The sequence below is a fragment of the Pseudomonas sp. GD04058 genome, from assembly GCF_029836855.1.
In the GTDB taxonomy this organism is placed as follows: domain Bacteria; phylum Pseudomonadota; class Gammaproteobacteria; order Pseudomonadales; family Pseudomonadaceae; genus Aquipseudomonas; species Aquipseudomonas bharatica.
In genome coordinates, this window is sequence record NZ_JAOECN010000026.1 from 1 (window position 1) to 57671 (window position 57671).

General features: G+C 56.2%; 51 protein-coding genes and 3 pseudogenes (1 of these 54 running past the window's edge). 24 read left to right on the forward strand and 30 right to left on the reverse strand.

Going from position 1 to position 57671, the window contains the following annotated elements:
• From N7650_RS19480 to N7650_RS19490, 3 genes and pseudogenes are all read left to right on the forward strand, one after another.
• Window positions 1-193, forward strand: a pseudogene (locus N7650_RS19480) (hypothetical protein); the annotation flags it as partial.
• Between the two features lie 220 nt (window positions 194-413).
• The gene (locus N7650_RS19485; RefSeq protein WP_015268418.1) at window positions 414-623 is read left to right on the forward strand and encodes a hypothetical protein; all 210 of its coding nucleotides are present in this window, start codon (window positions 414-416) and stop codon (window positions 621-623) included.
• A 14-nt stretch (window positions 624-637) separates the two neighbouring features.
• A complete protein-coding gene (locus N7650_RS19490; RefSeq protein ID WP_011953104.1) occupies window positions 638-844 on the forward strand; it encodes a hypothetical protein in 207 nt (68 codons plus the stop codon).
• Window positions 845-986: 142 nt separating this feature from the next.
• Here the strand turns inward: N7650_RS19490 and N7650_RS19495 are convergent, their stop codons facing one another.
• Both N7650_RS19495 and N7650_RS19500 read right to left on the reverse strand, forming a co-directional pair.
• A complete protein-coding gene (locus N7650_RS19495) occupies window positions 987-1115 on the reverse strand; it encodes a hypothetical protein (protein ID WP_003253468.1) in 129 nt (42 codons plus the stop codon).
• 122 nt (window positions 1116-1237) lie between these two features.
• A complete protein-coding gene (locus N7650_RS19500) occupies window positions 1238-2935 on the reverse strand; it encodes a phosphoethanolamine--lipid A transferase (RefSeq protein ID WP_003298414.1) in 1698 nt (565 codons plus the stop codon).
• Between the two features lie 490 nt (window positions 2936-3425).
• Between N7650_RS19500 and N7650_RS19505 the strand changes: the two genes are divergently transcribed.
• The 3 genes from N7650_RS19505 to N7650_RS19515 all read left to right on the forward strand — a co-directional run bounded on the left by N7650_RS19505 (window position 3426) and on the right by N7650_RS19515 (window position 5232).
• On the forward strand, window positions 3426-3764 hold the full coding sequence (locus N7650_RS19505; RefSeq protein WP_071890582.1) for a zinc ribbon domain-containing protein: 339 nt from the start codon (window positions 3426-3428) through the stop codon (window positions 3762-3764).
• 54 nt (window positions 3765-3818) lie between these two features.
• The gene (locus N7650_RS19510; protein ID WP_010951438.1) at window positions 3819-4724 is read left to right on the forward strand and encodes a cation diffusion facilitator family transporter; all 906 of its coding nucleotides are present in this window, start codon (window positions 3819-3821) and stop codon (window positions 4722-4724) included.
• Window positions 4725-4881: 157 nt separating this feature from the next.
• Entirely contained in the window at window positions 4882-5232 is a 351-nt protein-coding gene (locus N7650_RS19515) for a DUF3147 family protein (protein WP_011953105.1), read from the forward strand.
• A 32-nt stretch (window positions 5233-5264) separates the two neighbouring features.
• Here N7650_RS19515 and N7650_RS19520 read toward each other — a convergent pair whose 3' ends face one another.
• A complete protein-coding gene (locus N7650_RS19520) occupies window positions 5265-5591 on the reverse strand; it encodes a DUF2790 domain-containing protein (protein WP_011953106.1) in 327 nt (108 codons plus the stop codon).
• A 689-nt stretch (window positions 5592-6280) separates the two neighbouring features.
• Here N7650_RS19520 and N7650_RS19525 point away from each other — a divergent pair.
• Window positions 6281-6955: a heavy metal response regulator transcription factor gene (locus tag N7650_RS19525; RefSeq protein WP_015268421.1), complete on the forward strand. Its 675-nt coding sequence runs from the start codon at window positions 6281-6283 to the stop codon at window positions 6953-6955.
• Window positions 6952-8370, forward strand: a complete 1419-nt coding sequence (locus N7650_RS19530) for a heavy metal sensor histidine kinase (RefSeq protein ID WP_011953107.1) — start codon at window positions 6952-6954, stop codon at window positions 8368-8370. The genes N7650_RS19525 and N7650_RS19530 overlap by 4 nt, the downstream gene beginning before the upstream one ends.
• Window positions 8371-8427: 57 nt before the next feature.
• Here N7650_RS19530 and N7650_RS19535 read toward each other — a convergent pair whose 3' ends face one another.
• Window positions 8428-9015: a hypothetical protein gene (locus N7650_RS19535; protein ID WP_010951442.1), complete on the reverse strand. Its 588-nt coding sequence runs from the start codon at window positions 9013-9015 to the stop codon at window positions 8428-8430.
• 266 nt (window positions 9016-9281) lie between these two features.
• Between N7650_RS19535 and N7650_RS19540 the strand changes: the two genes are divergently transcribed.
• The gene (locus N7650_RS19540; RefSeq protein ID WP_010951443.1) at window positions 9282-9503 is read left to right on the forward strand and encodes a hypothetical protein; all 222 of its coding nucleotides are present in this window, start codon (window positions 9282-9284) and stop codon (window positions 9501-9503) included.
• Window positions 9504-9585: 82 nt separating this feature from the next.
• On the opposite strand, the gene N7650_RS19545 is transcribed toward N7650_RS19540, so the two are convergent.
• The 3 genes from N7650_RS19545 to N7650_RS19555 are packed head-to-tail and all read right to left on the reverse strand — an operon-like array spanning window position 9586 to window position 12402.
• A complete protein-coding gene (locus N7650_RS19545) occupies window positions 9586-11040 on the reverse strand; it encodes a phospholipid carrier-dependent glycosyltransferase (protein WP_010951444.1) in 1455 nt (484 codons plus the stop codon).
• Window positions 11034-12017: a glycosyltransferase family 2 protein gene (locus N7650_RS19550; protein WP_010951445.1), complete on the reverse strand. Its 984-nt coding sequence runs from the start codon at window positions 12015-12017 to the stop codon at window positions 11034-11036. The genes N7650_RS19545 and N7650_RS19550 overlap by 7 nt, the downstream gene beginning before the upstream one ends.
• On the reverse strand, window positions 11983-12402 hold the full coding sequence (locus N7650_RS19555) for a GtrA family protein (protein ID WP_010951446.1): 420 nt from the start codon (window positions 12400-12402) through the stop codon (window positions 11983-11985). Before N7650_RS19555 ends, N7650_RS19550 begins: the two co-directional genes overlap by 35 nt.
• A 257-nt stretch (window positions 12403-12659) precedes the next feature.
• Here N7650_RS19555 and N7650_RS19560 point away from each other — a divergent pair, with 257 nt between their 5' ends.
• From N7650_RS19560 to N7650_RS19575, 4 genes are all read left to right on the forward strand, one after another.
• On the forward strand, window positions 12660-13628 hold the full coding sequence (locus N7650_RS19560) for a LysR family transcriptional regulator (RefSeq protein ID WP_011953108.1): 969 nt from the start codon (window positions 12660-12662) through the stop codon (window positions 13626-13628).
• Between the two features lie 210 nt (window positions 13629-13838).
• Window positions 13839-15146: an OprO/OprP family phosphate-selective porin gene (locus N7650_RS19565; RefSeq protein ID WP_279899636.1), complete on the forward strand. Its 1308-nt coding sequence runs from the start codon at window positions 13839-13841 to the stop codon at window positions 15144-15146.
• Window positions 15147-15444: 298 nt separating this feature from the next.
• Window positions 15445-16470 carry a hypothetical protein gene (locus N7650_RS19570; RefSeq protein ID WP_011953109.1) on the forward strand — a complete coding sequence of 342 codons (1026 nt, stop codon included), beginning with the start codon at window positions 15445-15447 and terminating at the stop codon, window positions 16468-16470.
• A gap of 127 nt (window positions 16471-16597) precedes the next feature.
• On the forward strand, window positions 16598-16822 hold the full coding sequence (locus tag N7650_RS19575) for a hypothetical protein (RefSeq protein WP_010951451.1): 225 nt from the start codon (window positions 16598-16600) through the stop codon (window positions 16820-16822).
• Window positions 16823-16914: 92 nt separating this feature from the next.
• Here N7650_RS19575 and N7650_RS19580 read toward each other — a convergent pair whose 3' ends face one another.
• From N7650_RS19580 to N7650_RS19600, 5 genes are all read right to left on the reverse strand, one after another.
• Complete coding sequence (locus N7650_RS19580; protein WP_010951452.1) at window positions 16915-18912, reverse strand: heavy metal translocating P-type ATPase; 1998 nt, start codon at window positions 18910-18912, stop codon at window positions 16915-16917.
• A gap of 202 nt (window positions 18913-19114) precedes the next feature.
• Window positions 19115-19438, reverse strand: coding sequence for a DUF2790 domain-containing protein (locus tag N7650_RS19585; RefSeq protein ID WP_003253432.1), 324 nt, complete (start codon window positions 19436-19438; stop codon window positions 19115-19117).
• 162 nt (window positions 19439-19600) lie between these two features.
• The gene (locus tag N7650_RS19590; protein WP_010951454.1) at window positions 19601-22762 is read right to left on the reverse strand and encodes a CusA/CzcA family heavy metal efflux RND transporter; all 3162 of its coding nucleotides are present in this window, start codon (window positions 22760-22762) and stop codon (window positions 19601-19603) included.
• A 24-nt stretch (window positions 22763-22786) separates the two neighbouring features.
• Window positions 22787-24037: an efflux RND transporter periplasmic adaptor subunit gene (locus N7650_RS19595; protein WP_010951455.1), complete on the reverse strand. Its 1251-nt coding sequence runs from the start codon at window positions 24035-24037 to the stop codon at window positions 22787-22789.
• Between the two features lie 68 nt (window positions 24038-24105).
• The gene (locus tag N7650_RS19600) at window positions 24106-25377 is read right to left on the reverse strand and encodes a TolC family protein (protein ID WP_010951456.1); all 1272 of its coding nucleotides are present in this window, start codon (window positions 25375-25377) and stop codon (window positions 24106-24108) included.
• A gap of 403 nt (window positions 25378-25780) precedes the next feature.
• On the opposite strand from N7650_RS19600, the gene N7650_RS19605 reads away from it, so the two are divergent.
• The 3 genes from N7650_RS19605 to N7650_RS19615 all read left to right on the forward strand — a co-directional run bounded on the left by N7650_RS19605 (window position 25781) and on the right by N7650_RS19615 (window position 28728).
• Window positions 25781-27124, forward strand: a complete 1344-nt coding sequence (locus tag N7650_RS19605) for an OprD family porin (RefSeq protein ID WP_003253422.1) — start codon at window positions 25781-25783, stop codon at window positions 27122-27124.
• 488 nt (window positions 27125-27612) lie between these two features.
• Window positions 27613-28287, forward strand: a complete 675-nt coding sequence (locus tag N7650_RS19610; RefSeq protein WP_003253420.1) for a heavy metal response regulator transcription factor — start codon at window positions 27613-27615, stop codon at window positions 28285-28287.
• A gap of 117 nt (window positions 28288-28404) precedes the next feature.
• Complete coding sequence (locus N7650_RS19615; RefSeq protein WP_010951457.1) at window positions 28405-28728, forward strand: hypothetical protein; 324 nt, start codon at window positions 28405-28407, stop codon at window positions 28726-28728.
• A 101-nt stretch (window positions 28729-28829) separates the two neighbouring features.
• Here N7650_RS19615 and N7650_RS19620 read toward each other — a convergent pair whose 3' ends face one another.
• The 4 genes from N7650_RS19620 to N7650_RS19635 all read right to left on the reverse strand — a co-directional run bounded on the left by N7650_RS19620 (window position 28830) and on the right by N7650_RS19635 (window position 33106).
• Complete coding sequence (locus N7650_RS19620; protein ID WP_012269855.1) at window positions 28830-29357, reverse strand: hypothetical protein; 528 nt, start codon at window positions 29355-29357, stop codon at window positions 28830-28832.
• 925 nt (window positions 29358-30282) lie between these two features.
• Window positions 30283-30945 (reverse strand): hypothetical protein, encoded by a 663-nt coding sequence (locus N7650_RS19625; RefSeq protein WP_226342902.1) that lies wholly within the window; start codon window positions 30943-30945, stop codon window positions 30283-30285.
• Between the two features lie 81 nt (window positions 30946-31026).
• Window positions 31027-31428, reverse strand: coding sequence for a hypothetical protein (locus tag N7650_RS19630; RefSeq protein WP_012269857.1), 402 nt, complete (start codon window positions 31426-31428; stop codon window positions 31027-31029).
• Between the two features lie 790 nt (window positions 31429-32218).
• Window positions 32219-33106, reverse strand: coding sequence for a LysR family transcriptional regulator (locus N7650_RS19635; protein WP_279899663.1), 888 nt, complete (start codon window positions 33104-33106; stop codon window positions 32219-32221).
• 138 nt (window positions 33107-33244) lie between these two features.
• On the opposite strand from N7650_RS19635, the gene N7650_RS19640 reads away from it, so the two are divergent.
• Window positions 33245-34894, forward strand: coding sequence for a GMC family oxidoreductase N-terminal domain-containing protein (locus N7650_RS19640; RefSeq protein ID WP_279899638.1), 1650 nt, complete (start codon window positions 33245-33247; stop codon window positions 34892-34894).
• A gap of 109 nt (window positions 34895-35003) precedes the next feature.
• Window positions 35004-36626, forward strand: coding sequence for an MFS transporter (locus N7650_RS19645; protein ID WP_279899639.1), 1623 nt, complete (start codon window positions 35004-35006; stop codon window positions 36624-36626).
• A gap of 175 nt (window positions 36627-36801) precedes the next feature.
• On the opposite strand, the gene N7650_RS19650 is transcribed toward N7650_RS19645, so the two are convergent.
• The 4 genes from N7650_RS19650 to glyQ form a co-directional block, all read right to left on the reverse strand.
• Entirely contained in the window at window positions 36802-37575 is a 774-nt protein-coding gene (locus N7650_RS19650; protein ID WP_009401853.1) for a lysophospholipid acyltransferase family protein, read from the reverse strand.
• A gap of 64 nt (window positions 37576-37639) precedes the next feature.
• Complete coding sequence (gmhB, locus tag N7650_RS19655) at window positions 37640-38173, reverse strand: D-glycero-beta-D-manno-heptose 1,7-bisphosphate 7-phosphatase (protein WP_009401852.1); 534 nt, start codon at window positions 38171-38173, stop codon at window positions 37640-37642.
• Between the two features lie 3 nt (window positions 38174-38176).
• Window positions 38177-40231, reverse strand: coding sequence for a glycine--tRNA ligase subunit beta (gene glyS / locus N7650_RS19660; protein WP_279899640.1), 2055 nt, complete (start codon window positions 40229-40231; stop codon window positions 38177-38179).
• Complete coding sequence (gene glyQ, locus N7650_RS19665; RefSeq protein WP_009401850.1) at window positions 40228-41175, reverse strand: glycine--tRNA ligase subunit alpha; 948 nt, start codon at window positions 41173-41175, stop codon at window positions 40228-40230. Before glyQ ends, glyS begins: the two co-directional genes overlap by 4 nt.
• A gap of 82 nt (window positions 41176-41257) precedes the next feature.
• On the opposite strand from glyQ, the gene N7650_RS19670 reads away from it, so the two are divergent.
• Window positions 41258-41809 carry a DNA-3-methyladenine glycosylase I gene (locus N7650_RS19670; RefSeq protein ID WP_279899642.1) on the forward strand — a complete coding sequence of 184 codons (552 nt, stop codon included), beginning with the start codon at window positions 41258-41260 and terminating at the stop codon, window positions 41807-41809.
• Window positions 41810-41848: 39 nt separating this feature from the next.
• Window positions 41849-42736 (forward strand): lysophospholipid acyltransferase, encoded by an 888-nt coding sequence (locus tag N7650_RS19675; RefSeq protein WP_009401847.1) that lies wholly within the window; start codon window positions 41849-41851, stop codon window positions 42734-42736.
• Window positions 42737-42847: 111 nt separating this feature from the next.
• On the opposite strand, the gene N7650_RS19680 is transcribed toward N7650_RS19675, so the two are convergent.
• From N7650_RS19680 to def, 5 genes are read right to left on the reverse strand one after another with little or no spacing between them, the layout of a single operon-like run.
• On the reverse strand, window positions 42848-43162 hold the full coding sequence (locus N7650_RS19680) for a tetratricopeptide repeat protein (RefSeq protein ID WP_009401846.1): 315 nt from the start codon (window positions 43160-43162) through the stop codon (window positions 42848-42850).
• 11 nt (window positions 43163-43173) lie between these two features.
• The gene (trkA, locus tag N7650_RS19685; RefSeq protein ID WP_064302146.1) at window positions 43174-44547 is read right to left on the reverse strand and encodes a Trk system potassium transporter TrkA; all 1374 of its coding nucleotides are present in this window, start codon (window positions 44545-44547) and stop codon (window positions 43174-43176) included.
• 19 nt (window positions 44548-44566) lie between these two features.
• Window positions 44567-45877, reverse strand: coding sequence for a 16S rRNA (cytosine(967)-C(5))-methyltransferase RsmB (rsmB, locus tag N7650_RS19690; RefSeq protein ID WP_279899645.1), 1311 nt, complete (start codon window positions 45875-45877; stop codon window positions 44567-44569).
• Complete coding sequence (fmt, locus tag N7650_RS19695; protein WP_279899646.1) at window positions 45874-46806, reverse strand: methionyl-tRNA formyltransferase; 933 nt, start codon at window positions 46804-46806, stop codon at window positions 45874-45876. The genes rsmB and fmt overlap by 4 nt, the downstream gene beginning before the upstream one ends.
• A 58-nt stretch (window positions 46807-46864) precedes the next feature.
• A complete protein-coding gene (gene def / locus N7650_RS19700; RefSeq protein ID WP_009401839.1) occupies window positions 46865-47371 on the reverse strand; it encodes a peptide deformylase in 507 nt (168 codons plus the stop codon).
• Window positions 47372-47568: 197 nt separating this feature from the next.
• Here def and N7650_RS19705 point away from each other — a divergent pair.
• A pseudogene (locus tag N7650_RS19705) lies at window positions 47569-48255 on the forward strand (DNA-processing protein DprA); the annotation flags it as partial.
• Between the two features lie 727 nt (window positions 48256-48982).
• Here the strand turns inward: N7650_RS19705 and N7650_RS19710 are convergent.
• Window positions 48983-49570: a BglII/BstYI family type II restriction endonuclease gene (locus tag N7650_RS19710; RefSeq protein WP_083316446.1), complete on the reverse strand. Its 588-nt coding sequence runs from the start codon at window positions 49568-49570 to the stop codon at window positions 48983-48985.
• A 167-nt stretch (window positions 49571-49737) separates the two neighbouring features.
• Between N7650_RS19710 and N7650_RS19715 the strand changes: the two genes are divergently transcribed.
• The gene (locus N7650_RS19715; protein ID WP_279899647.1) at window positions 49738-51000 is read left to right on the forward strand and encodes a DNA adenine methylase; all 1263 of its coding nucleotides are present in this window, start codon (window positions 49738-49740) and stop codon (window positions 50998-51000) included.
• Window positions 51001-51026: 26 nt separating this feature from the next.
• On the opposite strand, the gene N7650_RS19720 is transcribed toward N7650_RS19715, so the two are convergent.
• The 3 genes from N7650_RS19720 to N7650_RS19730 form a co-directional block, all read right to left on the reverse strand.
• On the reverse strand, window positions 51027-51533 hold the full coding sequence (locus N7650_RS19720) for a DNA-binding protein (protein WP_070601579.1): 507 nt from the start codon (window positions 51531-51533) through the stop codon (window positions 51027-51029).
• Between the two features lie 363 nt (window positions 51534-51896).
• A complete protein-coding gene (locus N7650_RS19725; RefSeq protein ID WP_279899648.1) occupies window positions 51897-53825 on the reverse strand; it encodes a hypothetical protein in 1929 nt (642 codons plus the stop codon).
• 404 nt (window positions 53826-54229) lie between these two features.
• Window positions 54230-55900 carry a recombinase family protein gene (locus N7650_RS19730; RefSeq protein ID WP_083316447.1) on the reverse strand — a complete coding sequence of 557 codons (1671 nt, stop codon included), beginning with the start codon at window positions 55898-55900 and terminating at the stop codon, window positions 54230-54232.
• 35 nt (window positions 55901-55935) lie between these two features.
• On the opposite strand from N7650_RS19730, the pseudogene N7650_RS19735 reads away from it, so the two are divergent.
• Together N7650_RS19735 and N7650_RS19740 are read left to right on the forward strand one after the other, a co-directional pair.
• Window positions 55936-56358 (forward strand): annotated as a pseudogene (locus N7650_RS19735) (DNA-processing protein DprA); the annotation flags it as partial.
• 37 nt (window positions 56359-56395) lie between these two features.
• On the forward strand, window positions 56396-56953 hold the full coding sequence (locus N7650_RS19740) for an L-threonylcarbamoyladenylate synthase (protein ID WP_279899649.1): 558 nt from the start codon (window positions 56396-56398) through the stop codon (window positions 56951-56953).
• A 118-nt stretch (window positions 56954-57071) separates the two neighbouring features.
• Here the strand turns inward: N7650_RS19740 and N7650_RS19745 are convergent, their stop codons facing one another.
• A protein-coding gene (locus N7650_RS19745; RefSeq protein WP_009401834.1) for an NADPH:quinone reductase crosses the window boundary here: on the reverse strand, window positions 57072-57671 show its 3' portion. It continues 378 nt past the right edge of the window; only the last 600 of its 978 coding nucleotides appear in the window; its start codon lies beyond the right edge, outside the window — the gene reads right to left on this strand; its stop codon occupies window positions 57072-57074.

Consider the following 57671-nt stretch of genomic DNA (forward strand, 5'->3'; position numbering starts at 1 on the left):
AAGCATGGAGTTTGTAGTGTCACAGCCTCGCGGAGGTGAGCTTGAGCACATTCACAAGGAAGTCATCAAATTCGATTCGGCTTGGTTCGAATCTCTTATCCGGATGCCGGTTGATCATCCTTATCGCAGAATGGATAGAGTGAAGATGGCCCGGGAGGAACTGGGCGATCTGCTGGAGCTGACTCAGGCCTGAGGAGGCCTGCTGTAAACCACTTTTTTTCACTGTAAACCACAGTGGTTTACAGTGAAAAAAGTGGTTTACAACGTAGCTATGACACGCGCCCTGGCCACTCCCCAGGCCAGCGCGCTCCTCATTGGTTCGTTCAGCCGGACGTCGAACACCTGTGCTGCTCGGGGCCTTGCCACGCCGCGGTGTCCTATAATTCATCTTCAGCTGAATGGAGCAAAATGTTGTGAAGCGCACATTCATTGGAATGGTCGAGGCTGGTGAGCCACTGATGAGGCAAGCGCTTGAAGCTATCCGACAGGCCCACGAAGCGGAGGCTGCTGGATTGCCAGACCTTGAGGTACAGCGTCTTCACCTATTGGCAGATTCGCTCTATCAGGCGGTCATTGATTTTCAGCTCCTCAAAGCAGGTAAACCACCGTCGACTATCCAGTGAGGACCTGCCGCTACATGACGAAAAAGATACCAGCTCTTCTCCCCGACCACCCCATGTATACCGACGCAGTGGATGCGATGAAGCAATACCACGAGGCGCAGGCTTCTGGCTCATCTGCCGAAGAGGTTGAGCGCCTGCGTCAAATCGCAGAATCACAATTTCGGGCTGTCAGCGAGTATCAGCTCAACGCTCTGGGATATCAGTCTCGTCGTCCGCACTGAAGGGATAACCGATCCGGAGGTAGCTTCAGAATCCATCAAGCCAAGCGGAAGACTCACGACGCGGTCCGATTGATCAGCGAGACGGTCGGGAGGGTTTGCACACAGCCCCAAAAAAAAGCAGCTCCCGAGAGCTGCTTTTTTCTTACTCCCCCTTTTTGTGCTTGTGGGGTTTCAGGTCCGGATGGTCCTTCTGCTTTTCAGGGGTGACTCGCTGCCTTTTGTCCGGAGTGCCATCTTCATTGGTGCGCTTTGGGCCTGGCTTGATGCTCATGCAAAACTTCCTTTTCCGCTTGGGTTGTTGAATGCAGCTATGTAATTAGTCCAGCTTCTCTCAGCTGTCAAAGCAGGCTGGTGCAGAACCGCCTGGCCGATGATCCGGTCCACATCGAACATTCAGAGGCCAGAATAAGAGCCTCCGACAAAGGGCTTACAAGGGGCAGTGAAATCCAGCGCTGAGCGATACGAAGACGTCTGGACGTTCATCATGCCGAGCACGGTGTGGAACAGGTTGTCGTGGCTCAGCGGTGACGTGGTTTGAGCTTTCAAACAACCCACGTTGACCTTTTCGCTCTTCGCGAGCGAGTCAGACATCCAAAGTACCAACGGCACCTTTGTTTGCTCGTCAGGAGCCATCGCGTAAGGCAGCCCGTGTAGATAGAGCCCACCCTCCCCCAGCGATTCGCCGTGGTCCGAAACGTACATCAGCGCAGTGTCGAACTTGGTGTTGGCCGCCAGGATATCGATGAGATTTGCAGTCACATAATCGGTGTAGAGGATTGAGTTGTCGTAGGCATTGACCACCTCCTCCTGCTTACATTTGTCGAGCTCGTTGGTCTCGCACACCGGTGCGAATTTCTTGAATTGCGAGGGGTAGCGCTTGTAGTAGGCCGGGCCGTGACTGCCTTTGTAGTGGAGCACCAGGACAGCATCGCCTTCCTGGCGCTTGATGAAGTCTTGCATCTCCGTGAGCAGCACCCCGTCCTTACACTCCTCGCTGGTGCACAGTTGGGAATCCGCGTGAGAGGCAGCCTTGTGGTTGGGAACCCTGTCGCAGACCCCTTTGCACCCCGAGTTGTTGTCAGTCCACATGACACTGATGCCAGCGCGTTGAAGCACGTCGAGCAGCCCTTCTCGGCTCTTGGCCAAGCCATCTTTGTACTGGGCCTTACCCACGTCCAGGAACATGCATGGCAGCGAGACCGCGGTAGCGGTACCGCAGGAGCTCACGTTCGTGAAGCTAATGACATTTCGCTTTTCTAGTTCCGGATTCGTTTCACGGGAGTAGCCGTTGAGGGAGAAGTTGGCGGAGCGAGCGGTCTCTCCTACTGCCAGTACCAGCAGCCTGGGTTTACGAGCCGCACCCTGTCGATTAACTACCGCATCAGTACCAATGGCCGTCAGCGTTTTAGGTGAGGCCAGCTGACGCTTCAGGTACCCATGGCCAGCCGCAAACAAGTTGGTAGGTACCAGAATCAGCCGGATCTCCCGATTGTTGCGCAGCAAGGAGGCATACGACTGGTACTGACTCAACGCGATGCCAGATAAGGTCAACAGAGCGAGCGACAGAGCAATGAACCTGCTGACCAAAGCTTTGGCCCAAGGCTTGCGCCGGAGGGGAACCCGGGCAATCAGGTAGACGGGCAACACCCCAACCATTGCGACCCAAAGACCGAGCTTCCAATTCAGCAGCTCGGTTGCCTCAGCGACGTCGGTCTCCACAACGTTGGTGAACATTGTGTAATCGATCACGATGCCGTAGGCATTCATGAAGTAACTCGCAAAAGACGCGCTGATCAGTACCAGGCACAGTATGGGTTTGGCCAGCCGCCCCCATGACAGCAAGCTCAGAACGGTAAACACCCATGCGAATACTATGACTGGGAGGCTAGCCGCTAGCTGCCAGTTCACTTCATCGGTTTTGAATACCAGCTTCCAGAGCACGTTCCAGAGCTCAGCGTTCGCGAATAGCAGTAACCAAAAAGTCACCAGGCCGATTAGCAAATTAGTACTGATGCCTTTCTGCCGCGCATTGCGAATAGCAAAGATCCATTTGCTTAACAGGGTGTGAACAATGGATTTGGAAGGTGTCATTATCAAACTCTGGAAGCTGCTTATCCATGGCGGTAGCTATGGAGTTAGCGGGAGCTACAAGGCAAACCGTCGACAGATGCTGAGCGATTGCGCAATGTGCGGAGCGTCAGAGGCCTTAGGCCCCTAGGCGTTGGGGACGCTTAGTATGTGTGAGGCATAGGGATAAAAAGAGAAATGAATCTCGCTGAGCGCATTATTTCCGGGACCTGATAACGACACGATGACCTCGGGATTACAATGCTGACAGAAATCCAATTACTGCTGTTTTGATTGTCATTGATCACGCTATGATCAAAATTAGGGGGATACTACCCACCAAAAGCAATGCTCCGCTCAGCTAGATAAATTTAATTTCACAAACAAAACGGTTTCGTTTTGTCGTAGGCTAATTTTGAACTTTCAATTCAACTTACAAGTCTTTCTCGCGAGCAGAATATTATTTTCAACTTTTGCTCGTTAATATGTCACCCATCAATGAGGGGCGAATACCATGAGCTTTTTCAAAAACATCCTGGGCGGGCACCATGGCCGTGGAAACCACGGTGGAGGCAAGCACCACAGCGGGGGACATGGGGCCGAGCAATATGATCGCCATGGCCGGCAGCAGGGCTGCGACGGCGGTAATCAGGTGTATGACGGCGGGCGCCCTCCCACTCCTGCCCCCATCAAAGATCTGCAGGGCTGCAGGCAGTGCCGGACGGCCAACGATCCGTCAGCACGCTTTTGTCTAAACTGCGGAACACCGCTATCGAGTGGTTGCACCGCCTGCGGCTCGCTGCTGAGTGCAGGAGCAAGATTTTGCAGTCACTGTGGCCAAGCGACGCTCTAAGGCTAGGTAGACAGGAAGGCCAACGAGACCACAACCCTGCGCAAGGAGAAATACGTGGGTTCAAATCATGACCATGGCAGCGCTGCAGTACGCGAGGGGCATCAGAAGAAGCTAATCATGGCGCTCGGCTTGACTGGCAGCTTCATGATTGCAGAAGTGATCGGTGCGTGGATTACCGGCAGCCTGGCGCTGCTGTCGGACGCATCTCACATGTTCACAGATACTGCCGCCTTGGCGATCTCACTGATTGCACTTCAGATAGCCAAGCGGCCGGCGGATCAGAAAAGAACCTTCGGCTATGCGCGCCTGGAAATTCTGGCTTCGACGTTCAACGCCGTGCTGCTCTTCCTGGTGGCGATGTACATCTTGTATGAGGCCTACCAGCGCTTCTTCATGCCGGCGGAGATCGCTACCGGAGCGATGATGTGGATCGCAATCGCCGGCCTGATCATCAACCTAATTTCGATGCGCCTTCTGGCATCTGCGAGCAACGAAAGCCTCAACGTCAAAGGAGCCTACCTCGAAGTTTGGAGCGACATGCTCGGCTCGCTTGGCGTAATCATCGCGGCACTTATCATCCGCTTCACCGGCTGGACCTGGGTCGACACGATTGTCGCTGTGGCGATCGGCCTTTGGGTTCTGCCGCGGACGTGGCAGTTGCTTCGCGAAAGCCTGGGGATCCTCATGGAGGGTGTCCCGAGGGGGCTCGACGTTACGGCAATCGAGGCCACCATCCTCGGAGTAGATGGCGTGACGGACGTTCATGACTTGCACGTGTGGGCTGTCAGCAGTGGCAGTAACGTGATGACGTCGCACGTAGTGGTTCGGGATTCTGCAGATGGGGATGCTGTGTTGGCGGCCGTCGTGGATGCTGTCAGCGATGCATTCGAAATCCATCACTGCACCATCCAGATCGAGCGGGCAGCTTTCCACGAGAGCGTTCCCTCACCCTCGCACTGACCGATCGGTAAACACCATGCAAACACATCACCCTCCTGGCTGAGGGTGATGTTGCAAAAAAAATGCGGTGAGGGATGCCGTAAACGGCAGGAGCGCTTCAAGGGGGTTGGTGAATGGCTTCGCCTGCCCTCGTCAACAACCTCCAGAAGGCTCAGCGATGGCCTGGATCATCACGAAGTACCTACTCACTGCCGGTATAGTGATTCTCGTGTCAGAGCTGGCGAAACGCAGCGACAAGCTGGGCGGCTTGGTCGCCGCCCTACCCTTGGTCACGGTCGTGACGTTGGTCTGGCTCTATTTAGAGAACCAGAGCATGGAGAAGATCTCCAACCATGCTTGGTACACGTTCTGGTACGTGCTTCCGACCCTACCGATGTTTATTGCTTTTCCATTGCTGCTACCTAAGCTCGGCTTTTGGCCGACACTGATCAGCAGCATCCTCATCACAATGGCCAGCTTCGGAGGCTTCGCCATACTGCTGCGCCGGTTCGGCATTGAGCTTCTATGATCCGGTGGCCGCAGGGATCATCTTGATGAGTCTTAACGGCTATTAACACACTCGCCCTTCACCAGGTAGCGAACCATGTGCAGTTCGCCTTTCGAGTCTTCGTAGGTCATCATGCTTCTTACATTACCGCAGTACCGCACACTGGGTGATACATACACCAACTTACCAACGTCCAGGTCCATGCCATAGGCGTAGTCTTCTAGTTGAGGCATGGGCTTTTTTACGCGTTGAGCATAATCCGCTGTAGCCTCTCTAGCAGTACGCTCGATGCGTTTATTGATCTCCATACCGCTTTGGGCATTGGCTGTTAGTGATGTAAAGAGCAAAAACACGGCGATCGCTGATACAGTAGTGTTCATAAGAAGTCCCTTAATAAAAAAGCGCCCGTAGGGGGGCGCTAAAATTCACCTACCAAAGGAGCGTATGGTTTACAGGTGAATGCACTGGCGCGAACAACTGCTCGGTGCTCTTGCCAAGCTGCTTTGAAATGAGACAATTTCCAAAGCAGCGATGCCTCTTCCGCTGCCCTTAAACTAGCAAAGGAGGCTAACACCAAGATGATCGGGCAATTACAATTTGGACATGTAATAGATTGTAAGATAATTATTCGAGAGAATATCGAGCCGCCACGTGAACTAATTTGCAGAAAGGCGCTGCGGTTTGCGGCCGTGCATGGGGTCTGCCTGCGTGGCGCCCTCGATCCAAGGCCAGTACCAGTCCTTGCAAGCTAACGACCGAAATGCTGCCTGTCCTGGCCGATTCCACCTGCCAGGCGAATCTGTCATACACCGCCGCAGGCCCCAGAATCCGCTATGCTTAGGGGTGGAGCCTGCATGACTGTCAGAAATCTTGCGGCTACATTACAAATTTGTAGGATTTCGCCGCGGCCAGCTTCTTCGCGTTAAGATTCAAGCGTCCTCAGGTGACCCGGCGTATGGACAGAGGTAGCGACTACCACATGCCATACCCTCAGCCAAACTTTCGAACAGCCTGCAACCATAATCTTGGCGGATTAGGCCAACTCCTTCCTCACACCTTGAGATAAGTTATGCGCGTTCTAGTTGTGGAAGACGAAATTAAAACTGCCGAATATCTTCAGCAGGGCCTATCCGAAAGCGGGTATGTCGTAGATATCGTGCACAACGGTGTAGATGCTCTGCACTTGTTCAACACTAATGTCTATTCGTTGGTCCTCCTGGACGTGAACCTCCCGGGTATCGACGGCTGGGACCTGCTGGAAACCATCCGTAAGACCAGCCGGGTCCGCATCATCATGCTGACCGCCCGCGGACGCATCAATGACAAGCTCAAGGGCTTGGACGGCGGCGCGGATGACTACCTTGTGAAGCCATTCGAATTCCCTGAGCTGCTTGCTCGCATCCGTTCGCTGCAACGCCGTGGTGATGAGTTAGTCGAGAAGAGCTCGCTGAAAATTGCCGATCTGGAACTCGACTCCGTCCGCCATCGCGTCTTCCGCGGTGGCACACGCATCGATCTCACCACCAAGGAATTTGCGCTTCTGCACCTGCTCATGAGCCGAACGGGCGAAGCGCTGACTCGCTCTCAGATCATCTCGTTGGTCTGGGATATGAATTTCGATTGCGACACCAATGTCATCGATGTAGCCATCCGGCGCTTGCGCTCGAAGATCGATGAGCCGTTTGAAACCAAGCTCATTCACACGCTTCGTGGCGTTGGGTACGTTTTTGAGGAACGCGCATGAGGCCATTCAGCCTGGCTGCAAAGCTGGGGTTAAAAGTTGGGTTGATGAGCGCAGCGTTGCTGCTTCTGTTCGCCACCTTTGGCTATCTGATGGTAGGCAAGGCTCTGGAAAGAAATGCCAGAGCAGACCTGGAAGTAAAGATGGCGGGGATGGCTCACAACCTGTCCACCATCCCGGACATCTCCGGCGTCAACGCGGATGCGCATCAGCTTGTCGATTTGGTCATGGGCCACAACAACCTGTATGTGAGCATATTCGATACCTCACAGAATCAGACTCCCCTGCTCTCGATTGGCTCGAAACAGGTCAATCTGGAGGTGCACAAGTTTCAGCCGGCGGCCCAGCCCAAAGAGCACGAATGGCGTGATACGCAGGACCGTCCTCTGCTGAGTGCTTCTCGAATCATGCGTTTGGGCGATGGAACAGAGGTCAGCGTCTATATGACCATGGACCAGTCATCCAGTGAGGCGCTGCTCGATGCGTTGCTGACCTGGGCCTTGATGATGTCCCCCGTCATCCTCGCACTGATCTTGGCCATTGGCTGGTGGACTGTGCGCAGAGGCCTGCTACCACTGACCAAGTTCCTCAAGATCGCCTCGAAAATCTCAACCGAGAGCCTCGACCATCGCCTTCCAACTGATGGGATGCCGGCAGAACTCAAAATGCTCGCCGACGGCATCAACATCATGCTGGCTCGCCTGGATGATGGGGTTCAGCAGCTCTCGCAGTTTTCTGACGACCTTGCTCACGAACTTCGAGCACCGCTTTCCAACCTGATGGGCAAGGCCCAGGTTGCCTTGACCAGAGAACGATCGCTTTCCGAGTACCGGGAGGTTCTGGAGTCGTGCACAGAAGAGCTGGACCGCATGAGCCGCATGGTTTCCGACATGCTGTTCTTGGCCCAGGTCAGTCATCCAGCATCAATGGTGGAGTTCGAATCCGTCTCCTTGGTCGACGAGGTTCAGCGAGTGTGCGAGCTCTTCAGCATTTCAGCAGAAGAAGGCGAGATTCAGCTGCAGATCTCCGGCAGTGATGACGTGGTGCGCGGGAATCGCCTGATGGTTCAACGTGCCGTCTCGAATCTGGTCTCGAACGCGATCCGTTACTGCCCTCGCGGCCGCACGGTCTACGTTAAGGTGCAGCATAGTGCGAGCGGTACGACGTTGAGTGTCGGCAACCCCGGCCGTGGTATTGCCAAGGAACACCACGCGCACTTGTTTGAGCGGTTCTACCGTGTGGACAAGAGCCGAGCACGGAGCGAAGGCGGTACCGGTCTTGGCTTGGCCATTGTGCAGTCGATCATGAGTCTGCACCAGGGATCGGCGAGCGTGGAGGTGACCGAAGAAAACTTCACCTGGTTCCACCTTCACTTTCCGGAAGCCCAGCAAATGCAGCCGGCAATGACCGCCGCTTAAATTGCGCAGACACGATTAGGCCCGTCAATCGACGGGCCTTTTGTTTGCCTCAATGCATCAGTGCCGAAGGACCACAGGGTCCATGGGCGACCGCAGAATCACCGACTTAATAATCTTCTGTTCGTCAGGATTGGCGTTTTTCCACAGGTGTGAGAAGTACTGAGCATTCACTTTCTCTTGAGCACTTACGCTGCCGGCGGCATCGATCAGGCGCATGGTCGAGTAGACACAGATCAGCGCCAGAATGAAGAACGCCGTGGCGACCACCATCACATAACGCTTGGCCAGCACCGGTGCCCGCTTGAGCTCCTGGATAGAGGCGTCCGCCGCCTTTGTCGCTGCTGTAAGCTCCGAGATCAGTGGCTGGATGGCGGTGTCGACTCCGCGGCATGCAGCTGAATACGCTGATGCAGCGGCGCGCAAGGCAACCTCCTCCGCGTTCGACCAAGCCTTCTCCGCCTTTCGCACCTCCTCCTGAATCTGCCGGCCGACAGCGTCCACCTGCTCCACCAGTTCGTTCGACCTCTCCAGAACAGCGCTGGAGGTGCGCGTCTGCGAGGTCAGCTCATCGAGCTGGACAGTGAGTTTTTCAGTGCAGCGGCGAAAGTCACCGATAGCAACTGCCCAGGGCTCTATGTCATTCATGGCTATCTCCTAGGGCGGCCAACAACGCCGCGCTGAATTAACGCGCTAGATATCAAAATTGTAATTTAAGAGAAAATTCGAAGTCGCCCTCGACAGTGCCGAGATAGACATGATCCTTCCAGATTTGAAGATTTAACGCATCCTATCTGCAGCCAAAATTACGGAATTGTAATTATTGACTCACCTTGTCGTTAGCTTCGCGTTCCTAAACTACAAACCAACAAAGGCCGCTAATCAGGTTGGCCTAGTATGAACCGAGGTTCACAATGAAATTTGTCAAATCTATCGCTATTGGCAGCCTGCTGCTGGGTCTCATGGGTACCGCTTACGCTGAAGGCGGCTTCGAGCGAACGAAACAGTTCAACGAGAACTTCCGAACCGAACAGGCTCGCCTATGGAGCGATGACTCTTCGGACCAGAACAAACAACAAGTCGCTCAAGAGCAAAAGAAAGAAAGCAAGGATGGTAAGGAACAAGCCGACAATTAATCGGCGGTTAAATAGGACTTCAAATGACGAAAGAAATCGACAAAAAAGCCAGGGTAAAACCTGGCTTTTTTGTGCTTGGAATTTAGCCTTCGTTCTTGCGAGGCGTTTCCGCATTGCTTTCTCCGGCCAGACCCTCGGCACCTTGTGCGGGGCGTTTCCAATGGCACAGCAGGAGCTGGCTGGCGTTCGCTTCGGTGATCGATGTGCAAGCTAGATCAGCGGGCAGACCATCCTTGCTGTCTCGCAAGCGCCTGGACAGATAGAACGAGCCATCCCGCGGCCACTTGGCAGGATCCTTGATGTTCTCGGACTTCCCGCTGCTGTAAAACTCCGACGAGTATGAGCGGCGGCCAGGATAGATCAGGGGAGCGGAATGAGCAGACTGCACATTGAGCCAGGCTTGAACCACATCCCGCTGATTCTGAGGGCGCTCCTCTAGTACCCCGGCGTAGATGATGCCCGCACCGATGATTGGCAACACCAATGCGCTCGCAGCGGCAGCCCAGGTGGTCTTCGGGCCAACTTCGCTGACCCGTGCAGACAGCAGCAATGCCCACGCTGGCAGCGCGGGTAGCAGGTAGGTCCACAGAATGTTGCCTGCAAATGTGAAGAAGACCGGTGTCGCCAAGGCCCACAGCCAGAGGTAGGCTTTGAAGCGCTGCATCGATCCACGCTTGCGGATCAACAGTGGTAGAAACAAGGCCCATGGCAGTAGCGACAATCCGAGCTGGATCCAGATGCTGCCGTACGGCTTGGCATGAGCACTACCATAGAGGTCCCCTGCCCAGTTACTGACGACGTAGCGGCTCCAGTGCTCACCAACGAAGAAGTACTCCATGAAGCCGGGCGTTTTCATCTCGGCCGCGACATACCATGGCACGGATATACCGAACATGAGTACAAGGCCGCTAATCCAGGGAAGCCTCAGTACCCGTCCCCATTCCTTGTAGATAACGAACCAGGCGAATGCCGGCGCCCCCATAAGCACCAGGGTCAGCGGCCCTTTGGCAAGCAAGCCCAGCCCGAGACCTGCGAACATCAGGTAGGCATCCGCCTTGCTGGCGCACTTCATCCAACGCCAGAAACCGTAGCTGGCCAGCAGAATCGAGAACGACAAAACAGGGTCAGTCAGCACAACACCGCTGGAGACCAGGCCAAGTGTGGTGCTGGAAAAAATAATGGCAGCCCAGATGCCGGCGTTACGAGAAATCTGCTGCGTGCCGAGTTTGATGATGATGAAACAGCTTGCCAGGTGGAGTAGCCACGCTGGGAAGCGCGCAGCGAACTCGTTAACGCCGAAGACCGTCATGCTCGCGGCCTGGGTCCAGAAGGACAACGGAGGCTTGCCCCAGAACGGTACCCCGTAGTCGAACATGGGCGTGATCCAGTCATTCAACTCGACCATCTTGCGAGCCATTTCAGCGTAACGGGCCTCAGATGTGTCCATCAGCGGGTAGATGCCCAGCCCCACCAAACGCAATAGCAAAATCGAACCCAGGACCCACCACAGCGTCCTCTCGTTCTTCAGGTTCAGCATTTCTTACCCTCGATCGAAGCCATCGAAGGGTGGAGTGACACGGGATCTGCCTTGTTGCTGTGCTTCAGGAAATAGAGAGGCCGGCGCTTCACTTCCGCGAGTGTCACGCCCAGGTACTCCCCCACCATGGCGACACCGACGCACATGAATGAAGCCATTCCGACGATCAGGTGATGGATGTCGAAACTGCCTGCCACAAGCGACGCAAGCATGTAGCAGATGCTGGAGACGAAAAGACCGAAACTGATGAGGCTGAAAATGCGCAGTGGTTTGCGAGAGAAGCTGACGATGCTCTCGATGGCCAGATTGAACAGGCCAGCTGCATTCCATTTGGTGCTCCCGGCATGGCGAACAGTGCGATTGTAGGGCAGTTCGATGGTACGAAAGCCTACCCAGCCGATCATGCCTTTGAGAATCCTGGAGCGTTCATCCAGGGCCCGCAGGGCTGCCAGCGGCGCAGGCCCAATCAATCGGAAATCGCTGACATCGGCCGGCATGTCCACCTTCTCCACCAGGCGCTGCATGACCCAGTAGTAAGCCCGGGCACTCATGCGCTTGAACCACGAATCACCGATTCTCAGGTTGCGCTGCATGTTCACCACGTCGTAGCCGCGTTGCCAGTAGTCCACCATGGCCGCGATGAGCTCTGGTGGATCCTGCAGGTCGACATCAATGAAGATCAGCGCACTGCCACGGGCATGGTCTATCCCGGCGCTCAGTGCAGCCTCTTTGCCGAAGTTGCGACTCAGGGACAGGCAACGTACAGATGACCCATCCTGATAGTGGCGAAGAATGTCGGCCGTCCGGTCATTACTGCCGTCGTCGACATAGAGGATTTCGCAGGAGACGGGTAAGCGCTTCACCACGCGGGTGATTCGCTGGTGGAACTCGGGGATGGTTTCCTCTTCCTGGAAGCAAGGGACCACGATGGTTAACAAGGGATCAGGGCGCTCGGGAAAGCGATGTAATGTCTGCATGATTGAATGTCCAAAAACGATGTGCAATGAATCCAAGTGCAGTGAGGCTTAAGGTCACTACGACTTGGGAGATGAGCGGTGACAGATTCGACTTGATGAGGAACCACATACCCACGCCATTGCCGAAGTTTGTGGTTAACGCGACCAGTGCAAACCTGACAGGCTGAAACTTACGAGAGCCATCTGCCACAAAACAGAGCGCCCTATTTCCAATGAAGCTCGCGATTGCGCCAACCATGCCGCCACAGATACTGGCCAGTAACGGAGTAACGAATTCTGTCGTAACCAGCAATAGGAACACCGCATAATGGACTCCCGTTGCTATGAAGCCGATCCCCAGATAACGAATCAGTAAGGTAGTAAGAGGTGGGGTTTGATTTTCCATGCCCAAAGCCTATGGAGGCAAAGGTGAAAAAATAGTGAACTAAATGTAAATGCGTAATTAGCCGAATCTATATATGGTAAGTAACAAGTCGGCGCACTAGGCTAGCACGCTACAATATCAGAGGGATTGCCTGAAAATTACGCTTTCGAAATAAAAGCCTTCCGATAACGCATGCATGACCCGTGGATTACAATGTTGACAAGATAAGGAAACACCGGGTGGCATTGAGATAGATTCCCCGAATTAAGGGGGACCTAATGGTTACACAAAATGAAACATATACAAGCAGCGTTGTTCCTTACAGCCCTGACATATTGGATGATTTGCCAATTGATGATCAGCTGGCCGTAGAGTTTTTCGCAACAGCACGTTGTGCCAGTTTCAAACAGGCTGCCCGAGGGCTCAATGTGCCAGTGGTAGGCCTGCGGAAACGCTTGGAGAAACTGGAAGAGCACATTGGTGCTCCCGTGTTTGTCTACAAACACAACAAGCTTGCCCTGACCCGCACAGGCGAGAGGGTCAGCCATTACCTGTGCCAGCTCTTCGGCCCAGACGGCCTTGGCAAGTCCGGTGAAAAGGAAGTCCCCAGGCTTACCATCGCGATCACAGAGCCAGTGCTGAACGACATCGTAAACCGCGATCTAGTCGCCTACGTGCGTGATCATGCCGAAATGCAGCTGGAAATCCATTCAGAATGCACAACGCAGATGCTTTCTGAGTGTGAAGTCGATGTGGGTATCGCTTTGGTGAGCCCAGATGATAAAGGCGCGCTTGATCGCCATCCTACGTATAGGTTTGAAAGGCTTGGCCGGATTGGGCACGCCCTGTTCATTTCCAGCCGCTATTCAAGAAGCGTCACCCTTCCAGTGGAGAGCTTGGATTTGCACAACTTCATGCTCGTTGTCCCTTGGGATGAAGAGATCTTGGCGGGCTCACGAAAGTGGGCATCGATAATGGCTGAGCATCAGGGCGGTACCACTCGGGTCAAGAGCTACAACCTATCACGAGGCCTTGTCGTTGGCGGTGCGTGTATTGGAGTGCTGCCCGACTACAGCCGAAAACTGGAGAGAAATATCCTACCCGTGCCGGGTTTCCTGGACGACCTGGAGGAGAAAGATGTCTATCTTGTTATCAAAACGAAGCTTGTCCGCAATCCGCAGGTTTTGGAAATTCGAAGATTGATCAAGAAGAGCTTCTTTGATAAGAAAGACTGGCTTGTTCGGTAACAGTTTTGTTAGGTTTCAAACTCCTCCGTTAACACTACAGAAACACAACTGTCATATTCGCTTGCAACCTAGTCAGAGTGCTTAGAACAAAGGCATCTTGTTACAGCGGGTGACAACCGTGGCCTGCTCCCATCTGCAAGATAAATTTAGGCCGGCGCAGGGCGAAATATAACGTCGGTAGCTAAGCACTTAACATACGAGAGGCAAGCAATGATCCGTTCTTCGAACATGCGGGAAAAGCTGTTGGCTGCCGCAATAATAGGCACATTTTCCTCGCAAGCATTCTCCGGAACAGTAACCACTGACGGAGCTGACATCGTTCTGAAGACCAAGGGCGGTCTTGAAGTATCGACTTCTGACAAGGAATTCAGTTTCAAACTGGGCGGCCGAGTTCAGGCCGACTACGGCCGTTTCGATGGTGTCTTCACCAAGAATGGCGATACCGCTGACGCAGGCTACTTCCGTCGCGCCTACCTTGAGCTCGGTGGCGTGCTGTACCGCGACTGGAAGTATCAGCTCAACTACGACCTTTCCCGCAACACGGGCAACGACTCCGACGGCTACTTCGACGAAGCCAGCCTGACCTACACGGGTTTCAAGCCGGTGCAACTGCGCTTTGGCCGTTTCTACACCGACTTCGGTCTTGAGAAAGCCACCAGTTCGAAGTGGACCACCGCCATGGAGCGGAACCTCTCGTACGACCTGGCGGACTGGATCAACGACAACGCCGGCATGGGTGTTCAAGCCACCAGCACCATCGCTGACATGGCTTATGTTTCCGGTAGCGTTTTCAGCGAAACCAATAACAACTCGGATGGCGACAGCACCAAGCGCTACAACGTACGTGGCGTGTTCGCACCGCTGCACAGTGATGGCAACGTCCTGCACGTCGGTGCTCAGTACGCTTACCGCGACCTCAAAAACAGTGCGGTCGATACCCGGATTCGTTCGCGTCTGGGCGTCCGCGGTGTAGATACCAATGGCGGCGGCGATGCCGGCACCAACGGCAACCGCACGCTGTTTGGCGGTGCTGCTGCACAAGATGGCCTGTGGAAGGACGACTCGGTCTGGGGTCTCGAAGGTGCCTGGGCCACCGGCCCGTTCTCGGTTCAAGCGGAATACCTTCGCCGCAAGCTGAAAGCTGACCAGGCCAACAACGACATGAAGGCCTCCGGTTACTACGCCCAGATGGCTTACACCCTGACCGGCGAGCCGCGTATCTACAAGCTCGATGGTGCCAAGTTCGACACTATCAAACCAGAGAACAAGGAACTGGGGGCCTGGGAAGTCTTCTACCGCTTTGACGATATCAAGGTCGAAGACGGCAACCTGGTCACCGCGGCGGACCAATCGAACGAGCGCAAGGCCAAGAGCCACACGGTGGGTGTGAACTGGTACGTCAACGAGGCGGTGAAAGTCAGTGCCAACTACATCAACGTGCGCACCGACAACAACGAGAACACCGTGGGCGACGACAGCGGCAATGCCATCGTGACCCGCCTGCAATACGTCTTCTGATCCCTCTCATCAGTCTGACGTGAGAAAGCCGGAAGCGCTCAACGTGCTTCCGGCTTTCCTGTTTCTGGAGGTGATCAAGCATGGAGCGCCCTCCTCCTACCTGCTTTCGCTTACCGATGACCGCTCTTGCCAAAGCTCGGCGAATCTGATGTGATTGCCGCGTCGGGCTTTGCATGGTGGCCGTGCAAGCAAATCAAACCTGACTCCTATTCATGATTGAACCTGATTCGACGTCCAGCTTCGCGTCTAACGGCCCTACAAGCGCAGCTACCCCAACGTCGCTCATTAGGGGATAGTCATGTCTGCAAAAAAGCTGCTTCAACCTCTCGCTGCTCAGCTGCACGCCTCGTTCTCGGCTTCTGGCCGCCCGTACTCTCATCTGCACCTCCACCAGCTGTTCCACGCGGCCATCGGCTCCGTTGCACCGCAAGTTGCCATCCAAGACAAGCTGCCAATTCAGGTCTGTCGTGACAACGAGACACGGCAGTACAACCTCTACGCGGCGGTCGAGCGGGCGAAAACGTGCTTAGGATTGACCGATCTTCAAGCAGTCGGTGTGGCTGAAGAAGTCATTGAGGTGCTACGAACTGCGGGAATCGGCGTGAACCAGGTTCGCCTGCTCCTTGACCCCTCCTTCAGCTCGAAGACTCGCAAAAAGGCCTTCAAGGCTCTCTGCAAGAACCTGGATCTGAACGAGCTAGGCGATCGCTTCGTCCCCAAGACTGCCACGTTGGCCATCGCTGCTGGTATTGCGCCGCCTCCCAAAATGTCGTGGAAGGATCGCTTCGCCCTGGCTGCAAATTCCCCCATGCGGGGGCCAAGCGAGCTCATCAGCATGGTCAACCGGGATGAGTGTTATCTGTGGGTATTCCCACCGACTGACCATCATGCGACGGCTCCAGCGACGCATGACCGTTTCTTTGGTGAAAAGACCCACCCGAGCGCAGAAATGGGCATGGGGTTCAGCATCATCGATTCCGGCTGGACCCGCCCCAAGTACCCGCTATCCAGGCAGTCACAAGAGACCTTCATCCAGTATTCGCTTTCTGCGCCGATGTGGTCCTGGCGCGCACAAAGTGACACCTGGCGCCTGGGAAACATCCTGCGTTCAAGAATCCTTGACGGGGCTCCTTGGCATAACGAGCCTCTGAGTGACGTGCTTCCGAGCGGCCTTAAATCCCTGCCCCGGATCTATGGGTGCGAAACCTGCCGAACGCTGTTCATTGAGAATCACAGCGACTACCCGGATGTACCCACTCAGTGCCAATGCGGTGAGGCGAGCAGCACGGGTGACCAAAACGAGTCATCTGCTCTCAATAGCTGATTTTCCTTACGGTGGCGGGCTGAGCCCCCCGTTAGGGATTGGCTATGGGAGCGGGATTCGCTCACCCCAAACCTGAAGGCGCCGCCACCTAACCGAGCGATATGAGCTGAATGCTCGCGGAGTAGATATGCAAAAGAGTAAAAACAAACAGGACACCCTGGCGGCGATCAATGCGCTTGTCGAGATTGCGTATGATCAGGGATTTGCGGACGGACACGGAGTCGGCAATCAAGTCGGTTTCGTAGCCGGTGTCATGAGCCTCAAAGCTGCATTGGCCTGCGGCTTACGGCATGGCTCACCTGAGTGCGGAAAGGCCCTTGAAAGCCTCAAGCGCATCGGGATCGACGAGTGAGAGAAAAGTACGGGTCGTGCGCTGATCGCGCACGACCCGTACTTCTACTTCAGGTCATTTCCCTGCTTAGCTTCATGATTGAAGCTCAGGGATCAGGTGCTTCTGCGGTAGGCCAACAGGCGCAAGGCGTTGAAGACGACCAACAGTGTGGAGCCCTCATGGATCGCAACAGCGGCACCAATGCTCAAGCCCATGATGGTGGACGGAACCAGGATGGCCACAATCCCCAAGCTGACGAACAGATTCTGGTGGATGATCGATCGCGTGTGACGGCTCAGCCCCACCGCAAATGGGAGTTGCCTGATGTCGTCAGCCATAAGCGCGATATCAGCCGTTTCCAGGGCAACATCAGATCCAGCAGCCCCCATTGCGATACCAACGCTCGAACTGGCCATGGCAGGGGCATCATTGACGCCGTCACCCACCATGGCCACCTTGGCGCTAAGGCGCAGGTTTTTGATGGCCTTGACCTTGTCTTCCGGCATCAGGTCTCCCCACGCTTCATCTAAGCCAACTTGTTTGGCTACAGCCTCTGCAACGCGGTTGTGGTCTCCAGAAATCATGACCATGCGTTCGATGCCCATCTCTCTAAGCTTCTGGAGTGCCTCTTTGGCCCCCTCCCGGGGTGTGTCCAATAGCCCGATAGCGCCCAGATCCTTGTCAGCACGCCGTACCACCATGGTGGTACGGCCTGACTGACGTAGACGCTCCGCAGCCTCCAGGGCTGCCTTGCTGAGTGCGGGAATACCATTGGTACCGAACATCTCGACCTTGCCAATCCAGACGAACTGCCCATCAAGCTCAGCACGCACGCCGCGGCCAATCATGTTGCTCATGTTCTTGGCTTGGAATCGGCGCCGTGTGCCAATCATCTCTTCACCGTCACGCACAATTGCCGCAGCCAGCGGATGGTCGCTCATCGACTCCACAGCGATGGCGACGTTTAGCAGATCCTCGATCTGCGTGCCGCCTATGGGTATTACATCGGTGATACGTGGGCGCCCTTCGGTCAGGGTACCGGTCTTGTCGAATGCCATGGCATTCAATGATCCAAGCTCTTCAAGTGGCGCACCGCCCTTGATCAGCACGCCACCTCGGGCTGCCCTGGCGATGCCAGAGAGAATGGCGCTTGGTGTAGCGATCGCGAGCGCGCAGGGGCTGGCTGCAACCAGTACGGCCATCGCCCGGTAGAACGAGTCACGGAACGGCTCGTCAAGGAAAATGCCGGCAAATAGCAGCCCGACTACCAGCAGTAAAACCAACGGGACGAATATGCGTTGGAAGCGGTCCGTGAATCGCTGGGTCGGTGACTTCCTGACTTCGGCTTCACTGACCATCTTGATGACCCGCGCCAAGGTACTCTCCGTAGAGCGCCGTGTTACCTCAACCTCGATGAGCGTTTCGCCATTGATGGTACCGGCGAAGACTTTCGAGGCTGCATCCACTGCATCTGGCTTGCTGCGTGCGAGTTCGGCATCAGGAACAGGTTGCTTGTCCACGGGGACGCTCTCACCGGTTACTGGCGCCTGGTTGATACTTGAGGAGCCTACGACTACAAAACCATCGGCCGGCAGGCGGTCATTGGGGCGCACGATGACAACGTCACCGGGAACCAGCAGCTCCACGGGCATCTCCACCGTGCCATTTGCTCTGCGTACGATCGCGGTGGCTGGTGCGAGCTTGGACAGTGCCTCAATCGCTTTCTTGGCCCGCCCCATCGCGTAGCTTTCAAGGGAATGCCCCAGACTGAACAGGAACAGCAGCAGAGCCCCCTCCGCCCAGGCGCCGATGCTCGCGGCACCGACTGCGGCGAGAAGCATCAGCGAGTCGATCTCGAAGCGTTTCTGACGGATGTTGGTAACCGCTTCCTTAGTGGTGAACCATCCACCGAACACGTAGGCCGACACGTACAGAATCAGAGGCAGACGATCAATCAGGCCAAGTTTTCCTGCGAGAGCTCCGGCACCCAGGAGAGCACCACAGATCAGCGCGAAAATCAGCTCTGTGTTCATTCCAAAAATGCCGCCATGCTCATGGCTATGACCTTCATGCCCGGCTTGGTCATCAGGGCGTTCAAGCAAACTCTTCATAACTCGTCCCTTCTGGGGTCAAGGCTTCCAATTGCCCTCTGCAGTTGGGGAGCCGTCTCTGTTGGTTGGCTAAGATCTATTGCACGGTTTGCCCGAGCCCAGGCGTTAACATTTCGAAGCTATGGGGTATCGGGCGTAATAAAAAATGCCAGGCACTGCCTGGCATTTATGAATTCTCTAATTGTTCTGTTCAAATCGTTTACTACTTGTTGTTGATGCATTGCGAATACATCGAGTAACGAACAGTCTTGAGCGTGCCCTGGGAGTCCTCGAAGGTCATCAACCGTGGATAGACCTGGCAGGTACGGGGGTCCTGCGACTGACGTACGAATTTCGCAACGTCTATCTTCATGCCATATTTGTAATCCTGAATCTCTGGCATTGGCTTGCCATTTTTCTCCGCGTACTTGGCCACTGCGGTCTGGTGTTCCTTGGTGTATTGAAGCTGCTTGCTCTCGGAGAAAGTGTTGGCCTGCGAAGCCACCGAGAAAACAACAAGTGCAGCAGCGATAATTAGCTTTTTCATAAAACCCTCTCAATTTCAAAACTTCTCGGGCGTAACCTTAGCAATGCATAGGCATCACCGGCATGACGAGAAACTTACAATTTTGAAAGGTAAGTGCATCTACTTCACTTTAAACAAAAAAGCCCACAACACGTGTTGTGGGCTTCTCTTTAGCGGAGGCTGTTAGCTAACCACTTCGGCCTCGTCGCCGTCTTCATCCTTGCGGTGTGCCCAGTGATACAGGGCAGGCAGTACCAGCAAGGTCAGTGCGGTGGAGGACAGGATCCCGCCAATCACCACCGTCGCCAATGGCCGCTGAACTTCGGCACCGGTGCCGGTGGCCAAAGCCATCGGGATGAAGCCCAGGGACGCTACCAAGGCTGTCATCAGAACAGGTCGCAGACGGGTCAATGCACCTTCATCGACTGCCTGTCTGAGCGTTCGTCCCTCCTCCCTTAGCCCGCGGATGAAGGCAATCATCACCAGGCCGTTCAGTACTGCAACGCCGGACAGTGCAATGAAGCCGACACCTGCCGAGATCGACAGTGGGATGTCCCGCAGCCACAACGCCACAACACCACCGGTGAGTGCGAATGGAATACCGGTGAAGACCAGCATGCCGTCCTTCAGGTTGTTGAACATCAGGAACAACAAGGTCATGACCAGCAGCAAGGCGACTGGAACAACGATCTGCAGGCGTTTGGCAGCCGACTGCAGCTGCTCGAACTGGCCCCCCCAAGTCGTCCAGTAGCCCGCAGGGATTTGCACCTTCTTGTCCAGCGATGCGGTCGCCTCCTCAACGAAGGACCCCAGATCGCGGCCTCGAACGTTGGCGCTGACGATAACCAGACGTTTGCCGTTCTCGCGGCTGATTTGGTTCGGGCCCAGTTGCAGGTCCAGATTGGCGACCTGGGACAGCGGGATGAAGCCGATCTGATTGGCACCCTGTGCCGCATTGGCAGGTACCGGGATCAGCAAGCTGGACATACCCGCTACGTCGGTGCGAACGGTCTCTGGTAGGCGTACTACCATGTCGAACCGACGGTCGCCCTCATACAGCGTGCCGGCCTGACGGCCACCCACGGCGATAGCGATCGAGTTCTGAACATCCGCGATGTTCAGGCCGTAGCGTGCTGCTTTTTCGCGGTCAATGTTGATGGTCAGCACCGGCAGGCCGGATGTCTGCTCAACTTTCACTTCCGATGAGCCCGGGACCGCTTTGAGCGCTGCCGCGATCTTGTTGGCGGTGTTGTTGAGCACGTCCATGTCATCGCCGAAGACTTTCACAGCGACGTCACTACGCACGCCCGAAATCAGCTCGTTGAAACGCAGTTGGATTGGCTGCGACAACTCGTAGTTGCTTCCTGGAACACCCGCTGCGGCCTTCTGCACTTCAGCAATCAGCTCATCACGAGGCTTCTTCGGGTTAGGCCACTGATCCTGAGGCTTGAGCATGATGTAGGCGTCAGAGGCGTTCGGCGGCATCGGGTCAGATGCAATTTCTGCGGTACCCGAGCGTGCGAACATCCGCTCAACTTCAGGCACCTGCGCAATCACCGCTTTCTCCAGACGCTGCTGCATCTCGACAGATTGAGTGAGGCTCGTTCCAGGCACACGCATGGCCTGCATCGCAAAGTCACCCTCACTGAGGCTTGGGATGAACTCGCTACCCATACGACTTGCCAGCAAACCACTGAGCACGACCAAGGCTACTGCGGCCGAGAAAGCGATGTTCCGATGTCCCAGCACCCATTGCAGAACCGGTTCATAGCGCAGTCGAGCTGTGCGCATGACCACGCCTTCCTCTTCCTTCACCTTGCCAGTGACGAACATGGCAATAGCTGCAGGAACAAAGGTAACGGACAGGACCATTGCACCCAGCAGCGCCATCACAACGGTGAAGGCCATCGGGTGGAACATTTTGCCTTCGACGCCGGTGAGGGCGAAGATCGGCAGGTACACCACCATGATGATCAGCTGACCGAAGATCAGCGGCCGGCGAGCTTCTCGCGCCGCGGCAAAGACCTCGTGGAAGCGTTCGGTTTTGGTGAGCATGCGGCCATGCTTATGTTGCGCATGAGCCAGTCGACGGATCGCGTTTTCTACAATAACCACGGCACCGTCGACGATGATGCCGAAGTCGAGTGCCCCCAAACTCATTAAGTTGGCACTGACCTTGTTGTTGAACATGCCTGTGAAGGTGAACAGCATGGACAGCGGAATCACCATCGCGGTGATCAGAGCCGCACGGATGTTGCCGAGGAACAGGAACAGAATGGCGATAACCAGGATCGCGCCTTCCACCAGGTTCTTCTTCACCGTCGCGATGGCTTTTTCAACCAGGTTGGTACGGTCGTAAACAGTCACAGCCACCACGCCCTTTGGCAGGGTGCGGTTGATGTCCGCCAATTTGGCGGCGACAGCTTGAGATACGGTGCGGCTGTTTTCACCAATCAGCATGAACACGGTACCGAGCACGACTTCGCGGCCGTTCTCAGTAGCAGCACCTGTACGGAGCTCTTTACCGATGCTGACGTCAGCAACGCTGCTGATGCGAATCGGTGCACCATCCACACTGGTGATCACGATGTTGGCGATGTCTTCGATATTGCCTACCTGACCCGGTGCACGGATGAGCAACTGTTCACCATTACGCTCGATGTAGCCGGCACCGACGTTGGCGTTGTTACTTTCCAACGCTGCGACCAGGTCATTGAGTGTCAGCTTGTAGGTAGCCAGGCGCTTTGGATCCGGCGCAACCAGGAACTGCTTGGCATAACCGCCGATGGTATTGATCTCGGCCACACCCGGGACGTTACGCAGCTGAGGCTTGATGATCCAGTCCTGGATCACGCGCAGGTCGGTCGGGGTGTACGGCGTACCGTCCTCTTTGACCGCGCCATCTTCGGCTTCAACAGTCCACAGGAAGATCTCGCCGAGGCCGGTAGATACCGGACCCATGACGGCCTCTACACCTTCTGGCAGCTGTTCCTTCGCAACCTGCAGCCGCTCGTTGATCAACTGGCGGGCAAAGAAGATGTCAGTGCCATCCTTGAAGATCACGGTGACCTGAGACAGGCCAGAGCGAGACAGGGAACGGGTCTGCTGAAGGCCCGGGAGACCGGCCATGGCCGTTTCAACTGGAAACGTGATCCGTTGTTCGGTTTCCAAGGGCGAGTAACCAGGCGCTGCAGTGTTGATCTGCACCTGGACGTTGGTGATATCGGGTACCGCATCGATGGGCAGCTTTTGATAGCTGTAGATACCGATACCCGCCATGATCAGAACGGCGATCATTACTACGATGCGCTGCTCGATGGCGAATCTGATGATACGTTCAAACATGAGAAATCATCCTGTCAGTTCGCATCAGTGACCGTGTTCGGCAGAAGCTTTGCCGAGCTCGGACTTGAGTGTGAAGCTGCCACTGGTTGCTACCTGGGCGCCGGCTTCAATACCGTCGATGATTTCCACGTACCCATTGTCGCGGCGACCCAGTTTTACCGGGCGGGTGTCAAAGCCATCTGGGGTGCGTACGAATACCGAAGGTTTGTCTTCAACGGTCTGCACAGCGTGCTCAGGGACCGCTACGGCAACTCGATCGGTCTGGGAGGTGACCGCAATGTTTACGAACAGGCCTGGACGCCAGGCGCCGTTGGGGTTGGTCAAGGTGACGCGGACAGTAGCTGCACGGTTTTGCTCGCCCAGCAGGCTGCCGACATAACCCACCTTCCCTTCGACCTCGACGTTCATGTCAGGCGAAGAGACTTTCACTGCACGGCCAGTCGTGACCTTGCCCAGATCTGTCGGCGGAACTGCGAAGGTCGCCCAGACCTGATTCAGGTCGGAAAGGATGAAGGCGTTGGTCGCCTCGCTGACGACTTCGCCGACGGTCAGGTGTTTCTCCACTACCACGGCGTCGAAGGGAGCGCGGAGCTCGTAACGATTACCGCCAACGGAGTTAACCGAGGCACCGATTGCGCCGACCTTCTGCTTGGCGTTGGCCAAGGAGATCTCCGCTTCTTGCAGCGCTTGGCGTGCTTGGAGGTAGTCTTGCTCTGCAGAGATCTTGTCCTGCCACAGTTGCTTCTCACGTTCGAAGGTCACACGCGCCAGTTCGACGCGACGCTGTGCGGCCTGTTGTTCGCTGCGCAGGTCAGAGATCTGCTGGCTGGCGATTACCGCGAGGACTTGCCCTTTCTTGACCGTCTCGCCCAGGTTGGCCTGGACAGCCTCAACAACGCCAGGAACACGAGGAACCACGTGGGCAGTACGATCTTCGTCGAAGCGAATTTCGCCAGGGAAGCTCACGACGGTACCGAGGTCACGAGGCGCTGCAGCTTCCAGGGCAACACCAGCGGCCTTGATCTGTTCAGCGCTGAGCGTCAGCTTGCCCTCTTCTTCACCGCCCTCTTCGCTGTGGCCTTCTTCACCATGGCCCTCATCACCTTCCTCTTTGGCGGCAGATGCGGCTTTCTTTTCGTCGCCATGGCCATCGTTAGCGCCATGCTCGGCAGTACTGGCGGCCTGCTGTCCGGAACTGTTGTTCCAGGCAAGGCTGCCAAATCCGAGGGCTGCCACAGCGGCTACCGCGAGGGCGATCTTGCGTTTGTTATCCATTGCTACTCCTGCTGATCGTAGGCACCGGCTTGTTCAAGGCTGTGTGCCGAAGAAAATGTTTGGCCCGTTCAGCGAGTGCCGGCGGTTGAGCCGACTTCGCCATAAACCCTTTCCACCTGCGCACGCGCATTGGTCGCCGCTGCCAACGATTCGAGGTATTGGCCACGAGCGACGATCAAGGTGCGCTGGGCATCCAGCACTTCGATGAAACCGAATTTGCCCATCTCGAAGCCGCGGGTTGCGGTCTCTACGGCTTGTTGGGCTGAAGGCAGAATGGTCTTGTCGTAGGACTCGACCTCCTGCATGGCGGTGGACCATTGGTTCAACGCGGTTTGGGTTTCGGTGCGCAGGCGCAGCTCAACAGCATTGCGCTGGTCCCGGGCCTGATCTGCACGACGAGAAGCGGAAAGAATGTTGCCCTGGTTACGATCGAACAGCGGCAAAGGCATAGACAGGCCCACAGTGTTGACCCGCTCGCGCACAGAGCGGTCGTACTGGCTACCTACACTGACAGTAAGGTTCGGGATACGCTGAGCTTTCTCTGAGCCGAGCGAGGCATCGCTCTTGTCTATCTGCACCACGGCCTGACGCATTTCTGCTGTTTGGTCGAGCTTAGCCAGCAGATCTTCAGTGCGAGGTGGCAAGCCCGGGGAGAGGGTTGGCGATTCGAGTCGATCAAACACGGTGACTGAGCTCCCGGTAATTTGAGCGAGCTGTTGGTAAGCGGTCGCTTTTTCCGTTTCTGCACGTCGAACTTGCAGCTGGGCTTCGGCCAGTTGCACTTGAGCGCGGGTCGCCTCCACTGGGGACGACTTACCTGCGCGAACACGGCCATCGACGATGCGAAGACCGCGCTCAGTCAGTTCGAGAGATTGCTTGGCCAGGTCGAGACCTGTCTGGGCCCGCAACGCGGCGTAAAAGGCTTGGACGACATCTGCACGCAGGCCGTTAACGCGACGGTCTAACTCAAGCTGTGCGGCGGTCTGCCCGTATGTGGCGACGTCAACACGAGCCCCCCGCTTACCGCCCAGCTCAAGGGTCTGGCTGAGAGAGACAGTCGTCTGGCTGGTGTTACGACGGGTGTCTTCCACGTCATACGAGATTGTGGGGTTGGGGATAAGCCCGGCCTGCTTGCGAGCACCATCAGCGATCCCAATTTCTTGCCTGGCCGCGGCCAGGTCTGGGTTGGCATCCATGGCCGTCGAAAGCGCCTGGGGCAAGCTGATGCTTTGGGCAAGGGCTGCAGGCGCCATCAACCCAGAGATGACTGCACAGAGTGCAGCGATCTTCCAGGGCGAGACGGGGGTCTTGGGTAAGACATTGCGGTTATACCGGGGCACTTTGATGGTCCTCGTGCACAAACTTCGATAAAGCTTGGCGAGAACGCCGAAACAGCTGCCAAGCCCCACTTGATTAGGTGATGGCACTCTAATGAGCGGTAGCTATCAGAGGGGTGGCTAGAAAATTACAATTCCGTAAGAATGTCCTGTAATGCCCGAAAATACTGGGAAACCAAACCCGACACGATGATTTCGTTACAAGCAACGGAGATGGCAAACACGCGGTGCGAAGGCCCGAACAACAGGTAGATGACGAAATTGTAATTTTCCTATCACCCCCCCGTTATCTTCGGCCTGCAAATATGAGCTCGCGCTACGCTAGGCGCGCCGCCTGGTCAGAACAATTAACGACACCCGCGCCGGTAAACATAATAAAAACTGCCGTGAATCAAAGGAGCATCGGATGAAAATCAAAGTACCACTGTATTTGGCGGCAGTTTCTGCGCTGTCTGGAAGCTATGCTATTTCGGCACAGGCAGAAGACAAGCCAGAAGGCTTCATTGAAGGCAGCAGCCTTACAGTGCTGAACCGTAACTTCTACTTCAACCGTGATAACCGCGACAGCACTGCCCCCACTTATAACAGTGGCAAGGGCAACACCAACGGCTACTCCGAAGCCTGGGCGCACGCGATCATCAGCAAATTCAACTCTGGGTTTACCCAGGGAACCGTTGGCTTTGGCGTTGATGCCTTCGCCATGATCGGCCTCAAGCTCGACACCGGTGATGGGCGCAACGGCGGCCGTAGCTCCTTCGACGTGCTACCCGTTGATAACAAGGGCGAAGCTCGCGACGAATACACCAAGGTCGGCGGCGCAGCCAAAGTCCGCTTGTTCGATACCATCGTGAAAGTAGGTGATGTTTTCCCATCGACTCCGGTCGTTGCATCCGGCGACTCTCGCCTGCTGCCAGAAAGCTTCCGCGGCGTGACCGTTGAGAACACCAGCATCCAAGGCCTCACCCTGCAGGGTGGTCGTCTGCATGCGATGAGCCAGCCGGTCTCAAGCAACCTGAACGACAACTTCGTGACGTTCTACGGCGGCCCGGTCAACTCGCCATGGATCGGTTACGGTGGCGGTGACTACTCGATCAACGACAACTGGACTGTGAGCGTCTACGCCAGCCAGCTGAAAGACGTCTGGAATCAGTACTACGCCGGCACCAGCGTGGTTTACCCGCTGAGCGACGATCTGGCGCTGATCGGTGGCTTCAACTACTACAAAGCCGTAGATGAAGGTAAGAAGCGCCTGGGTGAATTCGACAACAACATCTGGAGTGCCAAGGTCGGCGTGCGTTACGGTGCCCATACCCTAGCCCTGTCGCACCAGCGCAACAACGGCGACGACGATTTTGACTACCTGCGTCAGTCGGACTCGATTTTCGTCGACAACTCCATCCAGTACAGCGACTTCAACTCGCCGAAAGAGCGTTCCTGGATGCTGCGCTATGACCTGAACTTCACCAGCTACGGCATTCCAGGCCTGACGTTCATGACCCGCTACGCCAGAGGCTCGGGCGCGGATTACTCGAACGCTAACCAGTTCTACATGCGCACTGATGACAACGGCAACCCGCTCGACAATCAGAAGCGTTGGGAGCGTGACGTCGAAGTCAAATACGTTGTCCAAACCGGTCCAGCAAAAGATCTGTCCTTCCGGTTGCGCCAGGCAACCACACGTGCCACTGCATTCGAATCGGATCTGGATGAAACCCGTGTGATCATTGAGTACCCGCTTTCGATTCTGTAATTCGCTAACTGGACCAGTTATTCATTAACTGGTCCTATTAGTAAAACGAGCATTACGAATTCACCTTGAGTGGCTTAAGTGCTCCTTTGGTAAAAGGTGGATATTTGGCGCCCATTGGGCGCCTTTTTTTGCCTAAAATTCAAGTAGGCGTTCGATTGTACGCATCGCATGCCGGTGAAGTTCATGACTACACCAATGACCAGTCTCTTCAATGTGAGCGACCTCGCCGTCATCTGAGCGGAACGAAGCCAGCACAAAGAAGAAAATAACCCAATACTTCATAAGGTCAAATCACCTGCTGGAGAGAGGGCCCGCAACTGTCAAACCCAAACCGCGACAAGATATACCGCCAGACTATCAACTGTATTACCTAGAAATTACAAATCCGTCATTTGAGCCCCGGCACGCTCATTTTGATTTACCATCCCTTTCAATAATGCCGGCGCGCGTGCGCGGTTAATTGCTCAGTGATATCGAGACAAAATCCCATGCGAATTCTGGTAATTGAGGATGAAGTAAAAACTGCGGAGTATGTGCGTCAAGGTCTGACGGAATGTGGCTATGTCGTAGATTGCGTCCACACCGGGTCAGATGGATTATTCTTGGCTAAGCAGCACGAATATGAGCTGATTATCCTGGATATAAATCTGCCAGAGATGGACGGTTGGCAGGTCCTTGAGTTGTTGCGTCGTAAAAACTGCCCTTCCCGTATCATGATGCTGACGGCGAGAAGCCGGCTGGCGGATAAGGTCCGGGGGCTGGAGAACGGAGCAGATGACTACCTGATCAAGCCATTTGAGTTCCCTGAGCTGCTGGCCCGGGTTCGCGCCTTGATGCGCAGGTCAGATCACCCTGCATCCGTAGAGGTCATTCGCGTCGCTGACCTGGAGCTTGATCAGAGCCGGCACAGGGCATTCAGGGACGGTCAGCGCATTGACCTGACCACGAAAGAATTCGCGTTACTGCATTACCTGATGCGTAATACCGGTGTGGTGCTGAGCCGCACCCAAATTATTTCGCAGGTTTGGGATATGAATTTTGACTGCGACACAAACGTTGTAGAGGTGTCGATTCGAAGACTCAGAGCCAAGATAGATGACCCTTTCGAGACCAAACTGATACATACGCTTCGGGGCGTAGGGTATGTGCTTGAAAAACGATAGTTGCCAAGCTCTCTAGTACCGAAAATCCGCTACATGCTCCCGTCGCTTGCGAACTTGAGGTTTCTGTTTACGATCCGCGGCGCTGATTCCTCACTCAACAAATGAGGTAGGCTGTACATGAGGTATAGCATTGATTATCAGCAGGTTTCGCAAGGACAATCCGATGCCAGCATTGATGCCTGTCCAGCTGACATTGTCTTCAACAGCGACCATGGCCTAGCTCTTATCCCGTGCGTTGGCGATGTTATCAACCTCCCCTCTACGGCGGTCAAAGAAGGGGTTTGCGGCATCGTTAGATCAAGGATTTTCAATTATCTCAGAGGTCCTGAAGAGCTGTACTGTCACGTCAATATTCTCGTTGAGGAGGCGGACATCAATTTCGAAAGTCTCATCTCGGAATACATGCGCAATCAGTCACGTGCTCGCTCGCCTTCTTCATAAAGTCGAAGGCGGGCCAGTCCATTAATGGTTGTGTATGGGTGAGGGTTCAGCAGAGCGAGCGCCTACTGAGCACCAGAGATGAATAGTCACAGCCTAGTGGTTTAACGCGGTACTGCTGGTGTACGCAGGGCCGGACTCATTGTTTTTTGAATGGCGCATTGCAGCACATAGAAATATAAAACCCCGGAAGCAAATACGATTGCGGACAGATAAGCAAACTCAGAGTCTAAAACCCCGGAAACCATATACAATTTAATCGTGATAGAACCCATAATAATTCCGGTACAGTACATGACGCCTGTGAACTGATTGCCCAAAAAACTCAGTATGCCGCTGAAGGCATTGTTCGCACTCAACAGCATTGCTTTCAGTATCGTCCAGCCGAGAACTGGCAGAAAAGCCTTGATCATGAAGGCGAATAACATCGACGATGCAAACAGTTTTATCGGGGTTTCTGCCCACGGCTTGATGGTGCCGTCTACTTCAACGCCGGTATACAAGATGATATTCAGAATAATCGCCATAAGGGTGCATATGCCGAGGCGTATCATTTCCCGCTTAAGCGGGGCCATCATTATCACTGCGTGAATCTTGTTTCCAAAGTATCGTTTTAGTCCTTGGATCGACATTTTTCTTCCTATGCTCTCGGGTATGACGCTGTTGTAGCGTTGTATGACGGTCATGCTTTTACCCGAAGAGAGGTGACGCTTCAACGGTCCTGAATTGCGCAGGGGATCTCATGTCCTTCCCCTGGCTGGGTAGCTTGCTGAGAAATTCTCATCTACCTGCGTGGCAACGATGCGGCCACCCCGCCGCCGTCAGAGCTCTGGAGGACTGGCTGCTGTCAGCAACTCATCGAGTGACGGAACCTTAGCGTTTGCACTGAGGACGAGTGTTCTGGATCGGAGTATGGATACATCAAAGAAAGATTCGCACTCGACTCTTCCGTTTACTTCTCTCCAGTGGGTGACTTCTGGTATCAACTCATTAGGCACCGGGTATAGTGCCATAGGGTTATGGAATACCTCCACTTCAGCAGACCACGGCTCGTAGCCATATTGCGGCCAGAGCTGACCGTAGTCGCTGGACGCTACATCCAACAGAAATGGGATACCTCGTGATGCTCCCGGAGAACGGTCGAAAAACTCACCAAACCGCAAGTATCGGTACCCGTCTAGATGAGCTCCACCTGAGATCGGCACTCGGCTGAGCTTTGGCACTGTGCAGGCATTGGTGAAAATGACCGCTGAAAGATGGGCATTTTCCATTAGCGTAAATAGGCCGTTGGGGCGCCCTGATAGCAGAGATGTCTCTTCCTCCACAGTTATCAGGTGCGTACCACGATGCGCAGATGAGTGAACTGCAAAGCCATAGAGATAGCTGATGAGCGACTCCCTGCTCCACAGCATTGAACTGGGCGCATGGAAATCGGCTAAGGCCAGAATGAGCGGCTTACCCTCCACGTGCGGTAGGGATTCGTAACGCTTGTCCAATTTGTTTTGGATGGTCCTCGCAAACCTTTCTGCAGCCGCTCCTAAGAAACGCTCATGTCGGTCAGCGGGTGGGGGGGACCGGCGAGGCGCCAAAATGCTCATACCGCTCTTCCGGGTTGGCTGTCACTGCTTCAACCCAGGCCTCATCTCCCAGCCTATTCTCGATGTGAAAATCGGGTGATTCTTTAGGCTGGGTGACCAAGAGTCCCTGTTCACGAAAAATCGCTAATAGGTGGGCTTCCCAGAGGCGGGTGTGAAAATTCTCAGTCTGGCAATCGGGAACCCAATTTCTGTCTGGGGATGGCAGTGCGAGATACAGTTGATTCAGCGCCCACGCCCCAATACGGCGGCTTGGATCAAATAGTGATTTGAACACCACGCTTGGTGTGCGCTTACCCATTCTGCTTAGAGGAGCACGTCGTCGTTCACCTGAAGGGAGTGGAAGCGGATGGGCTTGGGTATAGAGAAAATGGCTGATTGAGGCGCGGGCTTCAGACTCGCCAGTGGTGCGCTCACTATGGCTGAGGAGCACCCACACGCTATCGACACGACGCCGCAAGGTGACAATTCCGAAGCTGCCGGAATGGATATTTCGGGTTAGAGCGGCACAAGAAATTCCGTCCTCACTAAGCCATGCCCCTACTGGCGGGCTGTCCCCAAACCCCAACCCTCGTGGAAGCGACAAAGCGATTAGATCGAACATCGGCGCAGCAATTTCTTTCATTCGCTGATCTCGGCAGCCGTCAAAATGCATTCCATCAATGCCTCGGAGCGTGCCCGCCGGCGATGGCATCGGTGGAGGTACCTATTGAAGAAGGGGGCCTTGTTCCACCAGGACATCTCGGTTGGTGAAGATGGTCTCAATGGTTGCAGCCTCGGCAGCCACATGAGTCTTTCGCGTGATCTCTTCAAGGGCCAGTTCGAGCCGGTAGTCTTGGAAATACTCGTACAGCTTTTCAGAGCTCTCGGATATCTCCTCCCCACCATTCTTCGCGAACAAGATGTGGATGATCGCTGCGAGTGGGAGAGAGATGTCGAGATCCTTCTCTTCTGCATCTGAATCCGAGTTCAAACCGTCGAAATACCTCTCCAGATGACTCTGGAGCTCCTCAAGCCAGAACTGAGATAGGTTGCTTGGAAGGGAGCTTTCAGGCCCGGTCAGAAGGACTTCATCTCTGAATAGAGCCAGCAGATTGGGGTTTGCCATGGAGGACCTCACGATTAGATTTGAGAGCAACTGGTCAGCATAGTCCACCTCAAGATGACCACCTCCTTGACGCCCATCCTGGTGCTCCTGAGCATCAGACGAGTGAATCGCCCCGAAACCTGTAGATACAAAATGACCGCTTCTCGCCGTTAGCTGCCTTTCTTGAAGGACAGCTTTGGGTCGATAGCGGCCTTCGTGGAGGTTGGTGTCTACGGGGTCGGTTTAGTCAATCTGAATCTCCGGTTTCACCTCCGTGAGGCCGGCCATCGTCATGCATCAGATCTTGATTGACACGCGTGCCGCTTTGGATAGCCTTGCAATTGAGGGCTGCAACTGCGCATTTGTCGGGCCTGGGTACCAGCATGAGCCCCCCGCAATTTTGGCAGCAGAGGAAGCTGGTTCCTCTGAAGTAGTGACGGCGGGCATTGCCAGTCGGATTCTGAACCCAAGGTCGCCAGACTAGGAGCTAAAGGATCGCTGCGACTACTCCTCATCCCTTACCGAAAAGTCACGCGTCGGTCGTAAACGGCCCTTTCCAGGCCAATCAACTTTTGTGATTGGTGAGTAGGGATTTCTCGGCTTTTCTGTGAAAAGCACCCCTTCATTTCACAAAAAAAATGGCGAAGATTCCAATTTCACGGGGTCTGGCCTATCACCTATTTTGTGAACCTACATTACTCGGGAGAAGTTCACCAAAGCATGAAGAAGGCCAACCCTATGGGGTTGGCCTTCTTCATTTATAACGCCGCGAGATTTCGCAATGTTCCACGTGAAACATCCCTAGTATCCCTTACTCGGCCAATAGCTCGCCCTGCTCCTCGGCACACAGCGCCAGCAAGTAATCCCAGACCACCCGCAGGCGTACGGACTTGTGCAGTTCGCGGCGGGTACTGATCCAGTAGCTGCGCTGGATGGTTTCGCTGGGCAGGATGCGCACCAGTTCAGGGTCGTGCCGGGCCATGTAGTTGGGTAGCACCGCAATACCCAACCCCGCCCGAGCAGCATGCTGCTGGGCGATCACACTGGTGCTGCGGAACACCACGTTCGGCGCCCTGCAGAAGCTGTGCAGGAACAGCAATTCCTGACTGAACAGCAGGTCGTCGACATAGCCGATCCAGCTGTGCCGAGCGAGGTCCTCGCGGCTGTTGATAGCGGGCGCTCGGGCCAGATACTCGCGGCTGGCATAGAGCGCCAGGCGATAGTCGGTGAGCTTGCGGGTGATCAACAGATCGGCGTTGGGCCGCTCAAGGTGAATGCTGATTTCTGCCTCGCGGTTGATGATGCTGACGAAGCGCGGCACCGCCACCAGTTCTACCTCCAGCCCAGGATAGCGTTCGAACAACCCGCTCAGTCGTGGAGTGAAGAACACGATACCGATGCCTTCGGTGACCCCCAGGCGAATCTTGCCGAGCGGCGTAATCGCCTGGGTGATCTCCTCCTGCGCCAGCAGCGCGACGTTCTCCATCGCCTCCGCATGCTTGAGCAGAGCCTGACCGGATGGGGTCAGTTCATAGCCCTGGGCATGCTGGACGAACAGCGCCGTGCCCAAACTCTGCTCGATATTCTCGATATGCCGGGCCACGGTACTGTGGGTGGTATTGAGGCGCTTGGCGGCGGTCAGCAGGCGGCCGCTGCGCTGAAGTTCGAGAAAAAACCGCAGATCATTCCAGTCGAACATGTTGGTCCCATTCATCGCTGGCCTCGTTGGCGCTGTGCTAAAACGCACAACGGTTGAGTGAAATCTCTCGTTTTCAACTCGAAAGTAATCAACAACACTGAGGCAAGACAAGAATAAAAATCAGGCGAGAGGTTTGAAATGCCATCAGCCGAACTGTCCTACGACTACGTCATTGTCGGCGCCGGCCCGGCTGGCTGCCTGCTGGCCAACCGGCTTTCCGCCGATCCCGGTTGCCGTGTCGCCCTGCTTGAAGCGGGAGGTCGCGACAACTACCCCTGGATTCATATTCCGGTGGGCTACCTCTACTGCATCGGCAATCCCCGCACCGACTGGTGCTTCAAGACCGAGAACCAGCCTGGCCTTGCCGGACGCAGCCTTGGCTATCCAAGGGGCAAGGTCCTGGGTGGCTGTTCGTCGATCAACGGCATGATCTATATGCGTGGTCAGGCCGGCGATTACGATCGTTGGGCAGAGGAAGGCAACCCCGGCTGGGCGTGGAAGGATGTGCTGCCGCTGTCCAAGGCCAGCGAAAAGCATTTTGCCGGGGCTTCGGACATTCATGGCAGCGAAGGCGAGTGGCGGGTGGAACGGCAGCGTTATTCCTGGCCGATCCTCGACGCCTTTCGCGAGGCTGCGGCCCAGCAGGGTATCGCCAGCGTCGATGACTTCAACGGTGGCGATAATCAGGGTTGTGGATACTTCCAGGTCAACCAGAAATCCGGCGTACGCTGGAACGCGTCCAAAGCCTTCCTGCGTCCTGTCGCTGACCGTCCCAACCTCGACGTGCTCACCGGCGTCGAAGTCGATCGGGTGCTCCTCGAGAACGGTCGTGCGGCGGCGATACGGGCACGTCGGGAGGGTCGGTGGCAGGATTTCCGCGCCCGTCGCGAGATCCTGCTGTGCGCCGGCTCCGTGGGATCTCCGGGCATCCTGCAGCGCTCCGGCATCGGTCCGCGGCCGTTGCTCGAACGCCTGGGCATCGGCGTACAGCACGAACTGCCGGGTGTCGGCGGTAACCTCCAGGACCATCTGCAACTGCGCCTGATCTACCAGGTGGATAACGTGCGCACCCTCAACCAGGTTGCCAACAGCCTGTTCGGCAAGATGGGCATGGGCCTGCGTTATCTCTATGACCGCAGCGGACCACTGGCGATGGCGCCGAGTCAATTGGGGGCCTTCGTGCGCAGTGGTCCGGAGCAGACCTCGGCCAACCTGCAGTATCACGTCCAGCCGCTGTCACTGGACCGCTTCGGCGAACCGCTGCACCGCTTCGCCGCGTTCACCGCCTCGGTGTGCAACCTGCGCCCGGTCAGCCGCGGGCGTGTGGATATCCGCTCCGCCGATCCGTCCGTGGCGCCGATGATCGACCCCAACTACCTCAGCGCAGCCGAAGACCTCAAGGTTGCCGCCCAAGCCATCCGCCTGACCCGCGCCATCGTCGCTTCCCCTGCCCTGGCGCCCTTCTCGCCCAGGGAATACCTGCCGGGCGCAGCGCTGGATAGCGAAGAAGAACTACAAAAGGCCGCCGGCCAGATCGGCACCACGATCTTCCACCCGGCCGGAACCTGCCGCATGGGCAGCGGTCCGCTGGATGTGGTGGACGCACAATTGCGGGTGCATGGCGTGCCCGGCCTGCGGGTCGCCGATGCCTCGATCATGCCGAACATAGTGTCCGGCAACACCTGTTCCCCCACATTGATGATCGCGGAGAAGGCCGCGCAACTGATTCGCCAGGGCCATGAGGCCGCTGGCAAGCGTAGTGACCGAGCAACGATAACGACGCCCTGAGCCTTGGCCGGGCGGCGCGCAAGAGTGACACCGGCAGCAGTCGACCGGTGTCGACAGTGGACAACAACAATAATCACTGTGCCCCCACGACGGGGCCGAGGACAGCACGATGTCGGACACCCTCCAGCAACAGGGCGCGACCACGACGGCCAACAGCCGTCGCGAAGAGCGCAAGATCATTTTCGCGTCATCCCTCGGGACGGTTTTCGAGTGGTATGACTTTTTTCTCTACGGGGCCCTGGCCGCGGTTATCAGCAAGCAATTCTTCGCCGGGGTCAACGACACCACGGCGTTCATCTTCGCGCTGATGGCCTTTGCCGCAGGCTTCCTGGTCAGGCCTTTCGGTGCCCTGGTGTTCGGTCGCCTCGGTGACATGATCGGGCGCAAGTACACCTTCCTGGTCACCATCGTGCTCATGGGCCTGTCGACCTTCGCTGTCGGCCTGCTGCCCACCTACGCCAGCATCGGCATCGCTGCGCCAATCATCCTGGTCGTGCTGCGCATGCTCCAGGGCCTGGCGCTGGGGGGTGAATACGGCGGCGCGGCTACCTATGTGGCCGAGCACGCGCCACCCGGAAAGCGCGGTTTCCATACCGGGTTCATCCAGTCCACCGCCACGCTCGGCCTGCTGCTTTCGCTGATCGTGGTACTGGGCAGCCGGTATATCAGTGGCGACCAGTTCGAAACCTGGGGCTGGCGTTTGCCATTCCTGCTTTCCATCGTGCTGCTGGCGATCTCTACCTGGATCCGCATGAGCATGCACGAGTCGCCAGCCTTCGTGAAAATGAAGGCCCAGGGCAAGGTGAGCAAATCACCGATCCGCGAGTCGTTCACCTCCTGGCCGAACCTGAAGGTGGTACTGACCGCGCTGTTCAGCATCAACGCTGGACAGGCGGTGACCTTCTACACCGCCCAGTTCTACGTGCTGTTCTTCATGACCCAGATGCTCAAGATGGACCCGGCCCAGGCCAACTCGCTGTTGATCATCAGCGTGGTGATCGGCGCCCCGTTCTTCGTCTTCTTCGGTTGGCTGTCGGACCGCGTGGGGCGCAAGCCGATCCTGATGATTGGCCTGCTGCTGGCTACCGTCCTGTACTTCCCGCTGTTCAAGGCCCTGAGTCATTACGCCAATCCGCAGATCGACGCCGCCAGCCGCCAGGCGCCTATTGTGGTACTCGCAGATCCGGCCGGTTGCACGTTCCAGTTCGACCCTGTGGGTAAGGCACGCTTCGACAGCCCGTGCGACAAGGTGAAGACCTTCCTGGTCAAGCAGGGCCTTCCCTACAGCTCGCAAGCCCTGCCAGCCGGCAGTGCCGTGGCGGTGACCGTTGGCGAGCAGCGCATCGACGGCTTCGACGAAGCAGCCCTGCGTGCCGCCATCGACAAGGCCGGCTACCCGGCCAAGGCCGAGGCTGCCAACGTCAACCAGCCGATGGTGGTCTTGCTGATCGTGGTGATGATCCTGATCGCCACCATGACCTACGGCCCGCTGGCGGCGGTGATGGTCGAGCTGTTCCCGACCCGCATCCGCTATACATCGATGTCCCTGCCCTATCACATCGGCAATGGCTGGTTCGGCGGATTCCTGCCAACCGTATCCTTCGCCCTGGTGGTATACACCGGGGATATCTTCTACGGACTGTGGTATCCGGTACTGATTACCGGGGTCAGCCTGGTGGTAGGTCTGTTCTGCCTGAAAGAAACCCGGGATGTGGATATCGACAAGATCTGAGCTGAACCCATGCACAAAAAAACCGGCTTAAAAGCCGGTTTTTTAATTCCGCGAAAAAACTTATGCACGATTTACATGAAACCTTCACACCCAGAAATATGTATGAATATCAGCAAGTTGCGTTCGTTTTTCACGGATCATCCAAATATTGTCAACAAGTTATCCACAGATCGCCTCAGGCCACCGAGGCAGTTTCGCTGGTGGTGGCTTGTGGCGGCAGGGAACCCAGGTCGCGCTGGGTCTGTTCGTTCCACGCCGCAGCGCGGTCGTTCAGCTCTGCGATGGCCCGCGGGCCAGAGCCCTCGGCCCACATTGGCTGGCCGATAACCACCTCGATGGTGCCGGAACGCTTGCCCCATCCCTCTTTCGGCCAGAACTTGCCGGCGTTATGAGCGATTGGCAGCACCGGCAGGTTGGCGTTCACTGCCAAGGCTGCGCCACTGCGGGAGAACTTGCCGACCTGACCGAAAGGCACGCGGGTGCCTTCCGGGAAGATCAGCACCCAGACATTCTGCTTGAGCAGCTCGTCGCCCTTGCTCGCGACCTGTTTCAGCGCGACCTTCGGGTTGTCCCGGTCGATGGCGATAGGCCGCAGCATGGCCATGGCCCAGCCGAAGAACGGCACGAACAGCAATTCGCGCTTGAGCACCTGGCTCAAGGGTTGGAAATAGGCAGAAAGGAAGAACGTCTCCCAGGTGCTTTGGTGATTGGACACGATCACACAAGGCCGCTCGGGGATGTTCTCGGCGCCGGTCACCTTGACCTTGATACCGAGGAATACACGTACCAGCACCAGCGCGAAGCGGCACCAGTAGACATTGATGAAGCGATAGCGCACCGGGAACGACATGAACGGTGCGACAAAGAAGCTCAGCGAGCACCAGAGCAGCGAACTGGTCCCCAGCAGCACATAGAACAGGAAAATTCTGATCGCCTGCAGGATCGACATAGCAGCGTGTACCGTTGCGGGCGTGCCCGCTCGAAGTAAGAACGCGCCCGCAAGGGCCGGCGCGTCAGGTGTGGATAAGTGTTCTGGCGATGGCGGCCAGGTCGTCGAAGACCAGTGTATCCGGTGGTACGCCTTTGGCGAGGGTCTTCTCGCCTTTGCCGGTACGCACCAGGACCGGTTGTGCATCGACGGCCAGCGCGGCCTCCAGGTCACCCTTGCTGTCGCCGACGAACCACACGCCGGTCAGCTCGACCCGGTAATGTGCGGCAATCTCGCGCAGCATGCCGGGCTTGGGTTTGCGGCAATCGCAGCCGTCGTCCGGCCCGTGAGGGCAATGGACGATCAGGCCGACCTCGCCACCAAGACCGGCCACCAGCTCGCGCAGGCGGGCGTGCATGGCGTCGAGGGTCGACAGCGGGTAATAGCCACGAGCGATGCCGGACTGGTTGGTGGCGACCGCCACCGTCCAGCCGGCCTTGCTCAACTGCGCAATGGCCTCGATCGAGCCGGGGATCGGAATCCACTCATCCAGCGACTTGATGTAGGCGTCGGAGTCCTGGTTGATCACCCCGTCACGATCGAGAATCAGCAGTTTCAAGGCTTACCCCAGCAGCGAGATATCGGCCACGCCCAGGAACAGACCGCGCAGGCGGCTGAGCAGGGCATAACGGTTGGCCCGCACGCTGGCGTCCTCGGCATTGACCATCACCGCTTCGAAGAACGCATCCACAGGCTCGCGCAGGGCGGCCAGGCGCGCCAGCGATTCGGCGTACTGGCGCGAGGCGGCCATCGGCTGCACGGCCTGGTCGGCCTGCTGGATCGCCGAGTACAGCGAGAACTCGTTGGCGTTGTCGAAGTACTTCGGCTCGACAGTGCTGGCGATGGTGCCTTCGAACTTGCTCAGCAGGTTCGATACGCGCTTGTTCACCGCGGCCAGTGCCTCGGCTTCCGGCAGCTTGCGGAAGGCCTGGACGGCCTGCACGCGCTGGTCGAAGTCCAGGGCGGAGCCCGGCTTCAGGGCACGCACGGACAGGTAGGTGGCGACGTCGATGCCTTCGTCTTCATAACGCGCACGCAGGCGGTCGAAGATGAACTCCAGCACCTGCTCGGCCAGGCCGGCGGCCTTGACCTTGGCACCGAACTGCTCGACGGCGACGTTCACCGCGTCGGTCAGGTCCAGGTCGAGCTGCTTCTCGATCAGGATGCGCAGCACGCCCAGGGCCGCGCGACGCAGTGCGTACGGGTCCTTGGAGCCGGTTGGCAGCATGCCGATGCCGAAGATACCGACCAGGGTATCGAGCTTGTCGGCGATGGCCACGGCTGCGCCGGTCAGGGTCGACGGCAGTTCGGCACCGGCACCGCGCGGCATGTACTGCTCGTTCAGGGCCAGGGCGACGTCTTCCGGCTCGCCGTCGTTGAGTGCGTAGTAATAACCGGCGACACCCTGCATTTCGGGGAATTCGCCAACCATTTCGGTAGCCAGGTCGCACTTCGACAGCAGGCCGGCACGCGCAGCACGCTGCGGATCGCCACCGATCTTGCCGGCGATGAACGCGGCCAGCTTGCCGACGCGCTCGGCCTTGTCGAAGACGCTGCCCAGCTGGGCCTGGAACACCACGTTTTGCAGGCGCTCGTTGAAGCTTTCCAGCGGCTGCTTCTTGTCCTGCTTGAAGAAGAACTCGGCGTCTGTCAGGCGTGGACGCACGACCTTCTCGTTGCCTTCGATGATCTGCTTCGGATCGCGGCTCTCGATGTTGGCCACGGTGATGAAGCGCGGCAGCAGCTTGCCATCGACGTCCAGCAGGCAGAAGTACTTCTGGTTGTCCTGCATGGTGGTGATCAGGGCTTCCTGCGGCACTTCGAGGAAGCGCTCTTCGAACGAGCACACCAGCGGCACTGGCCATTCGACCAGGGCAGTCACTTCGTCCAGCAGCGCCGGCGGCACGATGGCGGTGCCTTCCTGCTGCATGGCCAGCTCGGCGGTACGCTTGCTGATCAGCTCGCGGCGCTCGTTGAAATCAGCCAGGACGTAGGCCTTGCGCAGGTCTTCCTGGTAGTTGGCCGGGGCGGAGATGCGCACGTTTTCCGGGTGGTGGAAGCGGTGGCCACGGGATTCACGGCCGGCTTTCTGGGCGAGGATGGTGCAATCGACCACGTCGTCGCCGAGCAGCATTACCAGCCACTGGGTCGGACGCACGAACTCTTCCTTGCGGGCACCCCAGCGCATGCGCTTGGGAATCGGCAGGTCGTTCAGCGAATCCTCGACGATGGTCGGCAGCAGGCTGGCGGTCGCCTTGCCCGGGATATGCTGGGAGAAGCGCAGCTTGGCGCCGCTCTGGTCGATCTCGGACAGGTCGACACCGCATTTCTTGGCGAAGCCCAGGGCGGCCTGGGTCGGGTTGCCTTCGGCGTCGAAGGCAGCCTGGCGGGGCGGGCCGTCGACGTTGATGCTGCGATCCGGCTGCTGGGTGTCCAGGTCACGAATCAGAACGGCCAGGCGGCGTGGTGCGGCATAGACGTGCTTGGCGCTGTAGTTCAGGCCGGCAGCCTGCAGGCCCTTCTCGATGCCGGCAAGGAATGCGTCGCCTAGGCTGGCGAGGGCTTTCGGTGGCAGTTCTTCGGTGCCCAGTTCAACCAGGAAATCTTGAGCACTCATTCCGCAGCCTCCAGCTTGGCCAACACTTCATCACGCAGTTCAGGGGTTGCCATCGGGAAGCCGAGGCGGGCACGGGCTTGCAGGTAGCTCTGGGCCACGGCCCGGGCCAGGGTGCGCACGCGCAGGATGTAACGCTGGCGCTCGGTCACCGAGATGGCGCGGCGGGCGTCCAGCAGGTTGAAGGTGTGCGAGGCCTTGAGGACCATTTCGTAGGTCGGCAGCGGCAGCTCCAGCTCGATCAGGCGGTTCGCTTCGCTTTCATAGAAGTCGAACAGTTCGAACAGCTTCTCGACGTTGGCGTGCTCGAAGTTGTAGGTCGACTGCTCCACTTCGTTCTGGTGGAACACGTCGCCGTAGGTGACCTTGCCGAACGGGCCGTCGGTCCAGACCAGGTCATACACCGAATCGACGCCCTGCAGGTACATGGCCAGGCGCTCGAGACCGTAGGTGATCTCGCCGGTGACCGGCAGGCACTCGATGCCGCCAACCTGCTGGAAGTAGGTGAACTGGGTGACTTCCATGCCGTTGAGCCAGATTTCCCAGCCCAGGCCCCAGGCGCCGAGGGTCGGCGATTCCCAGTTGTCTTCGACGAAACGGATGTCGTGGACCAGCGGGTCGAGGCCGATGGCTTTCAGCGAGCCCAGGTACAGCTCCTGGAAGTTCGCCGGGTTCGGCTTCAGGACCACCTGGAACTGGTAGTAATGCTGCAGGCGGTTGGGGTTTTCGCCGTAGCGACCATCGCCCGGGCGACGGCTTGGCTGGACATAGGCGGCGTTCCAGGTCTCAGGGCCTACGGCGCGCAGAAACGTGGCGGTATGAAAAGTGCCGGCGCCCACTTCCATATCGTAGGGCTGAAGCACCACACAACCTTGCTCGGCCCAGTACTGCTGGAGCGCGAGGATCAAGTCTTGGAAGGTACGCACGGCTGGCGTAGGCTGGCTCACGAAATTCACCTGTTTCTAGGGCTGCGAATATAAAGAGCGGGAGTATAACCCGATTCGCCCCTGCCTCTACCCATGGTGCTTTATGCCTCGTTGCTTTTGGTGTACCGACGATCCGCTGTACCAGGCTTATCACGACCACGAATGGGGCACGCCGCAGCGCGACGCGGGGCAACTGTTCGAGATGCTGTTGCTCGAAGGGTTCCAGGCCGGTCTTTCCTGGATCACCGTGTTGAAGAAACGCGAGCGTTATCGCCAGGTGATGTTCGGCTTCGATCCGCATCGACTGGCCGAAATGACCGATGAGGAAATCGAGGAGCGCATGCTCGATCCCGGCATCATCCGCAACCGCCTCAAGCTCAATGCCGCACGGCGTAACGCCCGTGCCTGGCTGGCGCTGGAAGACCCGGCGGCGCTGCTCTGGTCGTTCGTCGGCGGGCAGCCGAAGATCAATCACTTCGCTGGGCGTGGCGAGGTGCCGACGGTTACCGATGAAGCCAAGGCCATGAGCAAGGCCCTGCAGAAAGCCGGCTTCACGTTCGTCGGCCCGACCATCTGCTACGCCTTCATGCAGGCTACCGGCATGGTCATGGACCACACCACCGATTGCGATCGATACGCCGCCCTGCTGCGCTGACGGGTACAATGCTCGGCTTGTGTATGGAGGAACCTGCCTGTGGATAAATTCAAGGGCGCCTTGATGGTCGGGGCGCTGCGACTGTTTGCCAAGCTGCCCTGGGGCGCCGTGCAGCGCGTCGGTGCGGCCATCGGCTGGATCATGTGGAAAGTCCCGAACAGTTCGCGCGAGGTGGTGCGCATCAACCTGGCCAAGTGCTTCCCGGAGATGGACCCGGTCGAACGCGAGAAGCTGGTGGGCCGGTCGCTGATGGATATCGGCAAATCCTTCACCGAAAGCGCCTGCGCCTGGATCTGGCCGGCGCAGCGTTCCATCGACCTGGTGCGTGAGGTCGAGGGCCTGGACGTGCTGAAGGACGCCCTGGCTTCAGGCAAAGGCGTGGTGGGCATCACCAGCCACCTGGGCAACTGGGAGGTGCTCAATCACTTCTATTGCAGCCAGTGCAAACCGATCATTTTCTACCGGCCGCCTAAGTTGAAGGCTGTGGATGACTTGCTGCGCGAGCAGCGCGTGCAACTGGGCAACCGCGTAGCGCCTTCGACCAAGGAAGGCATCCTCAGCATCATCAAGGAAGTGCGCAAGGGCGGCCAGGTAGGCATTCCGGCGGATCCTGAGCCGGCCGAGTCGGCAGGGATCTTCGTGCCGTTCCTCGGGACCAAAGCGCTGACCAGCAAGTTCGTGCCGAACATGCTGGCCGGCGGCAAGGCGGTGGGCGTATTCCTGCATGCCCTGCGCTTGCCGGATGGCAGTGGTTTCAAGGTGATTCTGGAAGCGGCGCCGGAGGCGATGTACAGCACCGACACCGAGACCTCGGCGGCGGCGATGAGCCAGGTTGTGGAAAAGTATGTGCGGGCTTATCCGAGCCAGTACATGTGGAGCATGAAGCGCTTCAAGAAGCGGCCGGCTGGAGAGGCTCGCTGGTATTGAGGGCCCTATCGCTGCGGTGCGGCGGTCCGACAAGCCAGCCCACAGGATCAGCACAGACCTTGAGACTTGTGCAGTACCTGTGGGAGCTGGCTTGCCAGCGATGAATTCAACTCAGTTGCCGGCTTTATCCAGCTTCCTGAGAAACACCACCATCTCCTTCTCCGCCTGCTTGTCCCCATGGGCCTGCGCCGCCGCGATGCCCCGCTCCCAGGCATCCCGTGCCGCCAGGTTATCCCCAGCCGCCAGCCACGCCTTGCCGAGCAGTTTCCACGCCGCCGAATACTTCGGGTCCAGCTCGACACACCGGGCCAGATGCACTGCCGCCTCAGCGCCATTGCCCTCGTCCAGCCACGATTTGCCCAGGCCAAAGCGCAGCAGGGCGTTATCCACACCCTTGGCCAGCATCTTTTCCAGCGATTCGCGCATGGTGTCTTTCCTTAGAAGAAGGTCAGGCCAACGTGGAACAGCTTTTCCACATCACGGATGTACTTCTTGTCCACGACGAACAGGATGACGTGATCGCCCGTGCGGATCACCGTGTCGTCGTGGGCGATCAGCACTTCTTCGTCACGGATGATCGCGCCGATGGTGGTGCCCGGCGGCAGGTTGATGTCCTCGATGGCCTTGCCGACCACCTTGCTCGACTTCGCGTCACCATGGGCAATCGCCTCAATGGCCTCCGCCGCTCCCCGGCGCAACGAGTGCACGCTGACGATATCGCCGCGTCGCACGTGGGTCAGCAGCGTGCCGATGGTCGCCAACTGCGGGCTGATGGCGATATCGATCTCGCCGCCCTGCACCAGGTCCACGTAGGCCGGGTTGTTGATGATGGTCATCACCTTGCGCGCGCCCAGGCGCTTGGCCAGCAGCGAGGACATGATGTTGGCCTCGTCGTCGTTGGTCAGGGCCAGGAAGATATCGGCATCGGCGATATTCTCTTCCAGCAGCAGGTCGCGGTCCGAGGCGCTGCCCTGGAGGACCACGGTGCTGTCGAGGGTGTCCGAGAGGTAGCGGCAACGTGCTGGGCTCATCTCGATGATCTTCACCTGGTAACGGCTTTCGATGGCCTCCGCCAGGCGTTCGCCGATCTGCCCGCCGCCAGCGATGACCACGCGCTTGTTGCCTTCGTCGAGGCGGCGCAATTCACCCATGACCGCACGGATATCGGCCTTGGCGGCGATGAAGAACACCTCGTCGTCAGCCTCGATCACCGTATCGCCCTGCGGCAGGATCGGCCGGTCGCGACGGAAGATCGCGGCCACCCGGGTTTCCACATTGGGCATGTGCGCGCGGATCTGGCGCAGTTGCTGGCCCACCAGCGGCCCGCCGTAATAGGCCTTGACCGCCACCAGCTGGGCCTTGCCCTCGGCGAAGTCGATCACCTGCAGGGCGCCGGGATGTTCGATCAGGCGCTTGATGTAGTGGGTGACCACCTGCTCCGGGCTGATCAGCACGTCGACCGGGATGGCTTCGTTGTCGAACAGGCCGGCGCGGGTCAGGTACGCCGATTCGCGAACCCGGGCGATCTTGGTCGGCGTATGGAACAGCGTATAGGCGACCTGGCAGGCGACCATGTTGGTCTCGTCGCTGTTGGTCACCGCCACCAGCATGTCGGCGTCGTCGGCGCCGGCCTGGCGCAGGATGGTCGGGAACGAGCCGCGGCCCTGGACGGTGCGGATATCCAGACGATCGCCGAGATCGCGCAGGCGGTCGCCATCGGTATCCACCACGGTGATGTCGTTGGCTTCGCTGGCCAGGTGTTCGGCCAGCGTGCCGCCGACCTGTCCCGCGCCGAGGATGATGATCTTCATCCGCTCCCTTCCCTTTTTGTTAACCGCGTGCGGCGGCGATCTTGATCAGCTTGGCGTAGTAGAAACCGTCGTGCCCGCCTTCCTGGGCCAGCAGCTGGCGGCCGTGTGGCTGGCGGATGCCGGCGTCGGTTGCCAGGTCCAGCTCGCGGGCGCCGGGGGTGCGGTCGAGGAAGGCCGCGATCACCTCGGTGTTTTCCGTGGGCAGGGTCGAGCAGGTGGCGTAGAGCAGCATGCCGCCAACTTCCAGGGTCGGCCACAGGGCATCGAGCAGTTCGCCCTGGAGGCTGGCGAGGGCGGCGATATCGTCGGCCTGGCGGGTCAGCTTGATGTCCGGGTGACGGCGGATCACTCCAGTGGCCGAGCAGGGCGCGTCCAGCAGGATGCGCTGGAAGCCCTTGCCGTCCCACCAGCTGGCGGTGTCGCGGGCGTCGCAGGCGATCAGTTGCGCATCGAGGCCGAGGCGGTCGAGGTTTTCGCGCACGCGAGTCAGGCGCTTGGCTTCGAGGTCGATAGCGACTACGCCGGCCAGTTTTTCTTCGGCTTCGAGCAGGTGGCAGGTCTTGCCGCCGGGGGCGCAGCAGGCGTCCAGCACCCGTTGGCCGGGGGCCAGTTCGAGCAGGTCGGCGGCCAGTTGCGCTGCTTCGTCCTGCACGCTGATCCAGCCTTGGTCGAAACCGGGCAGGTTGCGCACGTCGCAGGCTTCGGCGAGGACGATGCCGTCGCGGCTGAACCGGCACGGCGCGGCTTCGATACCGGCGTCACGCAGCAAGCCGAGGTAGGCGTCGCGGTGGTGGTGGCGGCGGTTGACCCGCAGGATCATCGGCGGATGAGCGTTGTTGGCGGCGCAGATGGTTTCCCATTGCTCCGGCCAGAAGGCCTTGAGCGATTTCTGCAGCCAGCGCGGGTGGGCGGTGCGCACCACCGGGTCGCGCTCCAGCTCGGCGAAGATGGTCTGCCCTTCGCGTTGTGCACGGCGTAACACGGCGTTGAGCAGGCCCTTGGCCCACGGCTTCTTCAGTTTGTCGGCGCAGCCCACGGTTTCGCCGATGGCAGCATGTTCCGGGACGCGGGTGTAGAACAGCTGGTACAGGCCGACCAGCATCAGCGCATTCACATCAGCGTCGGCGCTCTTGAACGGCTTCTGCAGCAGGCGCTCGGCCAGTGCCGACAACCGCGGCTGCCAGCGTGCGGTGCCGAAGGCGAGGTCCTGGACCAGGCCGCGGTCACGGGCCTCGACCTTGTCCAGTTGCGCCGGCAGCGAACTGTTCAGCGAGGCCTTGCCGCTGAGCACGGCGGCAAGGGCGCGGGCGGCGGCGAGACGCGGGTTCATTGGCCGAGCACCGTGCCGCTGGCGAATTTCTCGCGGCGGCTGTTGAACAGATCGCTGAAGTTCAGGGCCTTGCCACCGGGTAATTGCAGGCGGGTCAGGCACAGCGCGCCTTGCCCGCAGGCGACGATCAGGCCGTCCTTGCTCGCGGAAAGGATTTCACCCGGGGCGCCCTTGCCCTCGGCTGGCTTGGCGGCGAGCACTTTCAGGGTTTCGCCGTCGAGGGTGCTGTGGCAGATCGGCCAAGGGTTGAAGGCGCGGACCAGGCGTTCCAGTTCGTCGGCCGGACGGCTCCAGTCCAGGCGCGCTTCGTCCTTGTTCAGCTTGTGTGCATAAGTGGCCAGGGCGTCGTCCTGCACTTCGCCAGACAGGGTGCCGGCATCGAGCCCGGCAATGGCCTGCAGTACGGCGGGCGGGCCGAGTTCGGCGAGGCGATCATGCAGGCTGCCGCCGGTGTCCTCGGCGCTGATCGGGGTACTCACCTTGAGCAGCATCGGCCCGGTATCCAGCCCGGCTTCCATGCGCATCACGGTCACGCCGCTTTCGGCGTCGCCCGCCTGAACTGCGCGCTGGATCGGCGCCGCGCCGCGCCAGCGCGGCAGCAGCGACGCGTGGCTGTTGATGCAGCCGTGCCTGGGAATATCCAGCACCACCTGCGGCAGGATCAGGCCGTAGGCCACCACCACCATCAGGTCGGGCTTCAGTGCGGCCAGTTCGGCCTGGGCGTCGGCGTTGCGCAGGGTCGGCGGTTGCAGCACCGGAATACCGTTATCCACAGCCAGTTGCTTGACCGGGCTTGGCATCAGTTTCTGTCCGCGCCCGGCCGGGCGATCCGGCTGGGTATAGACGGCAATGATTTCGTGCTGGCTGGCCAGCAAGGCCTTGAGGTGTTCGGCGGCGAACTCGGGGGTGCCCGCGAAGACGATGCGCATGCAGTTCTCGCTTAAAAGAAAAAGGCTTGCCGGAGCAAGCCTTCAGGAATGAGGAGGATCAAGCTTGCTGGCGGTGCTGCTTTTCCAGCTTCTTCTTGATGCGGTCGCGTTTGAGCGTCGACAGGTAATCGACGAACAGCTTGCCGTTGAGGTGGTCGCACTCGTGCTGGATGCACACAGCCAGCAGGCCTTCGGCGATCAGCTCGTAGGGTTTGCCGTCGCGGTCCAGGGCCTTGACCCGGACTTGCAGGGGACGGTCGACGTTCTCGTAGAACCCGGGGACCGACAGGCAGCCTTCCTGGTACTGACCCATGTCCTGGGTCAGCTCTTCCAGCTCGGGGTTGATGAACACCCGCGGCTCGCTGCGATCTTCACTGAGGTCCATGACCACCACACGCTTGTGCACGTTGACCTGGGTAGCGGCCAGGCCGATGCCGGGGGCGTCGTACATGGTTTCGAACATGTCATCCACCAACTGGCGGATGGCGTCGTCCACTTCCGTCACCGGTTTGGCGATGGTGCGAAGGCGCGGGTCCGGGAATTCGAGGATGTTCAGAATGGCCATAGGCGTATGAGCTGCACTGTGCGGTGGGTGACAAACATGAACGCACATAATAAAGGGATTCAGCGCGTTCGGCACCTGTGAAAAGGTCGGCTAGGGTTGAATTGCCGGCTTTCGATGAAAGTTTTCAAAGCATTATCAACAGAGTTATCCACAGGTTGTGAAGTGTGGGCGGCTCACCAAAGATCAAGGATGGTCTTATGTCTTGCGCTGAATTTACCGTCTGTCCCCCTGCCGAGCTGGAAGCGCGATTGCGTTTACAGCGGCTGCCCGAGATCGGCGCACAACGCTTCTGCAAATTGATTCAGGTGTTCGGCAGTGCTTCGGCCGCGCTCAGTGCGCCGGCAGCGGCCTGGTCGGCGCTGGGTCTGCCGCAGGCTGCCCACGAAGCGCGGCGCTGTGCCGAAGTGCGTGACGGCGCTGGCGCTGCAATGCGCTGGCTAGAGCAGCCCGGCCAGCATTTACTGATGTGGGACGACCCCGGCTACCCCGCCCTGCTTGCGGAAATACCGGATCCGCCGCCGCTTCTGTTCGTCGCTGGAAACCTCGCCCTTGTAGATAAACCCCAACTGGCGGTCATCGGCAGTCGACGTGCAACTCCACCTGCGCTGGGCACTGCAGCGGCCTTTTCCCGCAGCCTGGCCAAGGCTGGTTTCGTCGTTACCAGCGGGCTGGCACTAGGTATCGACGGGGCTGCGCACCAGGCCGCCATCGACGCTGGCGGTGCGACGATTGGTGTACTGGGCAGCGGGCTGGAAAAACTTTATCCACAGCGCCATCGCGCGTTGGCACGGCGCATGCTGGAAAGCGGTAGCGCCCTGGTTTCGGAGTTTCCACTGGATGCCGGTCCGCAGCCTGGCAACTTCCCTCGGCGCAACCGCATCATGATCGGGTAAATGTTTCTCCGCGTGAAATGAGAGAGGTCGCCAAGCGGGCGGAGGCTCTGCATCCGTCTGATTGGGGGCCGGACAAAATTCTTGAGGGTTGGGGGTCGCATGTGTGTATGTACGTGTACGTGCGTGTTTCTTGAAAACCCTAGGGGGTTTTCGCTTTGCTCTTAACCACCAGCATTGCCGCGAAGCGGCTTCGCCTTTCTTCTCGGCAAAGCTGCTCCTTCCTACTTACTCATTAAAAAATGAGCGTTCGGAGGACAGCCTTACCGATTAGGGGAAGCGAGTCCCTTTCTCGGGTTTAAGTCGTTGATACTGACGCTTAAACTTTGAACACTTAACGCAAATATCTGCTGCGTCCCGGTTCCCTGTTCAACACTGTTTCCAGTGGCTTGCGGGATGGCACCTTCGTTGCCGGGTTCCCCTTTGTACGGCCTAGACTTCCATAGTCCAAAAATCGCAATGATAGGATCGGGAATCCTGTCCAAAACTATGCAAGGGCTAAATACTGAATTTATTATGGTTATGAGATTTTCGGCAGGAGGTCTTGAACTTGGTAATTTATGTGGTATAACTTTAATTACCAGTTGAAACTGCCGGAATCAGTATCAACCCGAAGCCCAAATGTGTGATGCGTTTGGGCTTCATCTTTTAATAACTTACCATTTAATACTGGTAAGTCAAATAAAGCCCGCAAATTAGCGGGCTTTATTATTCTCTGGGTTTAATCCTCGATGTATAGACTTCGATTGATGCCGAAAATGAGGACAGGGCATCCACCAGCACCGCCACCAAGAATCCTTGGAACCAATTTGTTGAAGTGGGTTGTTGACGGCCCGTAGGAGTCGCCTTTTCCCAGTGCGTTAAAGACTTTTTGAAGCTCTGTCGAGCGTGTGATTACAACTCCGACGCTAATGGCTTTAAGGTCAAACAGCAGCCTAAAGTTATTAAGGTCGCGGTCATAAAATGGATCTTTATTGTTCCACTCGATTTCGACAGCAATTTTATTTTTGAAGCAATCTACTTTGTGGGTAGGTGTCTCTCTAATGTTTCCGTCCACAATTGTGCTGGTTTGAAAATGCTTCTCTTCCCATCCTTTTGAATAAAAGTCAGAATCAAGTTTTTCTGCGATGGGTGACTTCTTACCGCCTTTCTTACGAACGTCGCTTCGCAGCAAGCGGAAGTTAGTAAGAACTTCAAGCAGGTTTTGCCACTCGTTTGGGAAGTCGGTTTGGAGAATTGCCGTTGCATGGTTATATTCCATGTGCTGGTAATTATCCTTGATGAACTGCGGCAACGCTTCAATAGCCATTTGATCGCTTGTCCTGATTTCTTAATACTTTAGGTTATAAAAACGATCACCTTTCTATAGCATCTTTCGATCCGCAGGGCTACCCTCTGAGGTAGAATGCCGGCCCAGCACACCAGAACCCTAGCGGTTCTGGTTATTTTTTGAGCGGATTGAGTGGGTTTTGACCAATGAATGACCTTAGCCTTGACCTGACCAGTCATAGCAGTGGCCTAGCTGGCAGTACCTATGTAGCCGCCGATGTTCCCCGGTCTTATCCCCAAGTCATCAAGTACATGGGGTCAAAGGCTGCGATCCTTGATTTCATCGGGGAAGGTCTGGAAAAGGTTCACAAGCCTGACAGACCTATCGTTGACCTGTTCGCGGGGGCTTGTGCCATCTCTGGCGGCTTTGGGCACGTTGAAAAGGTCATCACCAACGATATCCAGACCTACTCCGCCACGATTGCCTCTGTCTACCTGTTCCGGGCTGAGAAGCTGGCCGGGTTTGACCTGATCGAATTGGCTAGGCCAATCGCTCGCCAGAAAATGGCTGAGCTGCCTGCTGGCTTGGACTACCCCAAGGAATGCACCTTGGCTGAGTTCAACCTGATTGAGCGGCTCAACCGCTCACTGATTGACCAAGCATTTACCTCGAAATATCACCTATTCACCAAGTTCTATTCAGGGACGTGGTGGAGTGCTGAGCAATGCGTCTGGTTCGATTCGATTCGTCAGGTGCTGGATCGCCTGTTGAAGCGTGGCGACATTGAGACGCCAGATTTCAATCTGGGCTTGACGTGCTTGATGCACGCAATGGCCTACACAAGCCAAGGAACGGGGCACTATGCCCAATATCGAGACGCAAAAGATGCCGGCTCGATGAAGGATATTGGTAAGTATCGGCAAGCCTCCGTTGAGAAGTATTTCAACCGGAAAATGGCCCAACTGCTGGAATGGAACAGGTTTAATGTCTTTGACCGTGGCAGTGAGCTACGGTCACAGGACTACCGGGATTGTCTCGCCTCTATCCCTCCATCGGTGGTCTACGCTGATCCACCTTATGCCTTCGTCCATTACAGCCGTTTCTACCACGCCATTGAAACGGCGGTCAGGTATGACTATCCAGAACTACAAGTAAAGGCCGGGAAGCTGGTAAAGGGCCGTTACCGTGAGGATCGCCATCAATCGCCGTTCTGCATCAGGACGCAGGTAAAAGGGGCTTTTACCGCTCTGTTTGATGGTGTGAAGGATTCTGGCAGTGATTTGCTGCTGAGCTATTCAAACACTGGAATGATTGAGATTGAGGATCTGATTGACCTAGCTCATCAGGAGCTTGGAAAGTCTTATAAGGTTTGGGTTGAGAATACTGACCACGACCATATGACGATGGGCCGAAAACAGGACAGGACAAGGGCCGTTGAAGAATCCTTGATAATTGCCCAAAAAGGATAAAGAAAAAGCCCCGTAATGGGGCTTTTTTATTGCTGAGATTTTAAACGCTCAATCAATTCTTGATTTTTCTTTTTCTCTTCTTCTAACGCAGTCTCCGCAAGATTTCGGTAAGCATTAGCGTCGAGTATTTCACCGCACTGGTCTAGTGTGAGTTTCTTGGCCGCATCAAGGTTATTTTGGATTTCTTCTTTTTCACGGATAAGACTTTGGATCTTCTCTTCTAGCTCTGCTTTCTCTGCCTCCCAAGCCTTTTGGGCTTTTCTGAGGTGTTCGCCTGCGGCGTGTTCTGCAATGCTCCAAAGCGTTGCCGTTGCTTCGCTAACGGCTTTCTGGAAGGTTTCAGGGCCGTTTGACTGGTCGGACTTCTCCGCATCCCTATCCTTACGCCACTGCTTCATAGCCTCGCTAGTGGTGTTCATGTCAGTTTTGGCAATTGACCTGACTTGATGGACGGTTGGGTAAGATTTTTGGCCGTTTTCCATATATAAATCTGTTGCCACGCTGAAAATTCTCTCAAATGCTGGGTTGCTCATAGTTATATTCTCCTAATAATAAGCATAATAATGCGATATTATTATCATTATTCGAATAATAAGAAGAATAACAGGTTATTATTTTGGTTATTATATGCGGCTTTGCTTTTGTCAATTACCTTGCAGGCCAGGAAAATCAAGGGGTTCAACCGTTAATAATAAAAATAACGCATTATTATTTATCTTATAATAAGAATAATAACGATAGATTATTACTGTTATTCAAGTAATAATCATAATTCGGCATTATTATTGTTATTATTAAACCATATGAAAATAGCGTTTCAAGAGCAGGATGAAAAAATACTATTATGCTATGTGATGTTGCAGCCGTTTTAGAGAATGAAAGCCGCATTATGGCGGCTATTTATATGGGTCATAAGGGTCATTAAATGGATTTGGCGGTGCGGGTTTCAACGCTCGCCTTCTTCTTGCCTCTGCTGCCTCCTTCTTTTCCTCTTGGTCAAATTCAATTATTTTATTGTTCTTAAACTTGTCAGAGACCCAGATTTCAGCCTTATCTTTAAGGTTGAAATTCAGCTTTGTATTATCCAAGCCCTGTTCTTTCAGTGTTTCCTTTACGTTAAAGATGTAGTCCATACGTTTCTCGGGGCCAAAATATTTGACCGTTTGGACTAGGTTTTGTCTTAAGTCTCGGTAGAAGCGTTCAGGTTCTTCATCCATTCGCTTGGCATAGCTTATACGGTCAACCAGAACGTCAAACTTCTTCACTAACGGCTCTAGTTCTTCGTTGATTACACGTATAGCCTCTTTCATTCTGTTGTGCTTGCTTGTGTCTATTGCGAGGCGTGCTTCAAGTTTCTTAATGTGTTCTTCATATTTTATTTTCTCGCTTTTGTAATGGCTGAGCATCTTGCGGCCTTTCTCATTAAGACGGTTCACCTTTTCCTCTAGGCGAGTTTTTTTCTCGTTTAGTTCTTGTAGATAGCCGGTACGTGTCTTGGTATCTATATCTATTTTTAGTAGCCTCTTGTTTGCTTGTTTTTCTTCCTTCTCTTTCTTCTCAAGCAAGGCTTTGAGGTTTTCAACTGCTTGTTTTGTTATGTCCAGTTCCTCATGTAACTCTTTGCTTAATTTTACCCCCTTCCTCAATGCTGCCTTGGTTAAGATGGTTTCTTCTTCAACTTTTATCAGTTGTTCCTCTTTCATAGAGTAAAGATTGAAGGCTCGTTCTTCTTTTGGCTTTTTACTTTCAAGCCTGATTTTCTGTCTTAGCTCAAGGTTGTCTTGGGTCTGCTCTAATCTTTCGGCTACCAATGCTATGCCTTCGGTTTTGAACTTGTTGTTAATGTGTTGGTAGAATAGTTGCTGCAAGGCTTCGCCAATGATTTGGCTTTCCTGATAAGTCTGCCTTTTAGTATTTACCGGCTTGTATTTGTTAAAAAAGTCGTTTGTCTCAATAACCTTGTTCGCAAGGATAGCTTGCTGCTCTGTTAGGTCATATAGCCCGGTTCTCTTGTTCTTGCAGTCTATGAATATGTGAGGGTGGTCGCCTACTTTCATTTTTCCCTTCCCCTCGATTTCATCACCGTGGTAGACGGTTAAAAGAATCTTGTAGTCGGGGAAGTATTGAGCATAAAAGTCTTGAATGGCCGAAACATAGAACTCTGGCGAGAGATCTACTTGGTTGTGCATCGGAAACTTAAAGAATGCCTCCTGTATGGCCGTTTTACGGCCATCCAGCGGCTTTTCTGCTTGAACTAGGGTGTTATGTAGGTCGATGTAACTCTGAACGCTTTTGAGCTTCTGGGCCTTCCTGCTGACTTCCAGCCCTTCAAAATCTTGTTTGACCTGCTCTCCGTCGATGTGGTCAGTTTGATTGATTAATTCTTCAAGGTAGGTGGCTACGGGGTTCCCGGCCTCATCCTTGATGATTTTCTTGATTTTGTATTTATATTTGCCCTTGGCCTCTATATCAGCCTGCCTTTGCTCTTTGGTTCTACTGACCAGATGCAACGGGTCTAGCGTGTTCTTAATGAATGACAAGGCCGATTGTTCATTCATCGGAACACGCTCGCCATTCACTATAAATATATTCTTATGGGATAGATCTTCGTCCCATTGGATTCGCTTCTCTTCTTTGCTGTGGACACGCAAAGAGTGTTTCAAAGATTTGTTCAGTTTCTTAACTGTTGAGACTGAATAATTAAGTCTCTTGTATAGCATCGTTGTGGTTTTGATTTTTTCACTCATTTTACCCCTCAGTGGTGGTTGATTTTTCTCCTTTTCAGTCAGCGAGATGGTTTTGCATTTTGCTTTTTGGGTATCCAAAGGGTGGAACCCTTGGCCCGACGTTACTACTTCTCATCTTTTGCGAAGCAAAAGTGTGAAGTAGTAACCAAAGGGTTGATAAGAGGTTTCTTTTCTACCGAAACTATCCCTCTAAATATAAATTACCATAGATTATTTTTTAATCAAATTTCGAGATCTGAATTTTTGTTGTGTGGTGTCTGTGTGATGCGTGCATGTATATGTGCGTATGCGTATGGCAAACAAGCTAGTCTGACTTCCATATGAGTGATTTCATACGGATATGATATCAATATATATTGTTAGCAATTAACGTGCGTGCGAGCGTAGCAATGCACGCGAGGGAAGGGCTTTAAAAGCGGTTCTGGTGGGAAGGGGCGTGTCTTAATGAGTAACGCCCCTATTTTTTAATGTGTAACCCACCTCTAAACTGTTAGGTCAAACATCTCTTGAAGGTCGTTTAAGTTCCACGCTTTCAATATCTGCTTTTTGGGTAGGAAAGCACTGGTGTGAATCAATTCCTCTTCTGCTCCATCTGTGGATCTAGATATTCGCAATTGGCTCAATGTAGATTGCTTGTGGTGCTCTGCGTAAAAGACGATGTTGTTTTCTTTGAAGAAGGTATTTATTTTGGCTCTACCTTCTTCGGTCATAAAGAGGTCTATAAGAGATTGATAGTCTTCAATCTCTATCGTTTCTGTATGATTTCTGGCTTCTAGGGCTGCGACTTCTAGGGTTAATTCTTCGATTTTGGCTTCTGTGCTGGCAAGTTCTTGCATTACTGGGAGCGGAATTTTTCCACCGAAAGACCGGATGCTAATTGAGAGATTTTCGTAGGTCGTTCGGAACTGCCCCAATTCGGCGGCTTTTTCTTTAATTAGTGTATTTGTATCAACCGATGGAGATCTACGCAGCAAGCCACCAAATTGAGCGTTTAAAAGGTTGTTTTTGCCCGCCTCGCCTTCATCGATTTGTAGAAGCTTCCAAACATCGGTTGTTTTTTTGAGTTTTTCGAGGCTTTTGAGTAGCAAGCCGAAAACATACTCAAAGCGTATGTTGTCGGTGTTGCACTTGGATGGGTTGGTTCTCTTGGTATTACATTTGAAATGTGGGTAAATCTTCCCCTTGTAGCGACTTCCACGATGGTCGTAGTAGATTTTATCGCCACACGAAAGGCAAAAAATTTGATTTTTGAATATGTTGAAATCTTGTTCGGTTCTTCTGCCGTTGTAGTTCTTTGATTTTCTCTCTTTCATCTTGTCGAGGGCTTGATAAAAGAGGGCTGGTGATATCAACTTGGGGTAGTAGTTCTCAATGTAGCCCGTGGAAATCTTCCTTGATTTTCCGTTTTCGTATTCTACTCGGTGAGTAGCAAGGCACCCAATTACGGTTTTATTGGTGATAATTTTGTTAACGGTGCCGTTATTCCAAGTTCTTTTCGATATTAGGTTGATTTTCTTGATTGCGGTGTTAAGGCCATAGGTCAAGAGGTATTCAAAGAGCGTTTGGATCTCTTTTTGTTCCTCTTCGTTGATGACGAATTGACCATCAACAACGCTAAGGCCATAGGGGATTGAGTTCCCTTTCTTGATGATTATCTCGCCACTTTGGGCCTTTTCTCGCCGCTTGTTCCACGACGACAAGAGGCGTTTTGACTTGGTTTCGCTCTCTTCGTTTGCTCGTTTGGCGATTAGGCTAATCATCAAGAGATTTTCAAAGTCTCTTGATGGATCGTTGTAGGAATAGGTTTTCTGGTCGGTGGTGGTGTAGATGTTGATCCCTTTCTTCAAGATGCCTTGAAGCAATTCCACGCCGTCTAGCACCCTTTGGCGAGTGATCCGATCTATGGATTCCACCACAAGAAAATCACCCTTGTGGATGCTTCCCTGTTCGATTCGATCAAGAATCTCTTTGAATTTTCCTGTCTTGGCGTTATCGCCTCGGAATGCTGATTTACCCCTGTCATAGACCACTTCGGCAATGGCTATGCCTGTGGTGTGCTCGAAGAGTTCTAGGGCTGTGTATTGGCGGTTTTCGCTGTCGCCTGTCTGCTGGACGGCTCTGGAATAGCGTATGTAGGCGTAGGCTGCTGGCATCTCGGTGGCTCCGAATTTCACTCGGACAAATATAACACCGGATTATCAGTGGCTTGTCCCTCGGCGTGCTGGTGGTGGAAGCGAGCCTTGCCAGTGGCTCGCTGATCACCGCCCGTCTGGCGGCGGAACAGGGCCGCGAGGTATTTGCCATTCCTGGCTCGATCCATCACCCCGGGGCCAAGGGCTGCCATCAACTGATTCGCGACGGCGCATTGCTGGTGGAAAGCATCGAGCAGATCCTCGAAAGCCTGCGTGGCTGGCAGAATCTTTCGCCTGCGCCTGTGGACAAGCCAGCCCATCCTCTTGTCGCACTCTTGCTTGCTGCGCCGCAGACCAGCGAAGCCCTGGCCCAGGCCAGTGGCCAGAGCCTGGCCAAGGTGCTGGCGGCATTGACCGAACTGGAGCTGGACGGCCGGGTGTGCAATGAAGCCGGGCGTTGGTTTGCCCGCCCTGGCTAAGTACACTGCGCAGCAGCCTACAAGCGGAGTGACAGAAATGATGAACAGTTGGCGTGCGCAACAAGCCGCGCGGGAAATCCGGGCCGGAGCGGTCATTGCCTATCCGACCGAAGCGGTCTGGGGCCTGGGCTGTGACCCATGGAACGAGGAGGCGGTGGATCGCCTGCTGGCGCTGAAATCGCGTTCGGTGAACAAGGGCCTGATCCTGATCGCCGACAACATCCGTCAGTTCGACTTCCTGTTCGAAGACTTCCCCGATGTCTGGATCGACCGCATGAGCGCTACCTGGCCCGGGCCGAACACCTGGCTGGTGCCGCACCAGGGCTTGCTGCCGGAGTGGATTACCGGTGTGCATGACACGGTGGCGCTGCGGGTCAGTGATCATCCGCTGGTACGCGACCTGTGCTCGCTGGTGGGGCCGTTGGTGTCCACCTCGGCCAACCCGGCAGGACGTCCGGCGGCAAAGAGCCGGTTGCGGGTCGAGCAGTATTTCCATGGCCAGCTGGACCTGGTGCTGGGTGGAGCGCTGGGCGGCAGGAAGAATCCGAGCGTGATTCGCGACCTGGCCAGTGGCGAGGTGGTTCGGGCTGGGTGATTTTTGCTGCGGCTGATGGCCCTATCGCTGCGGTGCGGCGGTCCGACAAGCCAGCTCCCACAGGTCCCTTGTGGAGCTGGCTTGCCAGCGATGAGGCCATCAGCTACACCACAAAAAATCAGGGAATCAGCACGGTCGACCCCACCGTCTTCCTCGCCGACAGCTCACTCTGCGCTTTCGCCGCTTCCGCCAGCGGATACCGCTGCTGGATATCCACCTTCAGCTTGCCACTGGCAATCATCCCGAACAGATCGTTGGCCATTGCCTGGGTGTTCTCGGCGCTGTTGGCGTAGCTGGCCAGCGTCGGACGGGTCACGTACAGCGAGCCCTTTTGCGCCAGTATCCCCAGGTTCACGCCGGTTACGGCGCCCGAGGCGTTGCCGAAGCTGACCATCAACCCACGCGGTGCCAGGCAATCCAGCGAGGTCAGCCAGGTGTCCTGGCCGACGCCGTCGTACACCACCTTGCATTTCTTGCCATCCGTCAGTTCCAGGACCCGCTTCGCTACCTCTTCATGGCTGTAGTCGATGGTCGCCCAGGCACCCAGGGCCTTGGCGCGCTCGGCCTTTTCCGCCGAGCTCACGGTACCGATCAGCTTCGCGCCAATCGCCTTGGCCCACTGGCAGGCCAGTGAACCGACGCCGCCGGCTGCGGCATGGAACAGGATGATCTCGCCCGGCTGCACGTCATAGGTCTGGCGCAGCAGGTACTGCACGGT

Bases quoted from the DNA above. Each gene is read 5' to 3' on its own strand.
- N7650_RS19490 (WP_011953104.1), top strand. From the start codon at position 638: ATGACGAAAAAGATACCAGCTCTTCTCCCCGACCACCCCATGTATACC.
- N7650_RS19495 (WP_003253468.1), bottom strand. From the start codon at position 1,115: ATGAGCATCAAGCCAGGCCCAAAGCGCACCAATGAAGATGGCACTCCG.
- N7650_RS19500 (WP_003298414.1), bottom strand. From the start codon at position 2,935: ATGACACCTTCCAAATCCATTGTTCACACCCTGTTAAGCAAATGGATC.
- N7650_RS19505 (WP_071890582.1), top strand. From the start codon at position 3,426: ATGAGCTTTTTCAAAAACATCCTGGGCGGGCACCATGGCCGTGGAAAC.
- N7650_RS19515 (WP_011953105.1), top strand. From the start codon at position 4,882: ATGGCCTGGATCATCACGAAGTACCTACTCACTGCCGGTATAGTGATT.
- N7650_RS19520 (WP_011953106.1), bottom strand. From the start codon at position 5,591: ATGAACACTACTGTATCAGCGATCGCCGTGTTTTTGCTCTTTACATCA.
- N7650_RS19525 (WP_015268421.1), top strand. From the start codon at position 6,281: ATGCGCGTTCTAGTTGTGGAAGACGAAATTAAAACTGCCGAATATCTT.
- N7650_RS19530 (WP_011953107.1), top strand. From the start codon at position 6,952: ATGAGGCCATTCAGCCTGGCTGCAAAGCTGGGGTTAAAAGTTGGGTTG.
- N7650_RS19535 (WP_010951442.1), bottom strand. From the start codon at position 9,015: ATGAATGACATAGAGCCCTGGGCAGTTGCTATCGGTGACTTTCGCCGC.
- N7650_RS19540 (WP_010951443.1), top strand. From the start codon at position 9,282: ATGAAATTTGTCAAATCTATCGCTATTGGCAGCCTGCTGCTGGGTCTC.
- N7650_RS19545 (WP_010951444.1), bottom strand. From the start codon at position 11,040: ATGCTGAACCTGAAGAACGAGAGGACGCTGTGGTGGGTCCTGGGTTCG.
- N7650_RS19550 (WP_010951445.1), bottom strand. From the start codon at position 12,017: ATGCAGACATTACATCGCTTTCCCGAGCGCCCTGATCCCTTGTTAACC.
- N7650_RS19555 (WP_010951446.1), bottom strand. From the start codon at position 12,402: ATGGAAAATCAAACCCCACCTCTTACTACCTTACTGATTCGTTATCTG.
- N7650_RS19560 (WP_011953108.1), top strand. From the start codon at position 12,660: ATGGTTACACAAAATGAAACATATACAAGCAGCGTTGTTCCTTACAGC.
- N7650_RS19565 (WP_279899636.1), top strand. From the start codon at position 13,839: ATGATCCGTTCTTCGAACATGCGGGAAAAGCTGTTGGCTGCCGCAATA.
- N7650_RS19570 (WP_011953109.1), top strand. From the start codon at position 15,445: ATGTCTGCAAAAAAGCTGCTTCAACCTCTCGCTGCTCAGCTGCACGCC.
- N7650_RS19575 (WP_010951451.1), top strand. From the start codon at position 16,598: ATGCAAAAGAGTAAAAACAAACAGGACACCCTGGCGGCGATCAATGCG.
- N7650_RS19580 (WP_010951452.1), bottom strand. From the start codon at position 18,912: ATGAAGAGTTTGCTTGAACGCCCTGATGACCAAGCCGGGCATGAAGGT.
- N7650_RS19585 (WP_003253432.1), bottom strand. From the start codon at position 19,438: ATGAAAAAGCTAATTATCGCTGCTGCACTTGTTGTTTTCTCGGTGGCT.
- N7650_RS19590 (WP_010951454.1), bottom strand. From the start codon at position 22,762: ATGTTTGAACGTATCATCAGATTCGCCATCGAGCAGCGCATCGTAGTA.
- N7650_RS19595 (WP_010951455.1), bottom strand. From the start codon at position 24,037: ATGGATAACAAACGCAAGATCGCCCTCGCGGTAGCCGCTGTGGCAGCC.
- N7650_RS19605 (WP_003253422.1), top strand. From the start codon at position 25,781: ATGAAAATCAAAGTACCACTGTATTTGGCGGCAGTTTCTGCGCTGTCT.
- N7650_RS19610 (WP_003253420.1), top strand. From the start codon at position 27,613: ATGCGAATTCTGGTAATTGAGGATGAAGTAAAAACTGCGGAGTATGTG.
- N7650_RS19615 (WP_010951457.1), top strand. From the start codon at position 28,405: ATGAGGTATAGCATTGATTATCAGCAGGTTTCGCAAGGACAATCCGAT.
- N7650_RS19620 (WP_012269855.1), bottom strand. From the start codon at position 29,357: ATGTCGATCCAAGGACTAAAACGATACTTTGGAAACAAGATTCACGCA.
- N7650_RS19625 (WP_226342902.1), bottom strand. From the start codon at position 30,945: ATGAAAGAAATTGCTGCGCCGATGTTCGATCTAATCGCTTTGTCGCTT.
- N7650_RS19630 (WP_012269857.1), bottom strand. From the start codon at position 31,428: ATGGCAAACCCCAATCTGCTGGCTCTATTCAGAGATGAAGTCCTTCTG.
- N7650_RS19635 (WP_279899663.1), bottom strand. From the start codon at position 33,106: ATGTTCGACTGGAATGATCTGCGGTTTTTTCTCGAACTTCAGCGCAGC.
- N7650_RS19640 (WP_279899638.1), top strand. From the start codon at position 33,245: ATGCCATCAGCCGAACTGTCCTACGACTACGTCATTGTCGGCGCCGGC.
- N7650_RS19645 (WP_279899639.1), top strand. From the start codon at position 35,004: ATGTCGGACACCCTCCAGCAACAGGGCGCGACCACGACGGCCAACAGC.
- N7650_RS19650 (WP_009401853.1), bottom strand. From the start codon at position 37,575: ATGTCGATCCTGCAGGCGATCAGAATTTTCCTGTTCTATGTGCTGCTG.
- glyS (WP_279899640.1), bottom strand. From the start codon at position 40,231: ATGAGTGCTCAAGATTTCCTGGTTGAACTGGGCACCGAAGAACTGCCA.
- N7650_RS19670 (WP_279899642.1), top strand. From the start codon at position 41,258: ATGCCTCGTTGCTTTTGGTGTACCGACGATCCGCTGTACCAGGCTTAT.
- N7650_RS19680 (WP_009401846.1), bottom strand. From the start codon at position 43,162: ATGCGCGAATCGCTGGAAAAGATGCTGGCCAAGGGTGTGGATAACGCC.
- trkA (WP_064302146.1), bottom strand. From the start codon at position 44,547: ATGAAGATCATCATCCTCGGCGCGGGACAGGTCGGCGGCACGCTGGCC.
- rsmB (WP_279899645.1), bottom strand. From the start codon at position 45,877: ATGAACCCGCGTCTCGCCGCCGCCCGCGCCCTTGCCGCCGTGCTCAGC.
- fmt (WP_279899646.1), bottom strand. From the start codon at position 46,806: ATGCGCATCGTCTTCGCGGGCACCCCCGAGTTCGCCGCCGAACACCTC.
- def (WP_009401839.1), bottom strand. From the start codon at position 47,371: ATGGCCATTCTGAACATCCTCGAATTCCCGGACCCGCGCCTTCGCACC.
- N7650_RS19710 (WP_083316446.1), bottom strand. From the start codon at position 49,570: ATGGCTATTGAAGCGTTGCCGCAGTTCATCAAGGATAATTACCAGCAC.
- N7650_RS19715 (WP_279899647.1), top strand. From the start codon at position 49,738: ATGAATGACCTTAGCCTTGACCTGACCAGTCATAGCAGTGGCCTAGCT.
- N7650_RS19720 (WP_070601579.1), bottom strand. From the start codon at position 51,533: ATGAGCAACCCAGCATTTGAGAGAATTTTCAGCGTGGCAACAGATTTA.
- N7650_RS19730 (WP_083316447.1), bottom strand. From the start codon at position 55,900: ATGCCAGCAGCCTACGCCTACATACGCTATTCCAGAGCCGTCCAGCAG.
- N7650_RS19740 (WP_279899649.1), top strand. From the start codon at position 56,396: ATGATGAACAGTTGGCGTGCGCAACAAGCCGCGCGGGAAATCCGGGCC.